The organism is Psychrobacter immobilis (assembly GCF_003148585.1).
GTDB classification, from domain to species: Bacteria; Pseudomonadota; Gammaproteobacteria; order Pseudomonadales; family Moraxellaceae; genus Psychrobacter; species Psychrobacter immobilis.
In genome coordinates this window covers 57,672-113,773 of record NZ_QGGM01000011.1, presented here as the reverse complement: position 1 = coordinate 113,773, position 56,102 = coordinate 57,672, and the positions used below count along the sequence as shown (strand labels likewise).

The 56,102-nt window shown below is 42.1% G+C and carries 51 protein-coding genes, 1 tRNA gene and 2 pseudogenes (1 of these 54 only partly in view); 32 read left to right on the top strand and 22 right to left on the bottom strand.

What is annotated here, in order from left to right:
* From C8D84_RS09870 to C8D84_RS09825, 10 genes and pseudogenes are all read left to right on the top strand, one after another.
* Positions 1-83, top strand: a pseudogene (locus tag C8D84_RS09870) (IS5/IS1182 family transposase); the annotation flags it as partial.
* A gap of 567 nt (positions 84-650) precedes the next feature.
* Complete coding sequence (gene pilG, locus C8D84_RS09865) at positions 651-1,028, top strand: twitching motility response regulator PilG (RefSeq protein WP_045453505.1); 378 nt, start codon at positions 651-653, stop codon at positions 1,026-1,028.
* 282 nt (positions 1,029-1,310) lie between these two features.
* Positions 1,311-1,673, top strand: coding sequence for a response regulator (locus C8D84_RS09860; RefSeq protein ID WP_045444033.1), 363 nt, complete (start codon positions 1,311-1,313; stop codon positions 1,671-1,673).
* Positions 1,674-1,676: 3 nt separating this feature from the next.
* On the top strand, positions 1,677-2,207 hold the full coding sequence (locus C8D84_RS09855) for a chemotaxis protein CheW (RefSeq protein ID WP_055124771.1): 531 nt from the start codon (positions 1,677-1,679) through the stop codon (positions 2,205-2,207).
* A gap of 309 nt (positions 2,208-2,516) precedes the next feature.
* Positions 2,517-3,797: pseudogene (locus C8D84_RS09850) on the top strand (methyl-accepting chemotaxis protein); the annotation flags it as partial.
* Between the two features lie 112 nt (positions 3,798-3,909).
* On the top strand, positions 3,910-4,884 hold the full coding sequence (locus tag C8D84_RS09845; RefSeq protein ID WP_228244531.1) for a CheR family methyltransferase: 975 nt from the start codon (positions 3,910-3,912) through the stop codon (positions 4,882-4,884).
* A 30-nt stretch (positions 4,885-4,914) separates the two neighbouring features.
* Positions 4,915-11,823 (top strand): Hpt domain-containing protein, encoded by a 6,909-nt coding sequence (locus C8D84_RS09840; RefSeq protein ID WP_109591821.1) that lies wholly within the window; start codon positions 4,915-4,917, stop codon positions 11,821-11,823.
* On the top strand, positions 11,813-12,817 hold the full coding sequence (locus C8D84_RS09835) for a chemotaxis protein CheB (RefSeq protein ID WP_109591819.1): 1,005 nt from the start codon (positions 11,813-11,815) through the stop codon (positions 12,815-12,817). The genes C8D84_RS09840 and C8D84_RS09835 overlap by 11 nt, the downstream gene beginning before the upstream one ends.
* Before the next feature lie 17 nt (positions 12,818-12,834).
* The gene (locus C8D84_RS09830; RefSeq protein WP_109591817.1) at positions 12,835-13,350 is read left to right on the top strand and encodes a hypothetical protein; all 516 of its coding nucleotides are present in this window, start codon (positions 12,835-12,837) and stop codon (positions 13,348-13,350) included.
* Positions 13,351-13,496: 146 nt separating this feature from the next.
* Positions 13,497-14,024 (top strand): cytochrome b, encoded by a 528-nt coding sequence (locus C8D84_RS09825; protein ID WP_109591815.1) that lies wholly within the window; start codon positions 13,497-13,499, stop codon positions 14,022-14,024.
* Positions 14,025-14,133: 109 nt separating this feature from the next.
* Here C8D84_RS09825 and minE read toward each other — a convergent pair whose 3' ends face one another.
* The 5 genes from minE to C8D84_RS09800 all read right to left on the bottom strand — a co-directional run bounded on the left by minE (position 14,134) and on the right by C8D84_RS09800 (position 19,062).
* Positions 14,134-14,424: a cell division topological specificity factor MinE gene (gene minE, locus C8D84_RS09820; protein ID WP_055124765.1), complete on the bottom strand. Its 291-nt coding sequence runs from the start codon at positions 14,422-14,424 to the stop codon at positions 14,134-14,136.
* Positions 14,424-15,239, bottom strand: coding sequence for a septum site-determining protein MinD (minD, locus tag C8D84_RS09815; RefSeq protein ID WP_045444058.1), 816 nt, complete (start codon positions 15,237-15,239; stop codon positions 14,424-14,426). The genes minE and minD overlap by 1 nt, the downstream gene beginning before the upstream one ends.
* Positions 15,240-15,689: 450 nt before the next feature.
* A complete protein-coding gene (gene minC, locus C8D84_RS09810) occupies positions 15,690-16,571 on the bottom strand; it encodes a septum site-determining protein MinC (protein ID WP_109591813.1) in 882 nt (293 codons plus the stop codon).
* Between the two features lie 126 nt (positions 16,572-16,697).
* Positions 16,698-17,759, bottom strand: a complete 1,062-nt coding sequence (locus C8D84_RS09805; protein WP_372885647.1) for a hypothetical protein — start codon at positions 17,757-17,759, stop codon at positions 16,698-16,700.
* 340 nt (positions 17,760-18,099) lie between these two features.
* Positions 18,100-19,062: an acyltransferase gene (locus C8D84_RS09800; RefSeq protein ID WP_109591811.1), complete on the bottom strand. Its 963-nt coding sequence runs from the start codon at positions 19,060-19,062 to the stop codon at positions 18,100-18,102.
* A gap of 351 nt (positions 19,063-19,413) precedes the next feature.
* On the opposite strand from C8D84_RS09800, the gene C8D84_RS13995 reads away from it, so the two are divergent.
* From C8D84_RS13995 to C8D84_RS09765, 7 genes are all read left to right on the top strand, one after another.
* Positions 19,414-20,067: an OmpA family protein gene (locus C8D84_RS13995; protein ID WP_055124860.1), complete on the top strand. Its 654-nt coding sequence runs from the start codon at positions 19,414-19,416 to the stop codon at positions 20,065-20,067.
* Positions 20,068-20,551: 484 nt separating this feature from the next.
* Positions 20,552-22,012 (top strand): imelysin family protein, encoded by a 1,461-nt coding sequence (locus tag C8D84_RS09790; protein WP_109591809.1) that lies wholly within the window; start codon positions 20,552-20,554, stop codon positions 22,010-22,012.
* Between the two features lie 293 nt (positions 22,013-22,305).
* Positions 22,306-23,985: a di-heme oxidoreductase family protein gene (locus tag C8D84_RS09785; protein WP_228244530.1), complete on the top strand. Its 1,680-nt coding sequence runs from the start codon at positions 22,306-22,308 to the stop codon at positions 23,983-23,985.
* A 147-nt stretch (positions 23,986-24,132) separates the two neighbouring features.
* Positions 24,133-25,281, top strand: a complete 1,149-nt coding sequence (locus tag C8D84_RS09780) for an imelysin family protein (protein ID WP_109591807.1) — start codon at positions 24,133-24,135, stop codon at positions 25,279-25,281.
* A 3-nt stretch (positions 25,282-25,284) separates the two neighbouring features.
* On the top strand, positions 25,285-26,826 hold the full coding sequence (locus tag C8D84_RS09775; protein WP_109591805.1) for a DUF1513 domain-containing protein: 1,542 nt from the start codon (positions 25,285-25,287) through the stop codon (positions 26,824-26,826).
* 2 nt (positions 26,827-26,828) lie between these two features.
* Positions 26,829-27,497: a M48 family metallopeptidase gene (locus tag C8D84_RS09770; protein WP_109591803.1), complete on the top strand. Its 669-nt coding sequence runs from the start codon at positions 26,829-26,831 to the stop codon at positions 27,495-27,497.
* A 154-nt stretch (positions 27,498-27,651) separates the two neighbouring features.
* On the top strand, positions 27,652-28,257 hold the full coding sequence (locus C8D84_RS09765) for a methyltransferase domain-containing protein (protein WP_109591801.1): 606 nt from the start codon (positions 27,652-27,654) through the stop codon (positions 28,255-28,257).
* On the opposite strand, the gene C8D84_RS09760 is transcribed toward C8D84_RS09765, so the two are convergent.
* A complete protein-coding gene (locus tag C8D84_RS09760; RefSeq protein WP_109591799.1) occupies positions 28,235-28,918 on the bottom strand; it encodes an HD domain-containing protein in 684 nt (227 codons plus the stop codon). The two genes, C8D84_RS09765 and C8D84_RS09760, sit on opposite strands and share 23 nt — an antisense overlap.
* A gap of 45 nt (positions 28,919-28,963) precedes the next feature.
* Complete coding sequence (locus tag C8D84_RS09755) at positions 28,964-29,872, bottom strand: hydrogen peroxide-inducible genes activator (protein ID WP_109591797.1); 909 nt, start codon at positions 29,870-29,872, stop codon at positions 28,964-28,966.
* A gap of 348 nt (positions 29,873-30,220) precedes the next feature.
* Between C8D84_RS09755 and ahpC the strand changes: the two genes are divergently transcribed.
* On the top strand, positions 30,221-30,787 hold the full coding sequence (gene ahpC / locus C8D84_RS09750) for an alkyl hydroperoxide reductase subunit C (RefSeq protein ID WP_045453533.1): 567 nt from the start codon (positions 30,221-30,223) through the stop codon (positions 30,785-30,787).
* A gap of 173 nt (positions 30,788-30,960) precedes the next feature.
* Here ahpC and C8D84_RS09745 read toward each other — a convergent pair whose 3' ends face one another.
* Complete coding sequence (locus tag C8D84_RS09745) at positions 30,961-31,209, bottom strand: YdcH family protein (protein ID WP_045444089.1); 249 nt, start codon at positions 31,207-31,209, stop codon at positions 30,961-30,963.
* Between the two features lie 502 nt (positions 31,210-31,711).
* Between C8D84_RS09745 and ahpF the strand changes: the two genes are divergently transcribed.
* The 3 genes from ahpF to C8D84_RS09730 all read left to right on the top strand — a co-directional run bounded on the left by ahpF (position 31,712) and on the right by C8D84_RS09730 (position 35,198).
* Complete coding sequence (gene ahpF, locus C8D84_RS09740) at positions 31,712-33,289, top strand: alkyl hydroperoxide reductase subunit F (protein WP_109591795.1); 1,578 nt, start codon at positions 31,712-31,714, stop codon at positions 33,287-33,289.
* A gap of 294 nt (positions 33,290-33,583) precedes the next feature.
* Entirely contained in the window at positions 33,584-34,264 is a 681-nt protein-coding gene (locus C8D84_RS09735; protein WP_146192892.1) for a hypothetical protein, read from the top strand.
* 88 nt (positions 34,265-34,352) lie between these two features.
* Positions 34,353-35,198, top strand: a complete 846-nt coding sequence (locus tag C8D84_RS09730; protein WP_109591791.1) for a hypothetical protein — start codon at positions 34,353-34,355, stop codon at positions 35,196-35,198.
* Between the two features lie 94 nt (positions 35,199-35,292).
* Here C8D84_RS09730 and C8D84_RS09725 read toward each other — a convergent pair whose 3' ends face one another.
* From C8D84_RS09725 to C8D84_RS09705, 5 genes are all read right to left on the bottom strand, one after another.
* Complete coding sequence (locus C8D84_RS09725) at positions 35,293-36,036, bottom strand: glutathione S-transferase family protein (protein WP_228244529.1); 744 nt, start codon at positions 36,034-36,036, stop codon at positions 35,293-35,295.
* A 150-nt stretch (positions 36,037-36,186) separates the two neighbouring features.
* Positions 36,187-36,519 carry a TIGR01244 family sulfur transferase gene (locus C8D84_RS09720; protein WP_055124751.1) on the bottom strand — a complete coding sequence of 111 codons (333 nt, stop codon included), beginning with the start codon at positions 36,517-36,519 and terminating at the stop codon, positions 36,187-36,189.
* 128 nt (positions 36,520-36,647) lie between these two features.
* On the bottom strand, positions 36,648-36,974 hold the full coding sequence (locus C8D84_RS09715) for a beta-lactamase hydrolase domain-containing protein (protein ID WP_060491797.1): 327 nt from the start codon (positions 36,972-36,974) through the stop codon (positions 36,648-36,650).
* 217 nt (positions 36,975-37,191) lie between these two features.
* Complete coding sequence (locus C8D84_RS09710) at positions 37,192-38,901, bottom strand: SulP family inorganic anion transporter (RefSeq protein WP_109591787.1); 1,710 nt, start codon at positions 38,899-38,901, stop codon at positions 37,192-37,194.
* A gap of 238 nt (positions 38,902-39,139) precedes the next feature.
* The gene (locus tag C8D84_RS09705; RefSeq protein WP_319020723.1) at positions 39,140-39,508 is read right to left on the bottom strand and encodes an ArsR/SmtB family transcription factor; all 369 of its coding nucleotides are present in this window, start codon (positions 39,506-39,508) and stop codon (positions 39,140-39,142) included.
* A 279-nt stretch (positions 39,509-39,787) separates the two neighbouring features.
* Here C8D84_RS09705 and C8D84_RS09700 point away from each other — a divergent pair, with 279 nt between their 5' ends.
* The 3 genes from C8D84_RS09700 (at position 39,788) to trxC (ending at position 41,544) form a co-directional block, all read left to right on the top strand.
* Positions 39,788-40,660, top strand: coding sequence for an MBL fold metallo-hydrolase (locus C8D84_RS09700; protein ID WP_060491795.1), 873 nt, complete (start codon positions 39,788-39,790; stop codon positions 40,658-40,660).
* Positions 40,661-40,826: 166 nt separating this feature from the next.
* Positions 40,827-41,009, top strand: coding sequence for a YgaP family membrane protein (locus C8D84_RS09695; RefSeq protein ID WP_045444095.1), 183 nt, complete (start codon positions 40,827-40,829; stop codon positions 41,007-41,009).
* A gap of 97 nt (positions 41,010-41,106) precedes the next feature.
* Positions 41,107-41,544 carry a thioredoxin TrxC gene (trxC, locus tag C8D84_RS09690; RefSeq protein ID WP_109591785.1) on the top strand — a complete coding sequence of 146 codons (438 nt, stop codon included), beginning with the start codon at positions 41,107-41,109 and terminating at the stop codon, positions 41,542-41,544.
* Positions 41,545-41,704: 160 nt separating this feature from the next.
* On the opposite strand, the gene C8D84_RS09685 is transcribed toward trxC, so the two are convergent.
* From C8D84_RS09685 to C8D84_RS09670, 4 genes are all read right to left on the bottom strand, one after another.
* Positions 41,705-42,106 carry a hypothetical protein gene (locus C8D84_RS09685; RefSeq protein ID WP_109591783.1) on the bottom strand — a complete coding sequence of 134 codons (402 nt, stop codon included), beginning with the start codon at positions 42,104-42,106 and terminating at the stop codon, positions 41,705-41,707.
* Positions 42,107-42,253: 147 nt separating this feature from the next.
* Entirely contained in the window at positions 42,254-42,613 is a 360-nt protein-coding gene (locus C8D84_RS09680) for a SirB2 family protein (RefSeq protein ID WP_109591781.1), read from the bottom strand.
* 92 nt (positions 42,614-42,705) lie between these two features.
* The gene (locus tag C8D84_RS09675; RefSeq protein ID WP_109591779.1) at positions 42,706-43,029 is read right to left on the bottom strand and encodes a BolA family protein; all 324 of its coding nucleotides are present in this window, start codon (positions 43,027-43,029) and stop codon (positions 42,706-42,708) included.
* 351 nt (positions 43,030-43,380) lie between these two features.
* The gene (locus tag C8D84_RS09670) at positions 43,381-44,193 is read right to left on the bottom strand and encodes a M48 family metallopeptidase (protein ID WP_109591777.1); all 813 of its coding nucleotides are present in this window, start codon (positions 44,191-44,193) and stop codon (positions 43,381-43,383) included.
* A gap of 671 nt (positions 44,194-44,864) precedes the next feature.
* On the opposite strand from C8D84_RS09670, the gene C8D84_RS09665 reads away from it, so the two are divergent.
* Positions 44,865-44,939: transfer RNA gene (locus C8D84_RS09665), tRNA-Gly, on the top strand.
* Positions 44,940-45,228: 289 nt separating this feature from the next.
* Positions 45,229-46,020: a glucose 1-dehydrogenase gene (locus tag C8D84_RS09660; RefSeq protein ID WP_109591775.1), complete on the top strand. Its 792-nt coding sequence runs from the start codon at positions 45,229-45,231 to the stop codon at positions 46,018-46,020.
* A 236-nt stretch (positions 46,021-46,256) separates the two neighbouring features.
* Here C8D84_RS09660 and C8D84_RS09655 read toward each other — a convergent pair whose 3' ends face one another.
* Positions 46,257-47,492 (bottom strand): amidohydrolase family protein, encoded by a 1,236-nt coding sequence (locus C8D84_RS09655; protein WP_109591773.1) that lies wholly within the window; start codon positions 47,490-47,492, stop codon positions 46,257-46,259.
* Positions 47,493-47,923: 431 nt separating this feature from the next.
* Here C8D84_RS09655 and C8D84_RS09650 point away from each other — a divergent pair, with 431 nt between their 5' ends.
* The 4 genes from C8D84_RS09650 (at position 47,924) to C8D84_RS09635 (ending at position 50,163) form a co-directional block, all read left to right on the top strand.
* Positions 47,924-48,283, top strand: a complete 360-nt coding sequence (locus tag C8D84_RS09650) for a hypothetical protein (protein WP_109591771.1) — start codon at positions 47,924-47,926, stop codon at positions 48,281-48,283.
* A gap of 188 nt (positions 48,284-48,471) precedes the next feature.
* Positions 48,472-49,200: a BLUF domain-containing protein gene (locus C8D84_RS09645; protein WP_109591769.1), complete on the top strand. Its 729-nt coding sequence runs from the start codon at positions 48,472-48,474 to the stop codon at positions 49,198-49,200.
* A 4-nt stretch (positions 49,201-49,204) separates the two neighbouring features.
* Complete coding sequence (locus tag C8D84_RS09640) at positions 49,205-49,738, top strand: GTP-binding protein (RefSeq protein WP_060491787.1); 534 nt, start codon at positions 49,205-49,207, stop codon at positions 49,736-49,738.
* Between the two features lie 8 nt (positions 49,739-49,746).
* Positions 49,747-50,163 carry a roadblock/LC7 domain-containing protein gene (locus C8D84_RS09635; RefSeq protein WP_146192891.1) on the top strand — a complete coding sequence of 139 codons (417 nt, stop codon included), beginning with the start codon at positions 49,747-49,749 and terminating at the stop codon, positions 50,161-50,163.
* A gap of 874 nt (positions 50,164-51,037) precedes the next feature.
* Here the strand turns inward: C8D84_RS09635 and C8D84_RS09630 are convergent.
* The 3 genes from C8D84_RS09630 to nadR form a co-directional block, all read right to left on the bottom strand.
* Positions 51,038-51,490: an Mpo1 family 2-hydroxy fatty acid dioxygenase gene (locus tag C8D84_RS09630; protein WP_109591765.1), complete on the bottom strand. Its 453-nt coding sequence runs from the start codon at positions 51,488-51,490 to the stop codon at positions 51,038-51,040.
* Between the two features lie 195 nt (positions 51,491-51,685).
* Positions 51,686-52,417, bottom strand: a complete 732-nt coding sequence (gene pnuC, locus C8D84_RS09625; protein ID WP_060491784.1) for a nicotinamide riboside transporter PnuC — start codon at positions 52,415-52,417, stop codon at positions 51,686-51,688.
* A gap of 104 nt (positions 52,418-52,521) precedes the next feature.
* Entirely contained in the window at positions 52,522-53,562 is a 1,041-nt protein-coding gene (gene nadR / locus C8D84_RS09620; RefSeq protein ID WP_109591763.1) for a multifunctional transcriptional regulator/nicotinamide-nucleotide adenylyltransferase/ribosylnicotinamide kinase NadR, read from the bottom strand.
* A gap of 557 nt (positions 53,563-54,119) precedes the next feature.
* On the opposite strand from nadR, the gene C8D84_RS09615 reads away from it, so the two are divergent.
* Both C8D84_RS09615 and glyQ read left to right on the top strand, forming a co-directional pair.
* Positions 54,120-54,332 carry a PspC domain-containing protein gene (locus C8D84_RS09615; protein WP_045444125.1) on the top strand — a complete coding sequence of 71 codons (213 nt, stop codon included), beginning with the start codon at positions 54,120-54,122 and terminating at the stop codon, positions 54,330-54,332.
* 438 nt (positions 54,333-54,770) lie between these two features.
* Complete coding sequence (glyQ, locus tag C8D84_RS09610; protein WP_407691880.1) at positions 54,771-55,760, top strand: glycine--tRNA ligase subunit alpha; 990 nt, start codon at positions 54,771-54,773, stop codon at positions 55,758-55,760.
* An 8-nt stretch (positions 55,761-55,768) separates the two neighbouring features.
* On the opposite strand, the gene C8D84_RS09605 is transcribed toward glyQ, so the two are convergent.
* On the bottom strand, positions 55,769-56,102 hold the 3' portion of the coding sequence (locus C8D84_RS09605; protein WP_109591761.1) for a DUF6998 domain-containing protein. Its footprint extends 125 nt past the window's final position; the window shows 334 of its 459 coding nt (coding positions 126-459); its start codon lies off the right edge, out of view; the stop codon is at positions 55,769-55,771.

Here is a 56,102-nt window from a genome sequence, read left to right as displayed (position 1 = left end):
CGATTGCTACTCGCTATGACAAGTTAGCCTGTCATTTCCTCAGTGCGATTCATTTAGTTTCTTGTGTCATTTGGCTTAATTGATGACACGCCCTAGTCTGAACGGATTTTTATATTACTGACCAGTTCGAATATTGGCTCATTCATAACTGGAAATTAGTCGATAACTGTGCTAAAACAAACATAACAAAATACAATGATACATTTTTATCACAAAAGAAAATTATTCAGCAATGTGCCAAGCGTTTCTATATAATGCAGAAATATCATAAGGTTGATGGTTCTTCTACTCCGAGCTTATCTCTTTTATCGTCAAGGTCATCAGTAATAAAAGGTACTTTACCTTGTTTTAGACCAAATACGGTTGCAGTGGACGATAATAAAAGCAAAATAAGTCGTCTAAAAAGCCATAGATTTGGCGCAATTTAGTAAGCTTATTAATTAGAAAGTGCGTATAGTAGCCCATGTTGACGCTCTGTTTGACAGGCAGATACTGGCAGCTGATATGTCGACTGTCATAACATATGGTAATGCAAATTTAGCGTCTCATATCAGTCCAATAATGAATGATATGACAGTTTGAAATAATCGTTAAATTTTTGCATTGATGGATGGTATTAAGAATAAATAGTCGTTTATAGGACACTGATAATGGAAAATAATTTTGATGGTTTAAAAGTAATGGTGATTGATGATTCAAAAACCATTCGCCGTACCGCAGAGACTTTATTACAAAAAGCGGGTTGCGAAGTTGTGACCGCCATTGATGGTTTTGATGCTTTAGCAAAAATTGTCGATAACAATCCAGATATTATTTTTGTCGACATCATGATGCCGCGTTTGGATGGCTATCAGACTTGTGCGCTAATAAAAAATAACCCTGATTATGCCAGCAAACCTGTGATTATGTTGTCGTCTAAAGATGGCTTGTTTGATAAAGCGCGTGGTCGTATCGTGGGTTCAGATGAGTATCTGACCAAGCCATTTAGTAAAGATGAGCTGTTCGAGGCAATTAATCAGTACCGCTAATATAAATAAGTCCACTTATAGACATATCGTTAAATATCGTCTTACAGGTTGGTATGATTTATGCATAGCTATGCTTTATACAGAGTCAGATAAATTAGGCTGGGCATTACGGTTAAGAGATTTAGTATTGATAAAATATTACTAATAACGGCTCAATATTTAATCGAAACTGTTAAGAGAGTTGCCCTGCCATTCATGGTTGGCGTGCTACTTTCAGTCGGATTGTCTCAATAATATAACAACATATCCTTATGGATACTTTCGAAAATAAAGGAAATTCCTATGACTACAGTTTTAGTCATTGACGACTCACCATCTGAGATGGCGAAATTTCGCGACATGCTTGCCAGACATAATTTTAAAGTATTAGAGGCGATAAATGGTGAGCAAGGTTGCCAGATGGCTATTGATCACTTACCAGATGTCATTTTAATGGACGTGGTTATGCCTGAGATGAACGGTTTTCAGGCCACTCGCAAAATTACTCGAGGTAAAACCACCGCGCATATTCCAGTGATTATGATCAGTACCAAAAATCAGGAAACCGATCGAGTTTGGGGAAAACGCCAAGGCGCTAAAGAATATATGGCTAAGCCCGTTGACGAAAATGGATTGGTTAATATCATTCGTAAAGTAATGGAGTAGATTGTGGCTTCCAGAGGGTTTATTGAGCTTCTGCGTTTAGCAGACTTGGCACGCGCGCGCAAAAGTGGTCGCCGCGGTGGACAAGAGTATGACTGGCAAGGTGTGGTATTCGAGATTGGCGGACAGCGGTTAGTTGCACCGATGGGTCAAGTATCAGAAGTATTGGCCATGCCAGAGTATACCAGCTTGCCTCTAGTGAAGCCTTGGATGCTAGGCATCGCCAATATCCGCGGACGCCTATTGCCAATCACCGATTTGTCTCAGTTTCTACAGGTCCCTAGTCGTTTAACACAAATGAGCCAACGAAAAGTCATTGTCATTGAACATGACAATCTCTTTTCAGGACTGTTAGTGGATCAAGTTATTGGGATTGAACAATTTACGCATGATCAATACCGTGCAGAAGCTATAGAGCCTAATTCGCCCTTTGCTCCTTATAATCACGGTAAGTTCTTTAAAAATGAGCAAGATTGGTATGTTTTTATGCCAAGCCTGCTCGCACAAGACTTGCAGTATACCGATGCTGCAATATAGCAGTCGATAACAGCTATCTGGCTGCTATAACGATGACGAAATAATAGCGAATGACATGATACGGTTGGGTGTCAGTATTCATACAGGCTTTGCTAATCACTGTTGTTTTTATAACAATAAGATTGTCAAAGTCAGTCACGATGAGACTTTGATGATTGTTTGAAAGGAATACGTACGATGAGTGATGTTATAAAGAAACCTGTAGCTGGTACGACCAATACAACAGATGGCAAGGACGCTAATAGCAAGTGGAAGTTATTGTTAGGGTTTTTTGTGCTAATAAGTGTGGCCTGCCTGATTTGGCTGGTCAATTCGTTATCGTCAGTAAGTCAGTACTTGGCTGATTTTAATCAATCCGTTACTTTACCAGCGATTATATTTGTCGTAGGGGTATTAGGCATCCTCTTTGCTCTGTATCAGTTACTGAAGCAGCGTGGGGGATCAGAGCGTCTACTCATTGAAAAAGAAACCTTGCGTCGTCGTCAGGAAGCAGAAGCGGAATCTGAGCGAGCGCGTCAAATTCAAGAAGAAAACGAACGTAACCAGATTGCTATTCTACGTTTACTTGATGAATTGGGTGATTTAGCAGAAGGTGATTTGACGGTTAATGCCACCGTATCAGAAGATTTTACTGGGGCAATTGCTGACTCAGTTAACTTTGCGATTGACCAATTACGTCAATTGGTTTTGGTTATTAACAACACGGCTGACCGCGTTTCGCAGTCTTCAGACCAAACACAGATGAATGCAGTCGAACTTGCTGAAGCATCTGAGCACCAAGCACAAGAAATTGCTGGTGTATCAGCGGCTATTAATGAGATGACAGTATCGATTGACCAAGTTTCGAACAACGCTTCAGAATCAGCGACCGTTGCTCAGCGCTCAGTAGCTATCTCTCATAATGGAGCGGAAGTTGTACAGCGCTCTATTGAAGGTATGAACGTGATTCGTGATCAGATTCAAGAGACCTCAAAACGTATTAAGCGTCTGGGTGAGTCTTCGCAAGAAATTGGTGATATCGTTGGTTTGATTAATGATATTGCTGACCAGACCAACGTTTTGGCATTGAATGCTGCTATTCAGGCATCGATGGCAGGTGAGGCTGGTCGAGGCTTTGCAGTCGTTGCTGATGAAGTCCAACGTCTTGCTGAGCGTTCAGCTAACGCTACCAAACAGATTGAAACCTTGGTAAAAACCATTCAGGCAGATACCAACGAAGCAGTTATGTCAATGGAATCGACGACCTCTGAAGTTGTGCGCGGTGCACGTTTGGCAAAAGATGCTGGTGAAGCCCTAGAAGAAGTGCAGAGCGTTTCTAGTACCTTGGCTGACTTGATTCAAAACATCTCAAACGCCGCTTTGCAGCAGGCAGAATCTGCTGGTCACATCTCTCATACGATGAATATTATTCAAGATATTACCTCACAAACCTCTTCTGGCACAATGGCAACCGCGCGCTCTATTGGTGAGCTGAGCGAAATGGCTGCAGCATTGCAAGAGTCAGTCACTGGTTTTAAAGTATCAAACGATGATGAGCTACTAGAAAATGAGATGTTGGATACCGAAGAAGCGTTATCAGCAAATGTGTAATGACAAGTGTTAACGTCAAGTAGGTGTTAGACCACTGACCGTTTTTAAATTAATGTGTTAATAATATACTGTGCAGATACGATGATTTGCAGCAGTGACTATAGCAGGTGACGTGAATAATTTTACTCAACCAGACAGCAATTCTATCAAAGCAGTCAAACCCTCGTTGATTAAGGGTTTGCTGCAGGCAGACAGTTTTGATGTGCAGCAGTGGCAGCGATATATAGAACAAGAGATTGGTTTCGTTCTACCCAATGTCCAGCTGCAATGGTTGATAAATGCGATTGAACACACGGCATTATCATATGGATTGACAGTTGAAAAGCTGTGGTGTCAACTATCAAAAAACGATGAAGTACGCCAACAGTTATTGGATAAAGTACTGATTCACGAAAGTCGTTTTTTTCGTCATATGCCTTCTATCGAGTTTGTCACAAAGTGTGCATTACAGCATCAGCGCCAGCAGCTTACTGCCACTAGTACTGATCGTGGTCACGACAATGATGCTAATGATTTATTTCGCATTTGGAGTGTTGGTTGTGCCAGTGGACAAGAAACATGGTCATTGGCGATGAGCTTGGCTTCTGAACAATTGATTAATTATACGATATTGGGTACAGATGTCAGCCAACAAGCCATTACAAAAGCACGACTAGGGCAGTATGATAAGCGGCAGCAGTCGTTAATTCCAGACCTGTACCAGCAGTTCGTTCAGCCATTGCGGACTAAGTGTGATATCAGTCAATCGCATTTTTATAAGGTGTCTACCGCAAAAAAGGCGATGACTGGCACTCAGGCAGACTGGCAGATTGCGCCAACGTTACGACGCTATGTTAGCTTCGCTTTACACAATATTATTGAGCAAAAACCACCCACTTCGCACCTTCAGCATGTCATTATCTGTCAAAATATGCTGCTATATTTTCGCAAGTTTGATCAGCGTGATATTTTGGCAAGGCTATCAGAGCAGTGTGCGTTAGGTGGATATATTATATTGGCTCCAGGTGAGGCGTTGTTTTGGCGTCCTTCAAATATGCGCCGTATTGCGCACCCACAGGTTAATGTGTGGCAAAAAATTAATGCCTAGATTAGTGCCTAGACAAGTTAGGATAACCCTATGAAAAACCAGCCCAATGACATAGTGACGCTTGAGTGGTTATTACCACTGTTTAATCAGCAATTATCACAGATATCTGATGGCTGGCAGTTAGACGCTGATAGCACTGATTACGATCAGATGGTGCAACATTATCATCAGGTTGGCGGCGCGCTAACGATGATTCGCCTTAATTTATTAGCAGATCTTGCCAATAAACTGAGCTTGCTGGCAGACGTTAGCAGTCGCGATAGTATTTCTGCTAACGACCGCCACATTGGTCAGTTTTCTCATCGCTTACTACAGCGTGAGTTGAATCAATACGCACGTATGGGTAATCACAACACCGTTTTAATTGATAATGCTGCTGACGAGCTTACTCAAGCACTATCGAAACTGGGGGTAGCGTCAGATATCTCGGTCAGCTTGGCGAATACTCAGCATAAGAATCTAAATAGTCATGCTATCGATGATCATATTATCGATGGTATCAATAGCATCGAAGTGATGATGCCGGCGAATAGAACGGCGACGCATTTAGCTGATTATCACTATCAACAATTATTACTGGTTTGGCGACAGCAAGTACAAGCGTTATTGAGTGCCAATACCAATCAACCGTCCTCATTGACTACACTAGAAAGAGTCAGCCAATACTTATGGCAGACCACTCAACATGATGACTTACAACGCCTTTGGTACTTAACGGAACTGTGGCTAAATGACCTTGCTCATAATGATACCCCATTACCTGAGTATTATGCGTCATTGCTAAGTCAGCTGGATCAAGTAATAGAGTCTCGCACTCAGCAAGCTGAGTTGTCATCAAGCGTTATTCGAAGCTTAATCGTAAGGGTGTATATCGAACTAAATAGCCTTGCTCAAAGTAGCAAGCGCACTCAGTCACTTCTAAATGATTTGTCACAAACGTCGTCAACGGGATCACGCTTTTTACCACGTATACTCAGTGAGCTTGAGACACTTATCTTTACTCTGGATAAGCCAGACACGCTTCTCGTTCCTTTACAGAAAATACAAAGTCAACTCGAAGGTCGAGGTTGGACTTATTACGTGTCGCAAATACATGCAATTGTTACAGACATAGAGCAGGCTCTATCATCAGAAACAGGATTTGCACAAGAGCAATGGCAGATTGAGCGTCAGCTTCAAGAGCTATATAACGCTATCTATCATACTGAACAGACGATATCTCTCAAGATAGGGGACGCCGCTTCTTTTACGACATTGTCTGCAACGTTTGAAGCTATTGAGACGCAGTCGGAAACAAGTCCTGAGACGGCTTCCGTTGGTGGAAGTTTACGTGAGCTGCGCATCGCGGTAGAAGATGTCAAACAAAGCTTCCATGAATATGTACAGCGTCAAGATATTGACTTACTGCCCATTGCTGCTGATTTTACCTATATTGGTGATGCTTTTGTCGACATGGGATTGCCATCAATTCGCCAAACCATGAGTGATATGGCAAGCATATTTACACAATTGACCATCCATGAGATTGACGTACTCAGTTGGGATGTGACTCAGGCATTGGCTGAAGGACTAACGTCTATTGAATTGTTGCTTGATTACCTTGCACAGCAGGTTTTTGACCAGCAGCTGTTAATGCGGGCAAATGAGTATACTGCGACTGCCGCCCAACTTCTTACTCATTATATTGCATCGCCAGAGACGATCAACGACACTTTCCTTACCCGAAAATCTGTAGCGACCAACGTATTGCGTTACGATGATAGTGGCGAGATTGCTCCTGCTAATAGTCAAAATGATGTTGCTAACCAAGCTTTGACTGATGTAGATAATGAGCGTGTGGTAGGGCAAGATACGGCTGATGACGATAGTACGGAGAGTGACGCATTAACGCGTGCTCGTGAGCAAGTTAAGCTTGATAATTTTGAGATGGACGCAGAGATTCGTGACATCTTTATCGAAGAGGTGACGGAAGTCATTGCTGATTTAGAAGACTTTTTACCTATTTGGCAGCAAGATTCAAAGGATTTAACCCCACTCACTGAAGTGCGTAGAGGGTTCCATACCTTAAAAGGCTCAGGACGTATGGTTGGGGCTTTTAGCATCAGCGAGATGGCATGGTCAATCGAAAATCTGCTCAATCGTCTTTTAGATAAGACGCTGCCTGTCACAGATGACGTCGTAAATCTGGTAATGGATACGGCAAAACGGCTACCAGCATTAGTGGTAGATTTTGAAGCGCAACAATCTCCAAGCTTTGATCCTGCTGTCACTATTCTACAAAGCAATAATCTCATGACACAGCAACCTATCAATGCTGGGCTGACTATATTAGATGCTGTCACTGCTGATTCAGACTCAGCATTAGAACTATCGCCTCCATTCGATGATGATGCTGAATTGCTAACTGCTCTCGACATGAGCAATGAGTCAAACGAGACAACTGCTGATAGTACAAAGAGCACTGCTGTTGCTTCCTTATCTGCCATTGATATTCCAGCGATACTCAAACCCTTTATGCAAGAAACCGAGCAGCTATCGGCAGATGCTCATGATGCCGATCCTGATATTAAAGAGATATTTTTAGAAGAAGCTGATGAAGTATTGGCTGAGATTGTACCTTTATATGAAGATTGGCGATTACTGCCAGCTGACTTAAGCGGATTGGTGGATATTCGTCGTGGGTTCCATACCTTAAAAGGTTCCGGTCGTATGGTCGGTGCAAATTATACGGCTGAGCTGGCTTGGGCTATAGAAAATATGCTTAATCGCATTTTGGATCATAGTGTGACTGTCTCAGCAGATATGCGTCAGCTTATTGCTGATGTGCTAGCTGCCTATCCTGCGATGCTAACAGTATTTGAAAATGACAGCCAAAACTATCCAGTGATGGTGCCTTTATGGATCGCATGCGCCAATGCCTACAGCAAACAGCAAGGGGACGAATTTAGCTATTCTGCCTTGTATGAGCAAGCATCAAATAGTTCTGAGGATGAGACCATCCAAGCGTCAGTACTGTCGCCTGCTATTGATGAGCATAGCCCTACCCAAGATAATCTTAATACAGCGATAGATACCACGCTGCAGACGATTAATTCTGTCAATGAAATGATAGCAGAAGCGCCTATTTATTTAGCACCGCAAAGCGAAGAAGAAAAAATGTTTTGTGAGATTTTTATCGACGAAGCAGAAGGGCTATTGCAAGATATTGACCAATTCGTTGATGAGCATCAAGATCAGTCTTATATTGAAGTAACGGATGAGATTGTACGCGCATTCCATACCTTGCGAGGGGCTTCAGGTTCTAGTGCTTTAGCAGCGATCAGCGAGGTTAGCGCAACGATAGAGCATAGCTTAGAGCTACTGCAGCAGCAAGATACTGCCATGAATGCTCAACATCTAGAAGCATTGGCGAAGTCTGCTACGCTAATGGACGGTTATTTAAACAACTACAAGCAAAACGTTCAGCCGCAAAATATATCGATCGAAGATGCGCAAAGTCAGCAAGATATAGCCTCATTGCAAGCCATGCTTGGTGAGCAATACGTCATTAGCGATGATAAGGTCACGGCTGATAACAAACCAACGATAGAGCAGTTGTTAGACAATAATATTGATGAACTATTGGATGCTGAGTGGGAATTAGATGACGCACTTAATCACTCTGAGACAGCACATGTTCAGGGCTATATATCGCAGCAAATATCGCAAATAGCTTACTTAGCCAATAAAGCAGAAGCGTTTCCAAAATTCACCTCTATTCTCAATGAGTTGGGTCACGCTTATGCCTATTTGAAAGATAATATTGATACAGCAAGAAAGATCGATACCCAAGCGGTTTTACACGCTGGTCATGCTCAATTGGTTGGTTTGTTCGACGCATTGGCTGGTAGCACGTCATTGAAGATTGACCAACAAGTTATTGAAGATCTACAACGTATTTACCAAAACGATGATAGCAATGGTAATGAGGGTATCTTTGTTGTGAGAGCCGTTGCAGCACCTGAGCTACAGCTTGAATCTATTGATACTGATGCTGAGCTATTAGAGATATTTTTAGAAGAAGCTCAAGAGCTCGATGCCGCGCTGGATGAGAGTTTTAATAAGTGGCGTGCTGATATCAGCAATATTAATGCGTTAAAAGTTTTACAGCGCCATCTGCACACTATCAAAGGTGGTGCGCGAATGGCAGGTATTCGTAGTATTGGTGATCTGACCCATGAAGCTGAAAGTGTCTATGAAGCATTCGTAGAAAATAGAAGAATACCGACAGCACAATGGCTTGAAATAATGCAAATAGTGCAAGACACAATGTCGTTGCAAGTACTGCATATCATAAATCATAAAAAATCATTTTTTGCCTCAGCGCTGATTGAGCAACTACAACAGTTTGTAAAAGCCCAAGCCTTGCCAGAAACGGTAGAGCTAATCATACCTATTCCGAAAACCCACTTCGAACCTGAAGCACAAAGTAGGGTGGCTAACAACGCTCACCTCAGCGCTAACGTATCGGATACCTTGAGCCTAGACATGATGATTAAACAGTCATGGGCGAATGGTTTGCCAGATCCTGATATATTGTCGGTGTTTTTAGAAGAAGCTGAAGAGCTAACCAATCGTAATAAGTATCTGCAACTGTTCTTAAAAGATACCAATAATACGACAGCATTACAGGCATTGCAGCGTGATTTGCATACCATCAAAGGTGGCGCACGAATGGTCACCGCAGCTGGTATCGCTGATCTGGCACATGAAATGGAATCGGTTTATACAGATTTTGTAGATAATCGTCGTCCTGCTACCAAAAAAGTATTGGAGTTGCTGGTTGCTAGTCATGACTGGCTTGCTGATGCGATCTCTATCCTTAGACAACATGTCAATCCACCGACGCCTGCGCTATTGATTGAGGCATTGCAGCAATTTAGTAAAAATCCTGACAGCCTAAAGCAAATTCCTAAAGAATCCCTACAATCGCAGCATGAAGCGCTCTTTATTGCTAGAGAACAGCAAGACTCACAGTATCTGGCAAAAGATATTAGTGAGATGCCTTCTATGCTCAGCAGTACGGGTGAGGAAGATCAGAGTGCCAATAATAATGAGATGATTCGTATCTCAGGTGGTTTGATCGAGCATATGATTAACCTGTCTGGTGAGTCAGCCATCAACCGTGCTCGTATCGATATGGGCATGAGTAGCTTGACCAATAGTATCGAAGATATGGGTATTACGGTACAGCGCTTGGCTGATCAGTTACGCCGAATGGAAATCGAGCTTGAGGCGCAGATCTTGTCGCAGATAGACGATGAGCTGATTAATCACGAAGGGTTTGATCCTCTAGAGATGGATCAATATTCTTCTTTAAATCAGTTGTCCAAATCTTTGACAGAGTCAGCCTCAGATTTGATTGATATTAATCATACTTTATTAGAAAAAACACGAGACAGTGAAAGCCTTTTATTACAGCTGTCTCGTACACAGACCGAGTTACAAGATGGGCTTATGAATTCGCGCATGGTGCCGTTTACGCGCTTAACGCCACGTCTTGAGCGTATCGTACGACAAACTGCCAATGAGCTGAATAAATCTGTTGAATTAACGATCATCAATGCCGATGATGAGATGGATAGAACCATTCTAGAGCGCATCACTTCACCGCTTGAACATATGCTCCGTAACGCCGTCGATCATGGTATCGAAAATACCTCAACGCGTTTAAAAGCAGGTAAAGAGCGTAGTGGTCGCATTACTCTTGAGGTAAATCGAGAAGGTAGTGAGATTGTCATTCAGTTAATAGATGACGGTCGCGGCATCGATGTAGAAGCCGTTCGTAATAAAGCCATTTCTCAAGGCTTGATTGATGCAAATGATAACAGCCTAACAGATCTTGATATCATGCAGTATATTTTCCATGCTGGATTGAGTACCAGTAAGCAAGTAACGCAGATTTCTGGACGTGGCGTGGGCATGGACGTGGTCATCAGCGAGATTCGCCAATTAGGTGGCGCTGTATCAGTTGTCTCAGAGCTGGGTAAAGGCTCACGCTTTACGATGCGCTTACCGCTGACGGTTGCGGTATCTGATGCATTGGTTGTGCGTGCCGCGGATCGCTATTATGCGATACCTTTGGTACAGATTGAGCGTGTGGTACGGATTAATCCAGAAAAGCTTTATGACTATTATCAGTCAGGCGATGCAACGTTGAACTTTGAAGATGTTGATTATCGAGTGCGTTATTTAAATGAGATTTTGTCAGGCAACGAACTGAATGAGCTGGTCGTTAATACCAATACCAGTTTGCCACTTATTATCATTAAGAATCGTAGCGGACAAAATATTGCATTGCAGGTTGATCAGATTGCAGGGTCACGTATTGAAGTCGTGGTCAAACCTCTAGGACAACAGTTATCGAATCTACCAGGTATTTCAGCAGCGACTATCATGGGCGATGGTTCAGTAATGCTTATCTTAGACCTGATTGCTTTGATGCGTAATGCGCAGTTGGTCAAAAATATCTCGCAATCTGCTGATTCTAAACGGAGTCGTTTAGAGTTCAAGTCTACTATTTTAGTGGTTGATGACTCTGTTACCGTACGTAAAGTGACGTCACGTTTCTTAGAGCGCCAAGGATTTACTGTGGCGGTGGCAAAAGATGGTATCGATGCGATTGAGATATTACAAGACATGATACCAGACATGATATTGCTCGACATTGAGATGCCACGCATGGATGGTTTCGAGGTGGCTACTCAAGTGAGACACAGCAAGCGCTTACAGCATATCCCAATCATCATGATCACATCACGTACAGGTGAAAAGCATCGTGAGCGTGCACTAGAGATTGGTGTGAATGATTACATGGGTAAGCCATTCCAAGAACAAGAGCTACTTAATAAAATCCAGCACATACTGGGTCAAAAAGTCAGCGTAACTTATGACGGATAATGCAGGTGTTTTGGCGCTAAGAGGAAAAAACAAGGACGATATTAAGGTGATGGTAGTGGCAGAAGACCATCATCAGCGTATGGCCTTTTCAGATACTGTACGCAGTTGTGGTTTTAGCCTTGTTGGCTGTATGTCACGGGCGCAACTGCAAGAAAAACAGGGGCGCTCTGATACCTCGATTGACATCTGGCTAATAGATAGTGATTACGACGACAGTGTGGTAGCCGCGACCACGGCATCTAAACCTGCTGCGGTGTTGGTGGGTTTTAGTCAAGCACCTTATCTAAATGAAGCGCCGCAATATGCCAAATGGCAGCGCAAATTAAAGCGTAAGCTGGCACATATGCTGGCATTACCCGTTTTAATGGATGCACCCGTGCACAAACCTGATAATGCTGATGCAGACTGGCGCTACGTAGTATTTTTGGGTGCTTCTATGGGCGGGCCGAGTGCTATAAAAGAATTTTTGGATAACTTGTCGGCGACGCTACCAGTATGTATTTTACTAGCGCACCATTTTAATAAAACGATGATTGGCACACTGCCACGCATCCTGAATCGCCATAATGGCTGGCATTGTCAGGTGATTACTTCTTCGCAGCGTTTAAGAGCAGGCCAGTGTCTTATAGCTCCTATTGATAAACAGATTGTTTGTGACTCTACCGGTCGAGTCATATTGCTAGAGCAAGCTTGGGAGGGTGAGTATAAGCCCGCGATTGGTCAGATTCTTAAAAACACCAGCGACGTTTATGGTAGCGAGCTTATCAATATTATATTTTCTGGTATGGGTAATGATGGTTCGCAGTATCTGGATCTCATTCAAGAAAATAACAGTCAATTGTGGGTACAAGATCCCAGCTTAAGCGCTTGCCCAAGTCAACCTCAGGCGATTATTGATTCAGGGTATTGTGGTTTTATTGGCAGTCCAGCGGATTTAGCACAAAAACTAACAGATTATATTGATGAAAGATTAGTAGTAGCCTCTTTGCATTAACTGATTGTGAGCGATGTATGAAACAAATTTTGAAACATTCGTTTGAGGCAGTGAGTTTACTGACCACAAATAACGGTATGCTTGATGTCACTATTGTGCCAGCATTTGACCAACCTGACTGGCTTATTCCAAGCAGCCTGATTTTGAGTGTGGATGATTATAATGAGCGCACGGCAACCTATGAATGGCAGCAGCAAAAGGTAGTGGTATGTCATCTGCTACCACAGGATCAAATGCCAGATACCATGATTGTATTAGAGGGCAATACTGCCGATCATCGCTTAGCTTTACAAACGGCAGGCGAGCTGCACCACCGACAAGTGCGTATTTCTGAGGTCAAAGATATTGACGTTCCTGAGCAATTTAACAGCCCTAAGCATGCCGATAATATAGACAGCGACAAAACAGCCCTACCTTTTGATGAAAACGTTATGCTATCCTATCTTTTCCAAACGGTTATGATTGATGATAAGGCTTATTTGGTGCCCGACTTAGACAAAATTGCGCATCAATTGGTCGATTTAGACAGTTAGCTTCTCGCTTATATCAGGGTTATTTTTCACTATCAGAGAAATAGGGTTACCCAATTACTTTGATGATTGCTAATCGTTGAATGAGTGGTTGTTTTGTCAATAACATTGATGATAGATAATTAGTGATGAGGGTAATAGGACAGCTCATGAATAGTACCAATTCAAATGTGTCAAAGTGGCCAGTCAGCAGCCGGATATTTCACTGGATCAGTGCAGTTTTACTGTTGGTTACGTGGATAATGATTCTGTTGTACGATAATCTGGATAACAATCTTTATATTGGGTTGCATAAAGCGTTTGGTATTAGTTTGTTATGTTGGATGATAGCACGGGTGCTTAATCGTGTATTTATTAAGGCGCCGCCACCTGTACCGATGCCAAAGTGGCAGTTATTAGCCTCTAAACTGTCGCATTTTGGCTTATATGCCTTATTAATTGCAATGCCAATAGCTGGTTTGCTGATGTCCGTTTATGGTGGACGCCCCGTCGATATTTTTGGCTTGTTTCAAATCCCTGTATTTGTCACACCAGATAGAGGACTGGCACGCTTTTATAATGACCTGCATACTGATATTATTTGGCCGACCATTATTGCCTTTACACTTATTCATATCGGTGCTGCTCTATATCATCAGTTTGTCAAAAAAGACAATTTGATAGCGCGTATAAAATAATGGTATCAAAATAGTCGTAGGCTGCTATAGGTAAACCTACTATTTTATGCCATATAAAAAAGCCCTAAGTCATGATACTTAGGGCTTTTTTGTTTTTCTAAGACAGCGCTTATTTTTTGTGTTCAGGTAGACTGATATTCATCTCTAGTACGTCTAGACTGTCCTCAGAACGATGATTGATATTCACATCATCAATCTGTACGCCATTGACATATTTGTTGACCACTTCTAAAATCTCACGTTTCATTTTTTCGATACGATCAGCTGTTAAGCGGTTGTTTAAGCGATTTTCGCTCGCAACGATAACCTTAAGACGCTCAGTAGCCATATTAGCGCTACCTGCGCTACCACTGTCGTCAGTACCAAATAGGCTACTCCAAAATCCTTTTTTCTTCGTCATCATTGACCTCCAAACCAGCGCTGTAATAGACTCTTTTTCTTCACGTCAATATGACGTAGTGGGCGTTCTTCACCTAAGAAGCGGGCGACGATGTCATCATAACATTGACCAGCAACTGAATCGGTATAATGAATAACTGGCTCACCGTGGTTAGATGCTTCAAGCACTGAGTGACTTTCAGGAACAACCCCAAGTAATGGAACTTTTAGGATATCATTTGAAATGGTATCAATGTCCATCATCTCGTTAGCGGCTGCGCGCTCGGCATTATAACGAGTAATAATCAAATGCTCACGTACAGAGCCTTGGTTTTCTTCAACCTTTTTGGTCTGGCTTTGCAAGATACCGATAATACGGTCTGAGTCACGCACTGAAGAAATCTCAGGGTTGGTGACGATGATCGCTTCATCAGCATGATACATGGCGAGTTGTGCACCGCGCTCAATACCAGCTGGTGAATCACAGATAATATAGTCGAACTGTTTAGACAGCTCAGACATAACCTCTGCCACCCCTTCGTCTGTCAGGGCGTCTTTATCACGCGTTTGACTGGCGGGTAGGATATACAAGTTTTCAAGCTGTTTGTCTTTGACCAGTGCTTGCGACAAGCGTGCGCTACCGGTGATGACATCAACAAAATCATAAACAATTCGGTTTTCACAACCCATGATTAAGTCTAGATTACGTAGACCCACATCAAAATCGATAACGACTGTCTTATAGCCACGCAATGCTAAACCTGCGGCAAAAGAGGCACTTGTCGTGGTTTTGCCCACACCGCCTTTACCTGAAGTGATTACAACTATCTTCGCCACAATGGCACACTCCTATGAATCAATGGGATATCTTTTATATAAAAAAATAGCGCAATTGCACATTATTCACATGCTATATATACACTACCTGCGAAGGTAGCCTAGCATAAATAAACAAAAATTTATAGCACGTCCATAGTAAAGCAGAAAAACAGCTTATATATGGATCACAAAGCGGTGCTACCTAGAATTTGCTGGTCAATATTGCCTATTGTGAATAATAAAATAGACGCTGACGAGTAGTGTAGATAGTGGCAGAGCTAGCGATTCATCATAGAACAGTTTTGTTAAATAAACTTACTATAATATTAAATGCGCTGTTTAAACGTCTACTGTTGAGATTTTCTAATAAACGTTTTTTGATAAGCGTCATGTATGATGAAAATCGGCTTAGCCTGTTTACATTTATAAAAATCACGGACGCATCTATTGTTCTTAATGGTAAAAGATTTAAGCGTCATCCATTACCGTAAATACTAAGCCTTCACCTTCTACAAATCTTACTTGTACAGATTTGTCAATCACGTGCTCAGGTAAGTTGTCTCGTAAGCAATAAGTTCCCGCTACTGACACCAAAGAAGGATTGAAAACTTGACAAAAAATACGAGCATCTTTGTCACCAGTAGCGCCAGCAACCAAGCGACCTTGGGCACGACCGTAAACGTGCAAGCTATTATCGGTAATCGCTTCCGCCCCGCTATTGACACTATTGGTCAAAATCAAATCACCGCCCACGTGATTCAGGCTTTGTCCTGAGCGTAGCATTTGATCGTAAATTAGGCTGGTAATATGCTCAGCGCTCACCAATGTCTCTGCTGTGGTGGTTGCTATGGTTGTTTCTGTGTTTGACTCGCTGATGGCTGCAGTATCATTGTTACTGTCTGAATTGGTACTGGTTGAATTGGTACTGGCTGATTCTGTATGTTTATCATCGGGAGCTTTACTCACTTGAGGTGCAGCTTTCTTGCTAGGTAAAATACGCTCAATACGTTTGCCATCAGCAGGGAAGATGGCCAATCGCTGCTCTCGGGCTTGCGCATCTAGTGTACCGGTCACGACGCCAATAGGCTGTAAGCCCCAAGAACATAAAAGCTCTACCAATGCTGAGAGATCTTGTTCAACCTCGCTATCGATAAGGATGGGGATATTGCTAGATTTATTACTAAGCGTTGCGGCAAGCTGGGCGTCTATCTCGCTTAAATCATCTGTGCTAAATTGCAAACGTGAAAAAGTCAGCATCTTGCCATAAAATGCCAATGCTGGTAATGCTGGTAATGCTGGTAATGCTGGTGCGGCGCTCGAGCCTTGGCTGTCATTATCTGAAACTGTCATATATAAATCCTCAAGAGATAATTCTGTCGCTGTATCCACGGTGTTGTTTTTATTATCGAGTCATACCATTCATTTGCTTGCCAAGCCTAATGTTTTGTAGGCAGGGCGTGCTATTAGCAGTATGAATTATAGATGAAGCATCTCTTGATGCTTCCACTGCTGCACTTTTACCTGCGCTTCAAATTCAGTCAAACTGTCATCAATGATACTCGAAATCAAGGTATCTAACGCAGTATTATCCGTATCGATACTGGCAATGCCGTTGGCAATCGCTACCATCAATGAATCGAGGCGTTCAGGGTCTAGAAGGCGTTTATTGAGTGCGTAAACGACGTTTTCGCCTATATTGTGCCCGACGTGTTGCAGCTGTGATTCAATCAAGCTACCGGCAATCGGTATCATGCGTAGGTAGCGACGCAGCTCAGGCGTATTGGCTAAACCCTCTTCAATAGCATTGCCCATCTCGCTGGCTAATATACTGCCGCCACCTGATGATGCCGTCAACTCCTGTAGTTTTGGTGCTAGCTCTGTGCGCAGTATCGACAGCACCGCTGCCTCAATCTCGTTACGATTACGAGTTATCGTTGATTCAATAAAAGATTTATGCGTTTTAGGATCGGTCAGTTGCTGCCGAAAGTTTTGGATAGTCGTCAATATGACGCGGTCGGATAGCTCTTCTAATAATAAGTCGATATAGAACCTAATCCGATTGATCCATGGCTGCGGCAGCACTTGGTAACCAAGCTGGTATAAGCGTCGCCCAATGATGACCGCTCGGAATAAACGTAAGGCACGCAGCTGCGGAAAGCACCCCAATACCTCATACCAATGGACAAAAGGAAAAAAGAACCAGCGATAGTAGACGTTTTGTTTAATCGCAATCGCCCAACGTAGCAGTAGCTCAAAGATCAAAAATAGGGTAAAAAATCCACCAGCGGTACGCAAAGGCTCATGTAAGGTATTTTGATACCAATTGAGAGCATCGCTAATACTGAGCCATCCTGCGGCATTGCTACTAAAGCTACTCATCAAGATAGCATCAATACTAATCAATAATAAATCGATACTGATGGCAATAATCATCACGATATCGTAAGTGAGTTTTAAGCGATTTGGCGTTGGTCGGTTTGGCGGTGGCAGCGTATTATCCGGCGGCTGATTGGATACAGGCGCTGAGTCTAGAGGCAGGCTAGTAGAAGAGGAAGCGGGCACAGTCAAACCTTATAAATGATAAATAGCATGAAAAACAAGCGGCTCAAATAGTACAGGGCTATCAAGTCACTAACGGTCAAAAAGTCATGGGCTCATGACTATTCACATTATCAATGAATAGAGCCAAAAAACAACCCATCTTTCATTATAATTACGCATTATCATTTATGAGTTGGGGTTTACAGTCAGCATTTACGAATCGGCATTTACAAATTGACATTTAGCATTAGCATTTTAAACAACAGCGCTCAATCGTAGTTTTAAAACGACTTAAAGTAATTCACCGTTGTATGCCGTTGCTCTGTTAACGATGTCTCTAAGCATTCGGAGCTTTAGGGTTCGTTTCAAACTCAGCCAACATATCAGTAATACGCTGATCTTTTTGCTGCCAAATTTGCTCTACCCAATCAAACATTTGAGATTTTACCGCGTCATCATTTTCGTAACCACCATTTTTAATACCGTTAAATAATGCATCAGGCATCTCAATATAACGCACATCGACGCCCAAACGCTTGATGTTGCCTTTCCACAAATCACTATAACTCGGCACACCATCAGGGTAAACGATGGTCATATCTAGCATGCCATCGATGTCTTCGCCTAGCGCGTTAATGGCTAAAGATAGGCCGCCTGCCCGTGGCTTCAATAAATGAGTATAAGGAGACTGTTGCTTTGCATGTTTGGCTTTGGTGAAACGCGTGCCCTCTAAGTAATTCAATAAAGTAAAAGGTTTGTCTTTTAACAGGGCACAGGCGCGTTTGGCTTCTTCGATGTCTTTGCCTTGTAGAGCAGGGTTTTTAGCGACGGCTTCTTTAGAATGCCGACGCATCATTGGGAAGTCTAAAAAGTAAAAGGCTTGACCCACAATCGGAATGTAAATCAGTTCAAATTTGGTGAAAAACCGTGTCAATGGCAAGCGTTTTTCACTAATGTACTGCACGATACTGGTATCGACCCAAGACTGATGGTTGCTGACCAGCAAATATTTGCCATTGATGTGAACGTCATCGGGTAAGCTGATGCGCCAATCTTTACGTGGCAACATGTCATCGATCAAAGCACTGTTGCTACTGATCCAATAAGTCGCGATTTTGATGACCGCTTTGTCTGCGATAGGAGCACCAGTGATGACTTTGCCGACACCCATTAACCATAAGGGAATACTACCACCGAAGCTGTTGGCTGCAATAACCCCAGTCGCTGTCGCAAGTGAAACGGCTTTGCCTAATTTAGGGTTGCGTTCGTGTATTTTTCGAATAGTAGATGTCAATCGCATGCTAAATCCTTTTCGGTCAGTCTTATTAGTATATAAATGATTCATTGCCAGTTTTATTGCACAATTTTAGCAGAAACGGTTCAGAGTGTACGAGTGTAAACGTGACTTGTGATAACACCTTGCGCTAATGGGTAGTTAACAGTGAGAACACAAACGTATCCAATCATTGTGAAAGTCTCATTAAATCATTCTGCACTTCTCATACACAGGTGTGACAAAATATTACACATGATTAGATTGTAATTGCCATAATAATGACGAGTGTATATTAAGCATGTAGATGGAATTAACAGAAAATATTTATAAAAAGCACACTTTGTCTATAATTTTTTAAACTTAAGAGGAAATATTATGCGTAATACATTAATGATTGCAGCAGTAGCGTCAGGTCTAGCTCTTAGCGGTTGTGCTACTGATCCAAACACTGGACAACAACGCTTGAACAAAACTGCTATTGGTACATTGGCAGGTGCTCTAGGCGGCGGCGCAATTTCAAAAGCAACAGGTGGTGATAACACAGGTCGTGATGCCGCGATTGGCGCAGCTTTGGGTGCTGGTGTTGGTTACTACATGGAGCGTCAAGCCAAGCAGCTTGAGCAGCAAATGGCTGGTACAGGTGTAACCGTTACGCCAAATGCGAACGGTAATATTGACCTAGTAATGCCAGGCAACATCACGTTCTCATTTGATGATGCGTCTTTAAACCCATCATTTAGACCAACGCTTGATAAGCTTGCATCAACGCTAAATGAATATAACCAAAACACGATAACGGTTGCTGGTCATACTGATAGCAAAGGTTCTGATGCTTATAACATGAAACTGTCACGCGATCGTGCTTATGCAGTAGCCAACTATTTAAGCGCACGCGGTGTGGCTTCTAGCCGTATCAATGTCGTCGCTTATGGTGAATCTCGTCCAGTTGCGGATAACAGCACCGAGTATGGTCGTCAGCAAAACCGCCGTGTTGAATTAACCATCAATGCGCCAAACAACGTACGTTAATTCATACGATGGTTTAGCTGTCATTATAGTGTTGAAAAAGGTCAGTGATAAACTGGCCTTTTTTTATGCCTGATATTTAGATTTCAAATTCAAAATGATTTTAGGTATCAGGATTCCGTTAGCTTCGAATCAATATAGAATATTTCTGATGCTTTCATTTATAAAACAATCGTTAGCTAAATGGTAATATTAATTAAATATTGATAATGATTATCAATAACACTATAATTTACAAAGCTTTGTTATTGTGGCGATACTAGGGTAGGTTGTCAGTTCATTTGATGCTGTTCTAAATGGACTAAAAATAGCTAAACTTTGTCTAATAGTATCAAATTCTGGTCAATATTTTGATATTATGTGTGCTGTTTTTCTCATTTGACTGTCATTCATCTCATTTTTATCAGCATTATTTAAAATGAAGATATGCCCTAATGCTCTTTATTCAAAGCCCATTTTTCTTTTGCGATACTTTTTGAGGATATGTATGACGATTACCACAGTAACGAGCCGTAAGATTTTACCAACTACTTTAGCTGCTGCGCTTGCAGGGTTGTTAATGGTGTCGGGTTGTACCAAGCAAGCCAAGGAAGACACGGACACTACCGCCGATACGCAAACAGCGGTGCAAGACACAACCGCTGCAGATACGACGAAACTATCAGCGGTTGATCAAGCTTATACCGATAGACTGATGATCAGCTATGCAAACATGGCGCATGCGGCTTATAAAGATTCGCTAGATACTGCTAAAGCCTTGCAAACGGCAGTAGAGACATATGTGACAACACCAACCCAAGCAAACCTTGATGCGGCAAAAGCGGCGTATAAAGCCGCGCGCCAGCCGTATTCGCAAACTGAGATTTTCCGTTTTGATGAAGGCTTTGTGACAGCCAACGATAAACGAGCACTCGGTAGTATCGATGGTTGGGAAGGACAGGTAAATGCTTGGCCACTTGATGAGGCGCTGATTGATTACGTTAGTGATGGCTATGAAGGTGAATACAATAGCCAAGACAATATCATCAATAGCGATAGCATTACGGTCGGTAGTATCAAACAAGATACCAGCACGATCACGCCTGAGCTATTAGCAGAAATGAATGAGATTGGTGGCAGTGAAGCCAATGTGACGACCGGCTACCATGCGATTGAGTTTATGCTATGGGGACAAGATAACAACGGTGTTGGCGAAGGTGCAGGCAATCGTCCAGTGACTGATTATGCGACTGAAGCGGGTCAATGTACCAGCGGTGAGACGGTCAATGAAGATGCTGGTATATGTGAGCGTCGTGGCGCGTTCTTAAAAGCAGCGACTCAATTATTGGTTGATGATTTGACTGCAATGGAAGCTGAGTGGCAGCCTGAGAGTGAGAATACCTTACGTAGCGACCTGATGGCTCGCAAATACGATAATGGTCTACGCCAAATCATGTATCAGATGGGCAGCCTAGCATTGGGTGAGCTTGCTTCTGAGCGTATACAGGTTGCGTTTGTAACGGGCTCTACCGAAGATGAGCACGAATGCTTCAGTGATTTGACCCATCTAAGCTATGCCAACAATGCCCGTGGTATCCAAAATGTCTTTAACGGCAACTATAAGACAGTCGCTGGTAAGAGCGTTGGTGGTTATGGTGTTAAAAACTACCTCGTCGATACCAACAACAAAGAAGCGGCTGATAAATTGGCGACTGACTTTGCTAAGGTAGAAGCCGCCTTTAATGTGATTGTTGAAAAAGGTGAAAAAGAAGGTATCAAAGTTGATCAAATGATTGCCACCGCTGGTCAAGTAAGTAAACAAGGTATTTCAGCTGAAGAGCAAAATACTCGTCGTAGCTGGATTGAAAATAGTATCACTAGCCTACAAGAGCTGACTGCTGGTATCGAAAATGCGGCAAAAGCGGTCGGTATTGACAATTTAGATGCTGACGCAGGTTCGCAGTTTTAACCGATCACGAATTTACTGGCTTAACAGCAAGCATAGCAGTGATTGACATAGCATTATCGACATAACATTGATCGATAATGCCTGACAAGTCGTTATAAGCTAATGAGAATTATTTTCATGGAAAAATGATTTAGGTATAATACACACGTTGTCGACTACCGTTGGCAGCGTGTTTTTTTACCATATTAAAATAGCCTGATAGGTCAGTACATCGCTGTACCTCATCGACTAGAAGTGAAACACTTTATAGCATGCGATTTTAATGGTTCTAGATTAGAACTAAGGTACTCTTTATGAACACCACGATGAACACCACAAATATCTTTAAAGCTAAAACCCCTGCCTCTTTTTATGCGTCTTTTGTCAGCAAAACCACCCTGTTAAAGCCAACGCTTGGTATTCTATGTGTGCTATCCCTTAGTGCTTGTCAGCCGACGGACAGTGTGTCTGATGATATTTCTGAAAACGAAAAATCTGCCATTAATAATGGTGACAACCCAACGCTAACACCTGAACGCCTCCAAACCATCGAAACGCTCGCTGGCGTACCAATGCAGCAATTGGCAAGCTTTGATCCGCAAGAGGTCAAGCAAGGTGGCGATACAGGAATCAGTATTAGCAGCGCTGAGAGTTACTCTAAACCTTCATCAAACTTGACGGCATCACGAAAAGGGCATTTTTTTATTGGTAATGCGTTCTTTCGGCAGCCGTGGGTGATTGCCCCTGCGAGCACTGACAGCCGCGATGGTCTGGGCGCATTGTTCAATGTTGCTGCCTGTCAGTCGTGCCATGTCAAGGACGGTCGTGGTCATGCGCCTATGACCAGTGATGACGATGCCGATAGCTTGCTTGTTCGCCTTGCGATGCCAGCGACCACCGATGAGCAGCGTCAGCAACTGCAAAACTCACTTATCGAAAAAGTCGTTCATCCTATGTATGGTGGTCAGCTACAAGATCGAGGTATCCAAGGTGTGCCTGCTGAAGCCAGAATTGCGGTGCAGTGGACAGACAAGCCTGTTACTTTTGCGGATGGTCATGTCGAAACATTGCGTGCGCCCACCTTTAATTTAACCAAACCGGGTTATGGGGCATTTGATGATGATTTGATGGTGTCGCCGCGAGTGGCTTTACCGATGATTGGGCTTGGGTTACTCGAGCAAATACCGGATGAAGCGATTAAAAAACAAGCGGTTGATAATAAAAACAGTACGAATGGCGATATCAGTGGTAAGTTCAACTGGGTGATGGATCCACAGACTGGCAAGCATGCCCTTGGACGCTTTGGTTGGAAAGCAGGGCAAACCAAGCTTATCACCCAAAACCAAAGTGCTTTTAATGAAGACATGGGCTTGACCTCAAATATCCGTCCTCATGAATCCTGTATGCCGACACAGACGGCTTGTATGAATGCGACGACTGGGGCTGATGAGCAAGGCAATGGTAAGTCGCCCGTCGAAGTCAATGATGAAGTGGCTAAGTTTGTGGAGTTTTATACGCGAAATTTGGCAGTACCGCATCGGCGTGATGCTGACGATACGCTAGTGCTAGCGGGCAAAAAACGCTTTTATGATATGGGTTGCCAAAGTTGCCATACACCAAGATATCAGTTGCCAAAAACTGACGATGACCATCTTGAGCAGCATGGACAAGTGATTTATCCTTATACGGATTTGCTATTACATGACATGGGTGATGATCTTGCCGATCGCACGATTGCTGGAAAATTACCCGCAAAAAATATCCAAGTTGAGTTTTTAGCCAATTCTTATGAATGGCGTACGCCTGCTTTATGGGGCATTGGTCTGGCGCAAACGGTCGATCCACAAGCAACATTTTTGCATGATGGTCGCGCCCGTACGTTGATGGAAGCGGTGTTATGGCACGGCGGTGAAGCCCAGAAGCAACAGCAAAAAGTACTCAAACTCGACAAACAAGGTCGTTCTGAATTGAATGCGTTCTTACAGTCATTATAGAGATAAGGTCATTTATCTATGCTAAATGACTGGGTAATAACTGAGAAAGTAAGTGTTGATAAGGTTATCCGCCCAATCAAACACTAGAGACTAGAGCTTGTAAAGAGTAGAATTTAAACCATTATTGATAATAATATTGAGAAATTTATGAAAATAAACCATGCTTTAGCGATGGCCTTATCGGCCTTAAGCGCAGGCTTGCTGATCAGCTGTGTTAAACCGGCTGATGACAATAAAGCGCCAGAAGTAGATAGCCAAAAAGTTGCGCAAGACAGTGCGGCATCTACCAGCGCTGCAGAAAAAGATAGTAGTGGAGATAAAATTACCGCTGTCGATATTAGTGCCGAGACCGAAAAGACCTATTTGACCCATGTGGCAAATGACATTGTCATTCCAGCCTATGCGGATGCCGCAAAACAGAGTGATTTATTGCATGATTTGGCACAAAAGCATTGTCAGCAAGCACCAGTCAGCGGTGATGAGCTGCAAGCACTGCGCGATCAATGGCTAGTGCTTGCACAAGCATGGGCAGGCGCTGAGATGATTAACTTTGGTCCAGCGACCGCCAGCATGAGTAATTTATATATTAATTACTATCCTGATGAGCGCGGTCTGGTACACAGTGGCGTTGCCGATCTAATCGCTGCCAATCCTAAGCTCACCGCCGAGCAATTGGCTAACGAGAGTGCCATCGTGCAAGGGGTGCCAGGATTAGAAGAAGCGTTATATGCCAATGACAGTCTGGATGCTGCTCAATGTGCTTATGTGATGAGTGCAAGCAGTGCTTTGAGCACACGCCTAAAAGATATTGAGAAAAACTGGCAGCGAAATGCCACTAATCTATTAGCCATTGATAAAACGGCTGACAGCGATCAAGGGTTGAATCAATGGTTTAATTCTTTACTCTCGTTGGTTGAGACCATGAAGTCTAATGCCATCGATCAACCGTTAGGCTTAACAGGAAAGGCAAAAGGTCATTTGCCAGCCGCTACCGCAGAGCAAAGCCGTGCCATTATCAATGCTAAATTGGCGGCATTGAATGAAGCACTGACAGATCCCGTTTTGACAGCTATCTTAGGTAGCAATAATGAAAATGAAGTCGCGGATAACTTATCGACCGCGCTTGCTGATGCCACTACACTATTAGCGCAAATGCCAGAAGATTTAGGGACTGCCGATAAAGCCACTCAACAAGAGCTGTATGATCACCTCACGACTATTACACGTATCATTAAGCGTCAATTGATTCCGACGCTGGGTATCCGTGTGGGCTTTAACAGTACTGATGGCGATTAAAAAATGCACTCTATCGATACTAAGACAGCAAGTAAATTACCGCCGCAGCCAGAAGATCAGCAGTCTAATAATGAGCTGCTGGCAACATCAGCATTGACGATGCTTTCTACTATAATGGGTACCGTAGCGTTTGTCGGTATTCATCATCGTTATCGCAAGCAGCGTCAGCCTGATGCCCGCTTACAAGATTATGTCATAGGCATACGTTCGCAGTTGCAGTCGTTAACCTCTACACCAACACCCCAGCTAGCACGGTTTAGTTACGCTTGTCAGCAAGCCGCTACTGCATGGCAACACGCTTATCATTTATCGCTAGATGATAAGAATAATACCAACCATCATAGTGTCGCTGACTTTAGCGCGGCACATACCACCACCGTATTGACGCGACCCATTTGTTGGGTTAGCGGTGTCGCCTCTATGCCAAAAAATAGCGCCTTAGCAAATGATGATCAGCATACTGACAATGATTTTGGTGTGGTCGGTATTGATGCTGATCGACAAATCGTTTGGCAAACGACCATGCCTGAACGTGTCCATGATATTGTCGTTCAGCCTGTGCTTAGTGATCAAGATAGTACGATGAAGAATCATAGCAGTCGTGACGTCGTGGTGATGGGGCGCCGTCCGAGCGAAAAATTCTGGGTGCTTGATACTGCGACAGGACAAGTAAAATTCGCCATTAACGCTGCAAACAACCGTCATTTTTATGGACACGCTTGTTATAGCCTAGACGGTGAATTGCTGTATGTGACCGAGAATGACACCATAAGTTTGGATGGTAAAATCGGTATCTACGATGCTTACGATAATTATAAAAAAATAGCAGAGTATGACTCGCATGGTATCGGTCCGCACGAGCTGATTATGCATCCTGATGGCGAGACGTTAGTGATCGCTAACGGCGGTATCAAAACCGAGCAAGCGTCGCGTGAAGAGCTCAATTTAGACAGCATGTGTCCTTCATTGGTTTACGTTAATCGTCATACTGGTGCTTTAATTGAGCAGATTATGCCTGAGCACAATCAAATGAGCGTGCGTCACCTAGCCATGCATGACGATGGAACGGTGATGATAGGCATTCAATTCCAAGGCGAAAAGCATATCAATGTGCCGTTAGTATTGACCCATAAGCGTGGTGATACGGATTTTAAACCCCTTATTATGCCAAATGATCAATGGCAGCGCTTTCATCAGTATATCGCCAGTGTAGCGGTCGATAGTGCGCGTAACCTACTATGCGTGACCACACCAATTGGCGGTTGTGCAGCGATTTACGATTTAAATACTCGTACATTGATTGATGATGTTAGCCTGCCAGATTGTGCAGGTGCAGCAGTATTGTCTAATAATAATACTGAAAAAGCAGAAGATAATAATGAGCAATCAGGTTTTATCGTTAGTGATGGTCAAGGTCAGTTAGCGGCGTTAACTGTTAATAGCTTGGCAGCTGCTGAACTTGCTACTATAGATCAAGGTGAGCGTATTTTTATCAACAGTAAATATCATATGATGTCGTTTGATAATCACTTGCAAGCGCTCTGAGCATGAATGTACCGCCAGCAAATCATTCGTTTTTATTAGACAGCGCTAAACATTGTTTGGCGCAAGCAGGTATTGAGCTACATATCAGCAAAAAGCGGGTTAAAAATATCAATTTCCGCTTAAAGCCACATCAATTACTGGTATCTGTACCACTATTTATTAGCCCAGCCCAAGCTGCGCAGGCTGTGATGAAACGCGTGTCATGGGCGATAGCAAACCATCCGCAAGTATTAGAGCAGTATAAACGACAACAACTTCCTTTAGCGCAAGCTTTAACTGCTGATAGTACCTTGTCATTGTGGGGTGTAGAGCAATCATTCACCCTAAACCATGATGAAAAACTTGCCTATTATCGGCAACATCTCGCCGAAGCGATACCTGCATTATTTGCAAAGTGGCAACCGATTGTCGGTGCGACAGCCAATGAGATACGCCTTAAAAAAATGCATACGCGTTGGGGCAGTTGTAATACGCGTGCGCGCCGAATTTGGTTGTCTGTGTATCTGCCTGCTTATCCTATTGAATGCACAGAATACGTCATCGTCCATGAGCTGTGTCATTTGCACCATGCCAATCATAGCCGTGCCTTTTGGCAAATGGTGGCAACTGCAATGCCTGATTATCAGCATTGGCACGATATGCTGGCAGGGAAGACAGGAAAATTAGATTAAACGATTCATTTAAATAATATCCATAATCGTAAGGCATGTCCTCATTTTCATCACCATCTTTAAAGTGAGACACGCTCTAATAAGCCTGATATGATAAGACATAACGATATAAACCGTGTCGTTTAAATAATAAGTTTGTCTACAGGGATGTCATATGGAAAACGTCAATCAAGCGGAATTTTGGCAGCAGCGTTATGAGCAAGACAGTATAGGTTGGGATATGGGGCAGGTATCGCCACCGCTCAAAGCTTATATTGACCAACTGCCCGAATCTGCCAAAGAGCAAGCGATTCTGGTGCCGGGTGCGGGTAATGCTTACGAGGTAGGTTATCTACATGAGCAAGGGTTTTCCAATGTCACCTTGGTTGATTTTGCCCCTGCGCCGATTGCAGCATTTGCTGAGCGTTATCCTGACTTTCCAGTGGAGCATTTAATCTGTGCCGACTTTTTTGAGTTATCGCCTGAGCAGTATCAGTTTGATTGGGTGCTTGAGCAGACGTTTTTTTGTGCGATAAACCCATCACGCCGTGACGAGTATATGCAGCAGATGGCAGCGTTACTGAAACCGAATGGTAAGCTGATTGGTTTGCTCTTTGATAAAGACTTTGGACGAGAAGAACCACCGTTTGGTGGCACAAAAGCTGAATATCAGCGGCGTTTTGAGCAGCGTTTTGATATTGAAATCATGGAGCCAAGCTATAATTCACATCCTGCACGGCAGGGCAGTGAGCTGTTTATTAAGATGCGTGTAAAAGCGTAATTTCGTGCTCAATATTTTTTCGCGCCTGTTTTTCTAACCGTTCATAGTAATAATCTGTCAGATAAAGCGTTGGATGCGCCAGTAATTCTTTTAATACTGCCATGCGTCCGACGCGATAATCGTCATCTGAGACATGCGCATACTCTTGGCGTACAGCGTGAGCATAGTGTTCATACTCCGACCAAGATACCCCTAAAATACTTAAGTCCATATCTAGTAAATAAGCGGCATCGCTGTATTTTTCTCTCTCTTTAGCTTTGTTTGACCATTTGTCAATTTGATGACTAGCCGTCATCATAATCAACGCGTAGATATGTTGGCATTGCTCCGCATTTAAATAACCAGTTAATGACTCTACTGCATATTCTGCACTTTTAAGCTCGTTATCTGAGCGCGTCGGTTCATATATCACATCATGATACAACAGTGCTAACGCAATGATATGCGGCTCATGCAAATTATCCTTAACCTGATCAAACTGCCCAAACAACTGCTGAATATGTTGCAAGCTATGATAAGCACGCTGTGGCTCGTTATATCGTATGGCGATATTCTGCCAAAGTATGCTCACTTGCTCTAGCGTGATATGGCTACTTATAGCGGATAAATTCCACGTGAAAATCGTAACAAGCTCAGTATTTAGTTGCGACAAATCGTCCATCGTTAACCTTCATTTGATAACTGCTGGCAATTTACAACCAACAGATTATTCTTTATTAGCAGTATCTTCAAAGGCTTGCTTAAACACTTTACCCAATAAATTGACATCATCGACGCGGGCGTAGTTCAAACGGGTGACAAAGGCAATATGACGATGCGGTCCTTTCTCAGCGAGTGGTATCGCGACGGCATTTTGATTCTGCAGATGCAGCTGATCCAATGCCATTTCTGGCACCAATGTCGTTCCCATATTGGCAAGTGCCATCTGTATAAGGGTATTCAGACTGGCATCTGAAAAGCTTGACTTCATCTGTGCACGGTCAAAATGACAGACAGAAAGGGTTTGATCGGTCAAGCAATGCCCTTCGCCGAGCAGCATAAGATTAGCGGTAGCCAGCTCATCAGCGTTGATGGTTTCAAGTTTGGCATGCACATCATCTTTTGGGAATACGGCAAAGAAATCCTCGCTCCAAAACTCAAAGCTGTGCAAACCATCGACCGCATAAGGCAGCGCAATAATAGCCGTATCAATATGACCGTAACGCACTTGCTCTAGCAAACGCTCCGTTTGTTGCTCAACGATGGTCATACGAAATTCTGGATAATTTGCTCGCAGGGCAGGTAAGACTTTTGGCAGCAGATAAGGCGCAATCGTTGGAATGATACCGACAGTCATCGGATACGCCAGCGGCGATTGATGGCTATGGGCGCGTGTGGTCAAATCATTGACTTCAGAAAAAACTCGCTGCGCCCGTGTTAAAATGTCTTCACCGATAGGGGTAATCAATACTTGCTTATTATTACGCTCAAAAATCTGCGTATCCAGTTGCTTTTCTAACTCGGCGATACCCAAGCTCAGTGCCGATTGCGAGATATTACAGTCTTCTGCTGCACGTTTGAAGTGACGGTGCTTGGCCACTGCTAAAGCAAACTCAAGTTGACGTAAAGTAATCATAAAACCTCTCTATTAATGGGTTTTTAACGTGATATATTATGCTGATACATTTGGTGTACCAATTCGATATCCAAACTCGATGTCATCTTAACGTAACCTAACGGCTGTATAGTGACTGACGCATGCTCTATAGTGGCTGATGCATAATGCACTGATGATAAAAAGTAGAGAGAATAGTTTAACAAGTTTAATAAAACAAAACATCACATTAAAAACTTTTAACTGGATTAACGATAGAATTCGCGTATAGTTTGTCAGGTAGCCCAAAGCAGTAAAGGCTTAATAGAAACAATCATACCAAGAAATTTCAATCAACTTAACTATCAATCAACTATAAAGGAGCCAATCATGGCGTCTATTATTAATCAAGAAATCCCAGAATTTTCAGCTGATGCGTACGTTAATGGTGAATTCAAAACCATCACTTCAGAAGATGTAAAAGGCAACTGGGCAATCTTTTTATTCTACCCAGCTGACTTTACCTTTGTTTGCCCAACTGAACTTGAAGACATGGCGGCTCATTATGACGAGCTTAAAGGTTTGGGCGTAGAAGTATACTCAGTATCTACTGATACTCATTTCACGCATAAAGCATGGCATGATTCTTCAGAAGCGATCGGTAAAGTACAATACCCAATGATCGGTGATCCTACTGGCCGTATCACTCGTGGCTTTAACGTCATGATCGAAGAAGCAGGTTTGGCTGAACGCGGTACGTTCCTAGTTGATCCAGACGGTTTGATTCAAGTTGCTGAGATTCATGCTGGTGGTATTGGCCGTAGTGCAAAAGACATGCTACGTAAAGTAAAAGCAGCTCAATATGTTCGTGAAAACGATGGCGAAGTTTGCCCTGCCGCTTGGGAAGCTGGTCAAGAAACGCTAAAACCAAGTCTTGATCTTGTTGGTAAAATCTAAATCTTGATTTAACGAACTGGCTCAATACTTTAGATATTTGTAGTGCTGTATATCCTACTTTGAGTTAAATCAGCATTATAAATGAAGACCCCATCAGCATAAGTTGATGGGGTCTTTTTATGTTATTTATCAATAAGTGTTCTTATTCATGCATCGTGATAATAAGTGAAGCGCTAAGCATGAGATTGTAGTTTATTTTTATCAATTATCTTATAAATCTCATCTTTTAAATGCAGTTTTCGTCGTTTCATCAGTTCAATTTCTTCATCGCGACTGGTGTGTGTCACCAAGTTTTTATCCAACTGATTAATCTGCTGATCTAGCTGGGTATGCTCATCAAAGATCGTCGCAAAATGACTGTCTTTTAGCTTAAGCTCAGCAATAATGTCTTTGTTATCTTGCCATGTATCAGTCTTTCTCATGTTGTCATCCTTGTTATGAAGCGCAAGTTTGCAGTAAGCATCCGCGCATGGTCGTAAGATTGTTTTGATGAATTGCTATGATTTTGAGACTTGATTTTATTAAGCCAAAACACTATTTAGCTCAATATGGATAAGACCTAATAGTAGCAGAAAGCTTCTTTGATAAACTTGCATAAAAGACAATCTGCAACGAGGGAAATAAGAGTTTTTCCTATTAACCTCATTTGATTGTAGCGAAAAAACAGCCTTGTTACCACGAGAATAATTTAGATTTGTATTGAAATTTAATTTTAAATAATAATTAATGATTGGTTTTATAAAACATAAGGTTTGAGTTTCTCAGCTTGCCGAAACCCTCAGAACCTATGATAATAGAGACATCAAAGGGCATAAACTTATGGCCTATAATATTTTAGATAAAATTATTAATACCAAATAGTCTATATTTGAACGAGCAACATGACAGTTGCCGTTACATATCCAGTAATGATGAGGAACAAACATGATAGATAAAAGTTTATTAGATGCCATCAAAAGTTACAGCGAAAAAATGACTCGTCCAATTACCTTTGTATTGGGTAGTGGCGAACATAGTAAGCGTGCTGAGTTGATTGATTTTTTGACTAAAATCGCTGGCACCACAGATAAAATCAATTTTGATGCAACAGCAGCTGATGATAGCTTACCAAGTCCAATTAGCTTTAAAGTGGTCAGTCATGTCGATGGTGAATTGACTGATACGGGTATCGTCTTTAGTGGTATTCCCGGTGGTCATGAGTTTACCTCGCTGATTTTGGCTATTTTGCAAGCCGGTGGTCATACGCTAAAATTGGATGAAAGTATTCAAAAGCTGATTAAGCGTTTTAATAAGCCACTACAGTTTCAAACTTACGTATCGCTATCTTGCCACAGTTGCCCAGAAGTGGTACAAGCGCTCAACCAGTTTGCACTATTGAACGATGGTATTAGCAACGAGATGATTGATGGTGCCTTGTTCCAAGAGCAGGTTGATGCTAATAACATCCAAGGTGTACCAGCGGTATTCTTAAATGGTAAACCGTTTGCCAATGGTCTCATCGACACGGCAAAATTGATTGGAAAGTTGCAAGAGCAGTTTCCTGACTTGTTAGCAGAAGCTGATGACGATGCTGAGCAGTTAGAGCAGCAAGATGTGACGATTATTGGTGCAGGTCCAGCTGGCGTTGCCGCTGCGATTTATACCGCTCGTAAAGGCTTAAAAGTCACCATGGTTGCTGATCGTATCGGCGGACAGGTGAAAGACACGCAGGATATCGAAAACTTGATTTCTGTGCCTTTAACCACGGGTACTGAGCTATCAGCGAACTTTGAAAAACATTTACGCGAATACGATATTACTTTAAAAGAGCATGTCAGCGTCAAAGAAATCAGTGAGACAGAAGATGAAAACTATCGCATTCATCTAAACACGGGTGAGACGTTTGAGACACGCAGTATTATCTTAGCGACGGGTGCTCAGTGGCGTAAGCTTGGTGTTCCGGGTGAAGAAGAGAACATCGGTAAAGGCGTGGCTTTCTGTGCTCACTGTGATGGCCCATTCTTCAAGGGTAAAGACATTGCTGTCGTTGGTGGTGGTAACTCTGGTATCGAAGCGGCATTAGATCTTGCTGGTATCGTGAAGCATGTGACTGTGCTTGAGTTCGCGGATGATTTAAAAGCGGATCAGGTATTGATTAACAAAGCCAAAGAAAAAGCCAATATCGAATTTATCACTGGCGCAGCGACGCAAGAAATTAAAGCGACTGATGGTAAAGTGACTTCGATCGTGTATCAAGATCGCAGTACAGGTGATACTCATGAGCGTGACTTGGCAGGGGTGTTTGTACAGATTGGTCTAGTACCGAACTCTGCGTTTGTTAAAGGCTTTGTTGATTTGAACCGTTTTGGTGAAATTGAGATTGATGAGCGCTGCCGTACTGATCGTAAAGGTATCTTTGCTTGTGGTGACGTGACTACTGTGCCATTTAAGCAAATTAATATTGCGATGGGTGAAGGTAGCAAAGCGGCATTATCAGCGTTTGAATACTTGGTAATGCAGTAAGTTATTTCACGCTAAAGTCAGTCTAACAAGCCACCTCTTTTGAGGTGGTTTTTTATGGGTGCTGATATACTACTTGTAAAAATTTATAAATTAACTTATGTTCGTTAATATTTTATGAGAACCTTAATAGTGAAAAATAAATATGCAATTCGCAAAAATAATCATTGGGTTAAATGTCTAGTTTTTATATCGTTTATATTTAGTGTAACCAATGCTTATGCAGGGCAAACCGTCAATGAGATTCTGAATGAATACTATCCCATCTATAATGAGACAAAGCAGTGTCGAGGTATTATGGCTAATAACGGTTCATCAGATGGCGAAGGCACACTTTATCAAAACGGTTACTGTATTAAAATTGATAGACAATTAAAGGTACAAGCCAAGCAGGGTACAAGGTTATATATATCGGTCATTGGCGACATCGGTTTTAATGAAGATGGTAGCGAAGCGTATGGAGCACACGTCTTTTCTGGTCTAGTAGGCATGTTTGTTCTAAAGCCACGAGGTTCAGGCTGGGAAGTAGAATCTGCCAATCCAGCGATGAATGCAGGTGCTTTTGGTAAAGGGCTAAAAGGCTGGAAGCTGATACAAGTTGCCCCTGATAAGTGGGGATTTATTAATATGCATAGTGACTCGCATTGGGTTCATTCAGGCTCGGCTTTTGTGTTACTTACGCCAGACAAGAGTAATATTAGAAGAAGCTGGGTAGAAGCCAAGTATGAACATTCTAATGGAGGATCTGGGTCAGCAGGAGGTTGTAGCAATCCTGATGCCAGTACTTGTACACTTTTAAAGGCTAAGCTAGGCGTTGATAAGAAGACGATAATTAATAGTTTTTATCCATTAGAGATTACGCTAAACGGTTTTGAAGATGATAAGGTATATAAAAATCAAGTCTATCTTATTAAATATCAGCCCCGATTAGGGTATCAAGTACCTAATGATTATCCAATGAAAGATGTCAGTTTTTAAGTGTCGACTTTATTGTTTATATCGTAATGTACATCACGCTGCAGCTGTCGCAAAAAATAACTGTTAAGCGTTTAGGGAAAGATAAAGTATGACAAACTTCAAACTATCACAAATAGCTTTAAGCGTTGTTGGTGCGATTACGCTTATGAGCTTATCAAATGTTGCATCGGCAAAAAGCGTTAATGAGATTCTGAATGAATACTATCCTATCTATAATGAGGCTAAGCAGTGTCGAGGTATCATTGCTAATAATGGTTCATCATCTGGCGAAGAAACACCGCATCAAAGCGGATATTGCATTGAGATTGATAGACAACTGGAGGTACGAACCAAGCAAGGTAAACGGTTATACATATCAGTCATTGGTGACGTCGCTTTTCATGAAGATGGTAGCGAAGCGTATGGAGCACACGTCTTTTCTGGTCTAGTAGGCATGTTTGTTCTAAAGCCACAAGGTTCAGGCTGGGAAGTAGAATCTGCCAATCCAGCGATGAATGCAGGCAGCTCTGGTAAAGCTCTAAAAGACTGGAAGCTGATACAAGTTGCCCCTGATAAGTGGGGATTTATTAATATTCATAGTGACTCGCACTACAATCAATCTTTTTCTGAATATATCCTCATGACACCAGACTCTAAATCGAGAAAGATTATAGACAGTCACATAGCAGCGGAAGTTGAGTACTATAATGAATCGACAGCGCCTTCAGGTTGCAGTAAAGATAGAAAGGTAGAATATTGCACATTGCTTAAAGCCAAGCTCAATATCGATAAAACGGCGCTGATAAATGGGTTTTACCCGCTAGAAATTACAGTCAACGATCATGAGTATAACTATGATGCCTCAAAAAAGAATACCTATAACAATCAGGTCTATACAATAAAATACGAGCCAAAAAAAGGGTATCAAGCACCTAAAGATTATCCACTACAATGATGTTATCTACAGCTAGTTAGGTGTTTCATTGAGAACTACCGGCTCATCATGATTCTTATTGATGACGTAGCAACTCACTGTATATGGAATTGTGCTAATGACCTAAAACGCCATTTAAAGATAAAATCTCACCTGCTTCATCTTCTTTGATTACACGTGTCTCTTTTAACGCTGAATTGATCCAAGCTTGTATATGAAGGTTGTTTAACATCGTCTCACAATACTGTTTGGTCGTTGATTTCAACACTATACCAGAGGCATCGGCATACGTTTGCAAACGTAGAATAACTGGTGCGAAAAAAGTATCAGCAGCAGTGAAATGACCAAATAGATAACTGCCTGTTGAGCGCTCTTTCAGGCAATCTTCGAATATTTTTTCTATACGCGCGATATCATTTAAGCAGGCATTGCTGGGTTGTATTTTTGCTTTAGCTCGAATGTTCATCGGCATCTCGCTACGAATGCCTATGAACCCTGAGTGCATTTCCGCAATGATGCTTTGGCAATAAGCGCTATTTATTCTATTTCTAGTATTGGTCTCATCATCGGACTTCTTCAATCCTGTCCAAAGATCTAATTCTGTCAAATAATCATTGGCATGAATGGCAATCGCTAAAGTATCCCAGACTGTGACTTTTTCATCACCTTGACCATAAACCAGAACCGGTACTTTGCCTGTTGGCGCATGCTCATTGAGAATGGGTATCGCGGATGGATGAAACAGTTCAATCAGTTGCTCATCAAAATCAATATTGAAAGCTTTGAGTAATAGCCAAGCTCGTAATGACCATGACGAATAGTTTTTATTGCCGATGATGAGTAGCGGTTTTTGCATCATAAAATCCTAGTGAGCTGTATAAGTAGTATTTTATTATGTGCTCAATATTAAAAATTAACCAGTCTATAGTTCAGTAATTTCAATAAAAAACGCCCATCCAAAATTTGGACGGGCGTTTTTTCAGCAGTAGCGATTATATTTAAATCACTATCAATCGTCTAATAAATCCATACGCTTTGCCGCTTCATAAATACCTGTTGAGCGGTTGCCAGTACGGCAAAAGATCAGCATTGGCTGTTCAGCTTGATTAAAGAAATCAGCAAATTCTTCGACATGATTTTGATTAAGCTCACTACCAGCGAAAGACACTTCTTTATAAGCAAGACCTGCTTTTTTAGCAGCGACCTCAATCTCAGCGCTGGTCGGTTGATTCGGCTCTTCACCGTCTGGACGGTTGTTAATAATGGTTTTAAAACCATTTTCAGCAATCATAGGTACTTGATCAGGGGTGATTTGTCCGGTAATACTAATTTGATGGCTCATAAGAGCTCCTTTTTATTTTTCATATTAAATCAAGTGTGTGGTGTAAGATACAGAATCTTAGCCTAATCTGAATAGGCAACTTTCTAAAGAGACCGTATGTAAGCATTATCGATTTCTTATAGTAACGGTTATAACAAACCTTGCATCAATGCGCTTTGATACAACAATTTAGCACGTGCACCTGTTCCGCAAAACATCAATATTGGTTTAGGCATCGAGCGATAAAACGCCGCAAACTGCTCGACAGTCGCCATGCTCAAACGCTCATCATCAAACGGTAAATGATGATAAGTAAGGTTGGCTTTTGCCGTCGCACTGGTAAAGTCGCCGCTATTGGGCTGCGTTTCTGTCTCGGCATCAGGACGAATATTGAGCACGGAGCGGTAGCCAAGCTCAGCAATCTTGGTGCATTGGCTTGGATAAATTTGCTTATAAATGGTTAAATTATCGGTCATAAGTAGCTTCGGTCGCGTATATTAAAAGACGTTTGGAGGTATCGTATTGTAGCTAAGCGCCATTTTATAAAGGCTGTACTTTAGGTATCTCTTCTAAAGGCTGTATTTTTTAAGGGCTTATACCAATTTAGCATAACACAGCTTTTATCATATCTATATTTTGTCACAGCATAATAATAATTATGCTTGATTGAGCAACATATGTCTCACAGACCGATTAGATATCTTTTAGCGCATTTACCGCATCCATCGTGCTTAAATAAACTTGACCTGAGAGGGTGGTAATGACCGGAGTATGCTCGATGATGTCCATTACTGGCCCTTTAATAAAGCTAAAGTTTAAATGTTTATTTTGGTTCAACAGCTCTTGATTAAGACTGATAAGCATCTCTTGTCCGGTCAAGTCAATGTGATTGACCGCTGACATAATAAGAATAATCTCATGCGCTTCTGGATATTGCTGAGTGGCTTGTATGACCCTGCGATGGACGGATTCACTATTGCCAAAAAATAAGCTCTCATCGATACGCAGCATCAATAAATTGCTAAAGGTCACCACATCGTGACGGTTTATATTGCGAAAATGCCCTGTGCCAGCTAGCTGACCAACAACAGCGACGTGCGGTTTACTCGATTGCCAAATGAGGCTAGCAAACGACACCATCAAACCAATCACCAAGCCAGTATTTAATCCAAATATCAATACGCCGATGAATGCCGCCAAAAAGCTGGCCGCATCTAGGCGGTCGCGTTGCCATGCCGATTTCAAGGTTGCTATATCAATGAGACCGATGATCGATGCCATGATGGTTGCACCCAATAAAGCGTAGGGCAGTGGTGCGAGTACATTGCCAAAAGCGATTAAAGCAGCAATCATGACCAGCACGGTTACTAAACTTGCCACTGGTGTTTTGGCACCTGAGTCGGCATTGATAGCGGTGCGCGAAAAGCCGCCAGCGACGGTAAAGCCTTGAAAAAAGCCACCCGCCATATTGGCAAGTCCCAGTCCAGTCAGCTCACTATTGGCGTTAAAAGCCTCACCGCGCAGGCGTGCATAGTTGCTGGCGACGGAGCTGCTAGAGACAAAGATAATCAATGCCATCAAACCTGCGCTAGGTAATAGATTCAGCGCCTCATCGAAGTCTGGTACATAGGGCAGGGTAAAGGTTGGTAAGCCTTGTGGAATACTCCCAATCGTGGCCACGCCGTTCGTAGTCCAGTGTAAGCTGATGCTCAAAACAATCGCAATACCGAGCAAAATAAGCGGAAATAGTCGCTCAGTCCATTTGGCATAAGACACTGATAACCAAGATTTCCATAGCCATTTGCTACCGTAGCGATTGGCCACCAACAGTGCAAAAGCAATGACGCCAATAACTAAGGTTAGCGGATGTAGCTGGCGTGCATACATTTGCATACTTGATAGATAACCGATTAAGTTATTTCCAGCAATAGGAATCGCGGTCAGATATTTAAGTTGACTGATAAAAATTAATACGGCTGCACCACTGATAAAGCCTGCTGAAACGCCGCGACTGATAAACTGCATAATCCAGCCAAGCTTGAGCCGCCCTGCTAGCCATAACATCGTACCAACCATCAATGACAGCAAACTTGCCATCAATATATACTGCTGAGTACCCTCTGTAGCATAAGGATGCAGGCTGCTGGCTGTCATAATCGCTGTAATAGCGACAGGCCCTACTGCTTGCACATTACTCGATCCTATCCATGCATAGACCAACACGGGGACGATGGCCGCGTAGAGTCCATAGACGGGTGGTAATCCTGCCAATACCGCATAACCTAAGCTTTGCGGAATGACGAGCACCCCAACCACCAACCCAGCAACAACGTCAGTTGGCAGGGCAGACAGCTGGTATTGACGCAACCAAGCAGGAATCAGACGAGCGGCGATAGAAGGCATAGCAATATGTCATCACAATATATAGTCAATCCTATATAAATCAGATACGGTATCAGGCTCGCTTAGTCTACTATTGGTAGTACTTTCGCTTGCTTTCCTTGTATCTAAACTATATTGAACCGACTATAGTAGAAAAAATTGAATAAAAGAAAAGGTTAAATACAGCCAAGCGCTAAATTTATAAAGTTATGCTGAAAAATGACGCTAACAAGGGATGCTAAAAACGCAAGCCAACAAACTAGCTATCAGTTTTGGCACAAAAGCGTTCATACAATAAATGTAACACCGCCAAGGCATCGTCGCTGGCAATACTATAATAAATTTGCTTGCCTTCGCGGCGGGTCGTCACCAGCGCATCTTTGCGTAGAATACCAAGCTGCTGTGACAAGCTTGGCTGACCAACACCGACTAAGCTTTCGAGCTCGCTGACGCAATATTCTCCTTGAGTCAACTGACATAAGAGTAATAAGCGATCAGGATGTGAAAGCGACTTTAATAGTTGGCTGGCTTGCATGGACGCTTGCTGCATTTGCTCAGCAAGGTCTTTAGGTGCAAAGTCTGCTACGCTAGATGACGCATCATCAATGCTAGTAGTCGAGGTGCTCAATGCTGAAGTAGAAGTAGTCAGAGCAAGCTCCTTATATAAGACATAATAAAAAATTTAGGATTAATAGCTAAGATAAGATTAATTATCAATGATATTGCCACGGATAGCAAGTTATCATTATTTACATTATATAAATTGATAAAATGTTAAATCGTTGCTATATTGGTATGCATCGTTGATAAATATGTGGCGGTCAATACGATAAGTAGAAGCCGGTGCATATTATACTGAACAATTTATCAAAAAATAAAATATTCATCTAAAAGCAAAGAGGTAGCCATGCAAGTTCATTCATTCTTACATAGCGACACAGAAACTTATACTCACGTACTCGCGGACGTTCAACAACAAGTCTGTGCCATCATCGATCCTGTGTTGGATTTTGATGCTAAGTCAGGGCGCACGAGTACTACTAGCGTCGATGAGGTGATAGAGTTCGTCCGCGAGCATGGTTGGGAGCTGGTTTACATCATAGAGACTCATGCACATGCTGACCATATATCTGCCGCGATACATGTCAAAGATACACTCGGTGGGCAGTTGGTAATCGGTCAACATATCACCGAAGTGCAAAAAATATTTAAGCAAATATTCAACTTTGATACCAGCTTTCGCACCGATGCCAGCCAGTTCGATATTCTAACGGATGAGGGCGATACTTTGGCGCTTGGCAATATTACTATTACGGTCATGTATGTACCGGGTCATACGCCGGCAGATATGGCCTATATTGCTACTGATGATGAAAAGACCGTGGTCTTTGTTGGTGATACTTTATTTGCTCCTGATGTCGGGACGGCTCGCTGTGACTTTCCAGGTGGGGATGCCAAGACGCTGTACCACTCAATCAAGAAGCTCCTTGCGCTCCCTGAAGATACGATAATATATCTGTGCCATGATTATCCAAGCAAGGGTCGTCAGCACTGTCCAACCACGACTGTCGCTGCACAAAAACTGGGCAATATCCATGTCAAAGATGGCATCAATGAAGCAGAGTTTGTGCAAATGCGTGAGCGCCGCGATGCCACTCTTGACATGCCGCGTCTAATTATTCCATCGGTACAAGTAAACATCGATGCAGGTCATTTCCCAGAGCCAGAAGACAATGGTACCCGTTATCTCAAAGTACCGATTAATGTACTTGGGCAATAAGACAGATATCAGGATAAGTAGACATCAGAAGAAGCAAACATTATAAACATGCCTAACGTTACGTAAGCACAATACGAGTATAAGCCATCATAATGCTAGTCTTTACCGTAAACACATGGCTATATTACTCCTCTACCATTAAGCCTTCACACTTAAGGATTGAACCATGGAAATTAATATCGGCAGTACTGAGCGTTTACTACGTATCATCGCGGGTGTTGTGATTATCGGCTTGGGTTTGTATTTTCAAAGCTGGTGGGGCGTGATTGGCTTAGTGCCTTTACTCACAGGACTCTTCCGCTTTTGTCCTTTGTATAAAATGCTTGGGATGAATACCTGCAAGCGTTAAACGGTCGCTAGATTTATTGTCATAAATACATAATCAAGCATGGGTATTGGATACTTTGATCGACCAACACCCATGCTACTTGCATAGGAGTCTTATAATGAGTGAGCAAAACTCTCATCTGATCTGCCCACATTGTCAGGCAACCAATCGCATACCAGCAGCCAAACTTAGTGCTGCGCCAAATTGTGGCAAATGTGGTCAGCCGTTATTAACGGGGAGTCCTCATGAACTAAATGCCCAAACGGTTCGTAAAGTCATTCAAAAAAATGAGGTCTTGACCATCGTTGATTTTTGGGCGAGTTGGTGTCAGCCGTGTCTAATGATGGCACCGCAGTTCAAAGCCGCAGCGGCGCAACTGCCAAAAGTAGTGTTTGCCAAAATACAGACCGATAAATATGAGCAAGCGGCGGCACCTTATAATATTCGCAGTTTGCCAACCATGGTGGCTTTTAAAAATGGTAGAGAGATAGCACGGCAGTCAGGTGCTTTACCTAGCGATCAAATTGTTCAGTGGGTACAAAGCTTATATTCTTGAGTTTTAACGGATTATGATTATAAAAAAGCCAGTATGCTTATTGCATGCTGGCTTTTATATAACAAATACTATCTAAAGTCATCAAAGAATTGAGCAGTTAAATATTACTTATCAAACTTAACTTATTAAATATAATCTATTAAACATAACCTATCACGCATTACTCGCCATAAATCTTAACACCATTGGCAAAGCTACAACGTTGAATGCGGGCGGATTGAATGATAGCATCACGCTCGCCGTAGAGCCGTGATAACTTTGCATCGCGCGCCTTGGTATTGTTGCTTTTGCCAACGCCAAAACTGATATTAGGGGAGATGCCCCAACGCCCTGCAGAAACCCCAACCCCGACACCTGAGGTGGATAAAGTTGATTGCTCATTGTGTGCCGCGTCGACATAGCGATTGACGCGGGTATATTCTTGACTAAGGGCTTGGCAATCGTAACTTTGATACGTACTTGGTGGCACATATTGTGGCGTGACATTACCCGTCGAGGCACAGCCTGAGAGACCAAAAATGCCAGCTGTCGCCAGTAGTGTCGCTGCAATAAGAGTTTTCATAGTGGCTCCATCAGGCTAGGTTGAGGCGATTGTATTTATGTAAGATAGCAAAAATAATGGGATTAAGATATTGAAAATATGGCACTTATTAAATATTTTCAATGCTAGTAATATAAGTATTTGTGCAATCAAAATGTGATATGTTTATTAAAATAAGTTACCAGGTTTAGCAAAGGCTAGTACCACAATGCCCACATATGCCGCTCCAGCAATAAGAATACCGGTCTTTCTTTGGCTAGATGTGGCGTTATTATTAAACGCTTTAATACTGGCACTGATAGCCGCAACGAGTAAGATTACTTTTGCAAATACCCACTGTATGGGTGCATTGGCACTCATCAGCTGCATTAGCATGACTGCCCCTGACACAATAATGAGGGTATAGAGAATGTGCGAAGAGATTTTGACCACGCGTGGCGCTTGCTTGTTTGAGCTTAATACCAAATAGCTCTGATATAAAAACAGGGCAATGAGCAATACAGCCATGAGCATGTGTAGATGTTTCATGAGATATTATTTCCTTTAAAGGTGCAGTTTCAGCGCTTACTGGTTACATATGATTATGGTATGGAAAACACTACCTTCGCAATAGTTCGTTATTAGCCCTTGTTTTGTCCAGCACATAACGGACTATCAGGGCTTTGACCTTGCCATTCTATTGGGGTATAAGCATGAATCGCTAAAGCATGGATTTGACCGCCTTGCGAGGTTAATAAGGAGTTTGCCAGTCTATATACAAGCTGATGGCGTGCGACCAATCTTTTGCCTTCAAAAGCATCACTAACAATCGTAAGCTTAAAATGGCTTTCTTTGCCATCAAAATAACCAGAATGATTCATTGATTCATTCAACAATTCTATATGTTGCGGCTGCAACGCTTGTAGCTCAGCATTGAGGGCATCAGCAGTCGGTGTTTTACTCATAATAATCTTTCCATATATTTTGCCTAATAGTACTTGGCGGTATCATACTTAGCAATTTGTGAATTGCAAATAATGCCCATTATAGCAGACGCTATTAGCGGTAAAACCTGCTATTAAGTGGCGTGTGCCTGTAAGCAATTAAACTTTTGAGCAATCCTGTTTCTAAAAAATATAGCAATGAAAGATATTCTTTTTAACATACTGTCTTAATGACGATAAATAATAGCCAGTCATGGCAAGTAGAGGTATCTGTTAGCTATCAGCATAAAAAAGCAGAGCACAATTGATAGCCTGTACTCTGCTTTTATAAGTAACAACCATTTATTCAAAGCATGAAATCAAACAATCTCGTTAGCGACGCGCTTTTTGATAAAGTGGCATCACTTTAGGCATTAATGATTGCAATTGAGCAATACGATTGCTGCTGGTCGGGTGAGTGCTTAAGAACTGCGGTGGCTCACCTTGGCTAGCGCTTTGCATTTTTTGCCATAAGGTAACCGCTGCTTGCGGATTATAGCCAGCACGTGCCATTAACTCTAGACCAATTTGATCGGCTTCAGCTTCTTGTGTGCGACTATGCGGACGGCTCAGTCCCAAATCACCAGCGACGTTGGCAAGCTCAGCTTGACCTTGTGACAGTCCAAATATACTAGCAGCCACGCCGATACCAGTCTGTGTGGCATATTGACGTGAGAGACGTTCACGTGAGTGCTCACGCAGCGCATGTGACATCTCATGACCCATAATAGCCGCAATCTCGTCATCCGTGAGATTCAGGCGGTCAATGATACCCGAGTAAAACATGATTTTACCACCCGGTACCACAAAGGCATTCAGCTCATTAGATTTGATCGTATGCACTTCCCATTGCCATTTCGCCGCATCTGGACGGTAGACGCCGACCTGACCGACCAAACGATTAGCGATGTTCTTTAAGCGATTAAGCTGAACATTATTGGTATCTAACACGCCGCGCGATTTTGCTTCTTGCAACGTTTTGGCATAACTCTGTGCAGACAGCTGCAAAACTTGCTCACTAGAAACCAGTAATAGCTGCTGACGGTCAACGCCAACGGCCCCAGTACTGGTGGTGCTGGTACAGCCTGTCAGGGCTAGTGCCGACAATGAAGCGGCCATTACGGTGCTGGTCAGTAATTTTTTCATAATAAACATCCTCGCTGTAAATGATAAAAAGTAAAATAGAACAAAGTGGCGGTTAATAACAAAGCAGCTGTTATCAAAGCGGCTATTAATAGCAAAGCGACTATCGTTGAAACAATTATCGTTCAAATGAATCGTATTAAATTTTTTGTGGCATAAAAAGTTAAAGCAGCAAATAAGGCAATTTTTTATTAATGTTCCACCTATGCTTGCTATGTGACCTGAACAGTGAAATTTTACCCGAACTGTCATTAGGCATAAGTATAATAATGTTACTAAGGCAAAACCAATGCAGGAAAAGTAACAATACAGCGTAGGATTGTAAATGAGAGGGACGTTGACACCAACAAATCTATTTTTCGCTATTAACGTCTATAAACTTGATAGGCGGCATAAATCTCAGTCAAAAAATAGTCTCATAGGCAATGAGATACTACCTACAAGGACAGAGCTTCAGATTTCTAACATTATTCTGAAAAATAACTGATATTATTTTAAATAAATAATTATCGCTAAATCAATTGTTTATGATAATTACATCAATAAATAGCGAGTTAAAGACATAATATTGAAAATAAACGTTAAAAATAAGGTTGACAGTACTAGAATATCTGATAGAATAGCCAGCCTATCGAGACGGAGTTGTTGTTAACAACACCACAATTCGATAATCAGCGGGAATAGCTCAGTGGTAGAGCATAACCTTGCCAAGGTTGGGGTCGAGAGTTCGAATCTCTTTTCCCGCTCCAAATATGGCTTGAAAAAGCATCAAAGCCTCACTTTATTGTGAGGCTTTTTTTTGTCCTGATTTTAAGGGTTGTCATTGTTTCTTAAGAATATTTCGATGATACTCCAAGTTACTATCGACGGAATTCACGACATAGATTACTAAAAGTTGTAGCGCCAAAACTAAGTTACAAAAGGTGGTCAATTTGACACATTAGCCTCAGTTTAATCACGCATAATTATATAGATCGTTTAAACGAATATAACAACAAATAATCCATCTATAGACCATGATGATAATAAGGAATAATTATGCAAGAATTCAAACATAGAGCATTTAATGAATTATTTGATCTGTCAGGAAAAACCGCAATTGTGACGGGTGGTGCAAATGGTATTGGTAAAGCAACGGCGTTACGTCTAGCACAAGCTGGGGCAAATATCGCTGTTGCTGATTTAAAATTAGAAGATGCAAAGGCTGCGGTCAAGGATATCGAAGCTTATGGTGTAAAAGGCTTGGCAGTCGAGTGTAATATCTTAAAAGATGAAGATTTGGTCGCTATGGTAGACAAGGTCGTCGCTGAATTTGGCACTGTCAATATTTTAATCAATAATGCTGGCGGCGGCGGCGGCGGTCGTGAAAACCCAGCCACCGCATCGGTCGATGATATTCGCCGTGACTTTGAGTTAAATGTGTTTAGTGGCTGGCGCTTGTCTCAATTATGCGTGCCACACATGAAAGCGTCGGGTTATGGTTCGATTGTATTTACCACTTCGATGTCGAGTATCAATAAAAGCCCGAACATGAGTGGTTATGCAGGATCAAAAGCGGCTGTCAATCATATGGTGGCGAACTTGGCACATGATTTTGGCCCTGAGGTACGCGTCAATGCGGTTGGCCCTGGTGCCACGCGTACTGATGCGTTAAAAACTGTACTAACACCAGAAATCGAAAAGAAAATGCTAGAACATACGCCGATTCAACGTTTGGGTGAAGCCGATGATATCGCTGGTGCTATGCTGTATTTTGCCGCACCACTATCTGAGTGGGTCAGTGGTCAAACCATATTTGTGAATGGCGGCGGTGTGCAAACCTTAGACTAAGCTTATCTATTTAGACAGTTGGTTTTTTCATTTGTGCTGCTTGAATGATGGTATTAAACCATGATGTTAAAGCTATAGTAAATAGTAAAAAAACCGTTATGAAAAGCGTCATTCAACGTATAGTTGGGTGACGCTTTTATCGTTTTAGGCCTATGTTTCATGATAAAGGTGCTGGCGCATTTATAGGCTGTATCTTTCAATTGACTGAATGTGCTCAATTGATGATATTCAAGTTATTAAAAGCAAATATGAGCGACCTCATTGCAAAAGGTTTGCTTGCCATTTTTGAAGCCTGCGATGGCTTGCGAATTGATTCTAATCGCTTCTACCGCATCTTTCGCTTCTAATATGACCAGGGTAGCCGGTGCTCCTACTTTAATCTCCGTTTGCCGTGACAAAAGCTTCGCTGCATTTTTGCTAATCATGTCGAATACCTCCGCTATCTGCTCATCTTTTGCTAATTGAGTGATATTGGCATACATATTTGCCATTCTAATCAGTGAGGCATCACCGTAAGGCGTGAAAGCATTTAAAATATTATTACTAGAAATAGTCGTATTGATGCCCATTGCTAATAGCTCATTGGCGTTGACCATACCTCTAGGAATGAGCGCATCATAATCACGCCCATTCAAAAATATGTCGGTGGCTGGTAACACCGTCAAGGTAATGTCAGCGAATTTAAGTAACGCAGCCATTTCCATACGTTTGTCTTTGTCCATCGCCGATAGTTTGGTCACATGACCAATAGACACGCGACCTTGATAATGGCGCTTGATGGTTTCTTCAACCAATTTTGGAATGCTTGAGCCTTGTGGATCCAGATCAAAATCCAGATGAAAATCAACATCGACGTCAAACTGCTCAGCCAAGTCAAACACCATTTCAATATGCTTGTGAGGATTCTCATCTTTGTATGGACAGCCGCCAACCAAATCAGCGCCTTGTGACAATGCCAGTTTGAGTAGCTCATGAGTATGCAGGTCATTGGTCAATCCTGATTGCGCAAAGGCGCAAATCTCTATATCGATGGCAAATGTATAGGTATCGCGGGCTTTTTTGATGGCATTAAAGGCACGCATCTCTGTTTTTGAATCTGTTTCAACAAAGGTACGCAGACCAACGGTGCCTTTTTTAATCGCCATCTCAATCACTCGTGCAGCACGATTAAACACATCTACTTCCGTAAAATCCTTTTTAGCCTTACCTGTTTCTTCAACAGCCTCGTTTAAATCACCTTGCTCTATAGTACAGCGATCAAGGATGCAGGCTTTATCAAGGTGAATGTGGCTCTCATAGAATCCTGCACAGACAAAGTAACCTTTAGCATCGTAAATTGCTTTTGGCGCATCATCATGTTCAGTTTTTTCCGCCACGTCGTCAATGCTCTCAATATAAGCGCCGTTTATACTGATATTAACCAAGTTTTTATGATTGGGTAATTGGGCATTCTTTATAAGTAAATCGGGCATCGTTTTTCCTTAACTATTTGCTTGGAATGACTCAACGGTTAATGGCGTTTTAGTGTCAAGAGTGGGGGTTTTAAACTTTAAATTCGCATAATTATTCGACGTTTTTATTTTTTCCTACCCAACGGTCGTTTTTTGTTCATGAGTGGTTAGGGGCAAGCGTCATCGAGTCTAATATATGGAATATAATGACCACCGCTACGGTATGTAGACTTTGTTTATAAATAGACTATATCGTTTTTACCAAAAAACATACTTAGTTATTGATATTTTATTGTTATAATTATCTTATAATTTTTAAGCGTATGTTAAGATATACTAATAACAAAAAGAGTAAATAATAAGCTAAATTTAGCTTCATACCTTGAAACTACGAAGGCATTTCTGTGATGGAATGACTTCATTTGAATACAATCAGATAAATAGGAAAAAGTATGTCAAATATCGATGAGTCGTTACAAGAATTAATGAATCTTGATGGTGCAATGGGTGGCTGTATCGTCGACTATATGTCAGGCATGGTACTTGGTATGGCTGGCGGCGGCGTTGACTTAGAACTTGCAGCAGCAGGTAACTCGCAAGTGGTAAAGGCGAAGGTAGCAACGATGAAATCATTAGATATCAAAGGTGAAATCGAAGATATGTTGATCACCTTGGAGTCTCAATTGCACATCATTCGTCCTACAGCCAAGCATGAAGACTTGTTTATTTATTTGGTGCTTGATAAATCAAAAGCCAATCTTGCATTAGCCCGCCGTAAGGTACAAGCCGTAGAAAATAAACTAGAAATATAATTCGATTGGTCGTGTTCAAAAAATGAGTGATTTATCAAACTCTCCTTGTTGCTTATCGCGCCTTAAATAAGACAAGACTGGCAACAAGGTCAAATTCGCTATGTACGTACTGTACATAGCGAATTATTATTTTATAGGCAGTGGTAACAACTTAACGAGCGTGAGCCGTTTTATCAAGTGGTGGCAAAATGAAGTGTATTGCGTACGTCAGTAGAGTGCCCATCAGTAATCGTACTATTCGAATGCCTACTGGGTTATCAGACATCGTTAGCGTCTCTCGTAAGCATAATCCAAAATCGCAAATTACGGGTATCATCTCTTACCGTGACGGTCAGTATCTGCAAGTGCTAGAAGGCCCTTATCTGGAAGTAGACAAGTTAATGAGTAAGATAGCTTCTGATCCTAGACATGAAGATCTTTGGGTGTTTCTGGATGTGCGCGTGATCAAACGCAGCTTTAATAATTGGGCTGTGAGCGTGTTTGATTTTGTGGATCAAGGCAACTTTTTTAATGCGTTCATTGAGAATAATAGCGCTGTGTTAAACAGCTTTAATGAGTCTCAACAAAGACGTATTCAACCGTTTATTGATATAAAAAAATCTGATACGGTGCCTGAAAAGTATTATGAAGGTAAGGATTTAAGATTGCTGGCATGGCCTGATCTCAACAATGAAAGCCAGCCGCAGATGATTATGAACCTGTGTATCAAATTGACTAAAAAGCCTTATTCGTTTAATGCACTAGCGGACAGTGGTGAGTTTGGCAGCCATCATCAAGTCACACAGATTATCAGAGAGTTTGATCGTTTAGGTTTATTGAGTGTCACAGAGCCAGCACCGATACATGAGCAAACCGTAAATGAGAAAAAGCCTAACAAATTTTATGGTGCGATCAAAAAATTCTTAGGAATGAGGTAAAAAATTGAATTATCAGAAACTAGCAATCATTGGTGAAGTAGGTGCTGGAAAGACTCGGTTGGTCAAAACCCTAAGCGAGATAAGCCCCATCGAAACAGAAGCAAAATCTAGTATCGATATCGGTAAAGAGTACACGACGGTCGGCATCGATTATGGGCGCATTACTCTGTCTGACGATATGGCGCTAGGTATTTACGGTGTGCCAGGTCAAGAGCGATTTTCTTTTTTATGGGAGTTTGTCAATCAGTCGCTATGGGGATTGCTCATTTTGATTAGATATGGCGAGACACCTGATTATGCCAATTTAGATAAGCTATTACACTTTTTTGCACCAGAAAAAAATCAGACCACGTGTATCATTGGTATCACTCATTGCGAGGATGCTGACAAAGATAGCCTTTCAGCACTGGGACAAGAAATAAGAGTGATGTTGATGCAGCATAATGTGGTGGCACCTGTGCTCCATACAGATCCTAGAAATAGAGAGTCCGCCGTGTCTCTGTTGTCATTATTTAATACCCTTAATAATCAAGACTAATGCCAGATATGACTATGTTAAAAGAAAAATTAGACGAAAAATCACCAGCAAAAATAGCGTTATTAAGCCACATGAAAGCATTGTGTGATGCCAATAGAGAAGTCATATTGGTTAGCTTATGCACCACAGATGGCTTTCCCATTAGTTGCTTTTCGATCAGTGAATTGAGCAATCAAACGGACAAGTTTGCGGCGATGAGTAGCACGCTATCAGCGCTGAGCGATTCATCCGTGAGTCAAATGAAGCAGGGCAAGTGCGACATCACTATTGTCGAAGCCACTGCTGGGAATATGCTATTTGTCAAAACTGACTATATCGGTAAGCCGTGTGTATTGACCGTGGTAGCGCAGAATAAGATGGCACTAGCAGAAGCAAGATATAAGACCAAAAAACTGATTGGTGTCATTTCTGCTATCACTGAGTAAGGCGCATAAGTAACTAAGATTGCTGGATCCGGTAGGGCTATAAGCGATAATTCGACTGTGATAGACATGTGATATTATTTGCGTGAGCAAATATCGACACTGTATTCAGATATTGACCTTGTATAAAGGTAATGCCCTGACCTTTGACGGCCATATCTACCAAAAACTCAGCATTAGCGGCATTAATTTTGGCATGAATCCTGTGCTTATGCTTTCTCCCCTCTTCATCGGTCAGCTATAGGTTGCTTCTTTTGCCAAAACCATCTTGTAAAAACTCATGATTTCCCAAATCTGCTAGCGTCTCAAGTAATCCCATTCTGCTCAGATAATCGGGACTGGCACAGAGCGAATAACGAATCAGCGCCAGCCGTTTTGTTTGGTCGCTGGAATCTTGCAGCTCTTAATACTCGACCAACTCATACCCTTCTTCGATCAAATCAATGTGTCGATCAGAAAAATCCAACTCAACGTTTAGGACGGGACAGCCAGTGCTGCATCTGCCTGTGATGACGCGTAATGAAGAATTTCTACAGTACATTGCGTAAAGGCTTATCGCGTATTAACTATCGGGCGAATAGGCTGAATTTGTGCTGTTGGCTCTATTCTAAAATGAATGGTTCTATTTTGAAGTAAACGGTTCTGCTGTGGCTATTTGACGCTATATTTACAGTGTTATTGTTCTGAAAGTTAGAGTAATTAATTACAGTAAATAATTTTTTTTGATAGCTTATTTTTCATAACTTGTTCTTTGATAGCTTAATATACAAAGCACCACTTAACGGATTGTTGAGCGGTGCTTCTTTGGGTAAAAATATCAATTTTAGATAGTGGTTTTTTAGGTACTAAGCTTAAATATACTATCAAAAATAAATAGTTAGGCTTGGATTTTTTTACGACCCATCAAGCTATTAGCTACCCATGCTGGACCAATTAACAAGAATTGTAAGTCTTCAAAAAATGAGGGTTTTTTGCCTTCAATTTTATGACCAATGAACTGTCCAATCCAAGCAACCACAAAAACAGCTGCCCAAACCTTAAAGCCCCATGGTAATAATGCCATTGCTGACAAACAAATAAGAATAAACATTCCCATCGCCAAGAATAACGGCGTGGATAGACGCATATAAAATAACAATACCAACGCGCTAAGTACTAAGGTAAACCAGACTGATAGCGACATGCCCATGCCTAACAGGCTGACAAATATCGTGGGAACGCATAGCCAATGGATTTTTTTATTGACTAGGTTTTGATGACTGACAGAATATTCACTAAGCCATTGCTCAAGTGTACGTTTAGACAGGCGTTTTTGCTGAGTACGAGACATACTAACCTCCATGTTAGTAGATAAATTGAAAAATCTCTCCTATCAGTTGTAGCACTAATTGAGCCAGTCCACCACACTATCTGATAGACGGCACAGTCAAAACCTATAGCGCTATCAACATATTTGCCAATATCTGCGAGCTCTTCGATTTTATTCTTTTGAGATATCAGCGCTTATGACCATACAAGATAACCGTTAACCTTGTTCACTGCGCTGCCATTCATACAAACCAATGAAGGCGTTTATTTGATATATCATGGTTTGAATGGCAAAAATGTAATTGCCTGACATTAGATTGACGATGAGCCAGACAAAGTTAACGATAATCCATAACCACCAGTTAAATGAATAGCGCAAAATCATCGCGGCTTGTGCAGTAATGGAGAGGACAAAAGCAATGACGTTGATCCAAAAGAAGGAGATAAATCCTAGGAATTTACTATTATCATCTTCAACCACTGCATAGCCATAGCTGGCTAGTAAATTATTTACCGTGGGAAAAAGTGCGAGACCAATAATAATAAAGGCGGCGGTAATCAACCAAACCGCTTTGCTCGCCGCCTTTGGTATCATGTCGCCATCAGGATCGGTATGTTTTGACCAATAAAAAATACCGTAGACATGGGTGAAAAAGTTAAAGAGCGGCGCGAGCATCAAACCGACTGCACCAGACGTCGCCTGCACGACGACTTCTCCCGCAGTCGCTGCCATTCCCAACCCGTTGCCCATGACGTTTTTGCGAAATGATAGCGAAACCACACAGACCAAACCAACGAAAGACACGCCCAAATAAAACATATCAAGTGTGGTGTGTTCTGTCGTGAGCCAAAAACCTGCGGATAATGCTATCACCCCGCAAATGAACCAAGTGACAATCCATTGCATCGCCCACTTTCCAGTAATATTATCTAATAGCTGAATACGCATAAAGCCTTTTTCCTTAAAGTATTAAAACTACAATGGGTGCTTATCTTATTTTTTAATATCCTATTATTTTTGTATTCTTGCCATCGCTATTTTTACCATCTCCTCTATCTGCCATAAACATACTGATCGATAAGCAGCAGCGCTTGCTGATAGCGCGCATCGTAATCTGGCTGATCAACCATGTGCGGTTTGATATCATGACGAGCAAAAATATCGACGAGACGTCGCTCAAAGCGTCCACGCGCCTCAGGCGTGCCCAATGAGCGCATGCCATCATCAATCCACGGCGTATTGTTATCCAGCATAATGGTATGATCTAAGCGAAACTCATCGATGCAAGCCGCCACAAAAGGATGGCTGCAACCTTCATATTCTTCACAAAATGCTTGCGTGGTCACAAAATCGGTATCAACGATGGTGACAGGAGCGGTCGCATTAGCCGCCGCATCTCTTATAGCTTGAGCATGCTGAAGGGCAATCGGACCATAGTCATTGTATTGTAGACCGACTTCACTACCGCCCAAATCAGTGCCGACATATAAGCGTCCCATCTCTAAAGCAAAGCTAGCGCCATAATAATTGGCCAGTTTATGCACCAATGTGGTCTTACCTGAGCTTTCACCGCCAACAATCGCCACCGTTTTGGTATAGTCGCCGCGCGCTTGCGGGTGAATAGCTGACCAATGTGCGACTGGATTACGAGCGATGGCATAAGAATCAAACTCAGGCTGTAGCGGGGTCGTGATGACTGGCATCGATAATCGCTCATAGACATCACTCTGCGCCAATGGATGGTTTTCTGCGACAAACAAGACTGTATCTGCTGGTAAGTCGAGCGCTGTCGTCAAACGTTGTAGTTTGGCATTGCTGGCGGGAATGTCGATTGTCACATCGACGAAGCTATCATGTAGCGGTAGTTCAATCTCATGAGTGGTATGAATCTGGATAAATGGCAAATCAGCACACGCCATCTGTAGCCAACGTGCTTTGTCTTGCAAAGTAATGTCAAAGTCTGGATGCGGTGCTGGGTGCGCCATAATGATAATATGCAAGGTTTTCGCTTGTCCTGCCGCAGCCAATATACTGCGCATTTGACCTAAATGTAGTGGCTCAAAATGTCCAATCATCAATCCTGACTCGTACATAGCTTTCCTTAATTTTTATTCATGCTTCATCGCACTAATTTTATCGATAGACTGCTGGAATATCTGTTATTTACCAGCATGTTATAAAGGTTTAAGGCGATTTACAGGTAGGTTATTGTAAAGGGATGTTTTTTTATATGACTTTTTTCTGATAAAAATATGACCAAGTTATTAATTTAACTGTGATTGTTTGACTATCTCACCATTTCTGAAGCTCCATCCACACAATATCTATGTGCTGAAAATGGCTAAATATTGGATTTGTAACAAAATGTGTAATATGGCAGCAATAAAGCTAATCGTGAAATATTTTGAAATAACTATTTAAAATCAGCAGTTTATGAGGTTTTATGACAGATTAGGGCAAGCTTGGTTAGCATAAACTCACAAAGTACGTCTATACGTTCAACAGATAAATGTTAAATAGTTGCTATACTTATTCATAAGTTAAGAGGGCTAAGCAGCTTCCTGACTAAAATCGGAAACATAAAAATAGAAGAAAAAAAGCAAAAAGCAGAAGTTCAAATAACAATAGAAATGATAGAGAGGTATTTGATTTGGCTAAACTAGCAAAACTACATCGCTCACAGAACAATCGCATGATAGCAGGTGTGATGGGCGGCATTGCCGAATACGTTGGCTGGTCACCAACTTGGGTGAGAGTATTATTCGTGATTATCTCATCCTTGAGTGCAGCAGTACCTGGCATTTTAATTTATATAATTTTATGGATAATTATGCCAAAAGCGACTAATGCCTCTTACCAGTAAGGTTATTTCATATTTACTCTTATCTTTTTAATCGCTTAATAGAAGTACCGTTTTAATAGCATTACTATCGAGATTAGTTCAGATAGATTTTTACCAAAACAAGAGAATAGCAGTTCGACTAAAAAACAAAAAGCCTGACTCATCAGGATACCAAAGACATACCTTTCCTCCTGCCCAGATGCTCGCGCATTTGGGTATTTTTTTTATCTGCTACTTTTGTGCCTCCTATATTGCAGCAGTTTGATTATGAATGAGCCCTATAACGACTCGTTTAGGTCTGCAGCATAAATTTAATTGATGTAAATATAGATAAAATGGTCAATTTTTAGTAAGGTGAGCAGGCAAATAGAGTCGTTGCCGAATAGGCTATACGAGTGCTATCAAAACTTTATTTATAAATATCCATTCCACAGTGGCTTTACTATGAAAACCCAAACTATGACATCCCAAGCGACAACTCCGATGATAGAAAATACAGACCCTCAACCGATGACGTTTCAGGATTTAATTCTAACCCTACAGAATTATTGGGCCGATAAGGGCTGTGTTATCTTGCAGCCTTATGATATGGAAGTCGGCGCGGGTACTTTTCACACCGCGACATTTTTACGCTCGTTAGGTCCTGAGCGTTGGAATGCTGCCTATGTGCAGCCATCACGTCGTCCAACCGATGGTCGCTACGGTGACAACCCCAACCGCTTGCAGCATTACTATCAGTTTCAAGTGGTGCTTAAGCCAAATCCACCCAATATCCAAGAGCTGTATTTGGACTCGCTAAGAGCCATTGGTATTGATCCATTGGTGCACGATGTGCGTTTCGTTGAAGATAACTGGGAGTCGCCAACGCTGGGTGCGTGGGGACTAGGCTGGGAGATTTGGCTCAACGGCATGGAAGTGACGCAGTTTACGTACTTCCAGCAAGTAGGCGGTCTTGAGTGCTTTCCGGTGACTGGTGAAATCACTTATGGACTTGAGCGCTTGGCAATGTATGTGCAAGGCGTCGATAGCGTTTATGATTTGGTGTGGGCAGATGGCGAATTTGGCCGCGTCACTTATGGCGATGTCTTCCATCAAAACGAAGTTGAGCAGTCGACTTATAACTTTGAGCACGCTGATGTGCCAATGATGGGTCAGATGTTTGATTTTTATGAGCAGCAAGCAGATAGATTGGTTGTCGAAGGTTTGCCATTACCTGCTTATGAGATGGTACTAAAAGCCTCACATGCTTTTAATTTACTCGACGCTCGTGGTGCGATTTCAGTGACCGAACGTCAGCGTTTTATCCTACGTGTGCGTACGCTTGCCCGTAAGGTTGCCATTGGTTACGTTGAAGCACGCGCAAAATTGGGTTTTCCATTGGCAGACGAAGCACATCGTCAAGCGGCGCTCGATAAGTATTTGCCAAAAGAACAAGGTGAAGATAAGTAGTTTTCGTTCTAAATATTAATTTTAGGCACTCGATCATGTTCAGATACCATTGCATTGAGTGCTTTAAGTTTAGTAATAGAGATTTGGAACTGACCGTTACTAGGCCGTTTTTTATTTTTAAATTGCTCCCATACAAGCGAACCTGAGCCATTATATATTTCTTCAAATGTACCATTTGGCATTATTTTAATAATAATTGCATGTTCAGGTTCACTTCGAAAGGCAACAGATTTAGATTGAGTGGCTTTTATCTCAACTTTCAAACCGTCTTTCGTTATAGCGTCGTAGCCTTTGTTACTTGCAGCTAATAGTTCTAGCTCGTAAGCATCTGCTACCAAGCAT

What these genes read in the sequence shown, in the direction of transcription:
- pilG (WP_045453505.1), top strand. Translation starts at nt 651, where the DNA reads ATGGAAAATAATTTTGATGGTTTAAAAGTAATGGTGATTGATGATTCA.
- C8D84_RS09860 (WP_045444033.1), top strand. Translation starts at nt 1,311, where the DNA reads ATGACTACAGTTTTAGTCATTGACGACTCACCATCTGAGATGGCGAAA.
- C8D84_RS09840 (WP_109591821.1), top strand. Translation starts at nt 4,915, where the DNA reads ATGAAAAACCAGCCCAATGACATAGTGACGCTTGAGTGGTTATTACCA.
- C8D84_RS09835 (WP_109591819.1), top strand. Translation starts at nt 11,813, where the DNA reads ATGACGGATAATGCAGGTGTTTTGGCGCTAAGAGGAAAAAACAAGGAC.
- C8D84_RS09830 (WP_109591817.1), top strand. Translation starts at nt 12,835, where the DNA reads ATGAAACAAATTTTGAAACATTCGTTTGAGGCAGTGAGTTTACTGACC.
- C8D84_RS09825 (WP_109591815.1), top strand. Translation starts at nt 13,497, where the DNA reads ATGAATAGTACCAATTCAAATGTGTCAAAGTGGCCAGTCAGCAGCCGG.
- minE (WP_055124765.1), bottom strand. Translation starts at nt 14,424, where the DNA reads ATGACGAAGAAAAAAGGATTTTGGAGTAGCCTATTTGGTACTGACGAC.
- minC (WP_109591813.1), bottom strand. Translation starts at nt 16,571, where the DNA reads ATGACAGTTTCAGATAATGACAGCCAAGGCTCGAGCGCCGCACCAGCA.
- C8D84_RS09800 (WP_109591811.1), bottom strand. Translation starts at nt 19,062, where the DNA reads ATGCGATTGACATCTACTATTCGAAAAATACACGAACGCAACCCTAAA.
- C8D84_RS13995 (WP_055124860.1), top strand. Translation starts at nt 19,414, where the DNA reads ATGCGTAATACATTAATGATTGCAGCAGTAGCGTCAGGTCTAGCTCTT.
- C8D84_RS09790 (WP_109591809.1), top strand. Translation starts at nt 20,552, where the DNA reads ATGACGATTACCACAGTAACGAGCCGTAAGATTTTACCAACTACTTTA.
- C8D84_RS09785 (WP_228244530.1), top strand. Translation starts at nt 22,306, where the DNA reads ATGAACACCACGATGAACACCACAAATATCTTTAAAGCTAAAACCCCT.
- C8D84_RS09780 (WP_109591807.1), top strand. Translation starts at nt 24,133, where the DNA reads ATGAAAATAAACCATGCTTTAGCGATGGCCTTATCGGCCTTAAGCGCA.
- C8D84_RS09775 (WP_109591805.1), top strand. Translation starts at nt 25,285, where the DNA reads ATGCACTCTATCGATACTAAGACAGCAAGTAAATTACCGCCGCAGCCA.
- C8D84_RS09770 (WP_109591803.1), top strand. Translation starts at nt 26,829, where the DNA reads ATGAATGTACCGCCAGCAAATCATTCGTTTTTATTAGACAGCGCTAAA.
- C8D84_RS09765 (WP_109591801.1), top strand. Translation starts at nt 27,652, where the DNA reads ATGGAAAACGTCAATCAAGCGGAATTTTGGCAGCAGCGTTATGAGCAA.
- C8D84_RS09760 (WP_109591799.1), bottom strand. Translation starts at nt 28,918, where the DNA reads ATGGACGATTTGTCGCAACTAAATACTGAGCTTGTTACGATTTTCACG.
- C8D84_RS09755 (WP_109591797.1), bottom strand. Translation starts at nt 29,872, where the DNA reads ATGATTACTTTACGTCAACTTGAGTTTGCTTTAGCAGTGGCCAAGCAC.
- ahpC (WP_045453533.1), top strand. Translation starts at nt 30,221, where the DNA reads ATGGCGTCTATTATTAATCAAGAAATCCCAGAATTTTCAGCTGATGCG.
- C8D84_RS09745 (WP_045444089.1), bottom strand. Translation starts at nt 31,209, where the DNA reads ATGAGAAAGACTGATACATGGCAAGATAACAAAGACATTATTGCTGAG.
- ahpF (WP_109591795.1), top strand. Translation starts at nt 31,712, where the DNA reads ATGATAGATAAAAGTTTATTAGATGCCATCAAAAGTTACAGCGAAAAA.
- C8D84_RS09735 (WP_146192892.1), top strand. Translation starts at nt 33,584, where the DNA reads ATGGCTAATAACGGTTCATCAGATGGCGAAGGCACACTTTATCAAAAC.
- C8D84_RS09730 (WP_109591791.1), top strand. Translation starts at nt 34,353, where the DNA reads ATGACAAACTTCAAACTATCACAAATAGCTTTAAGCGTTGTTGGTGCG.
- C8D84_RS09725 (WP_228244529.1), bottom strand. Translation starts at nt 36,036, where the DNA reads ATGATGCAAAAACCGCTACTCATCATCGGCAATAAAAACTATTCGTCA.
- C8D84_RS09720 (WP_055124751.1), bottom strand. Translation starts at nt 36,519, where the DNA reads ATGAGCCATCAAATTAGTATTACCGGACAAATCACCCCTGATCAAGTA.
- C8D84_RS09715 (WP_060491797.1), bottom strand. Translation starts at nt 36,974, where the DNA reads ATGACCGATAATTTAACCATTTATAAGCAAATTTATCCAAGCCAATGC.
- C8D84_RS09710 (WP_109591787.1), bottom strand. Translation starts at nt 38,901, where the DNA reads ATGCCTTCTATCGCCGCTCGTCTGATTCCTGCTTGGTTGCGTCAATAC.
- C8D84_RS09700 (WP_060491795.1), top strand. Translation starts at nt 39,788, where the DNA reads ATGCAAGTTCATTCATTCTTACATAGCGACACAGAAACTTATACTCAC.
- C8D84_RS09695 (WP_045444095.1), top strand. Translation starts at nt 40,827, where the DNA reads ATGGAAATTAATATCGGCAGTACTGAGCGTTTACTACGTATCATCGCG.
- trxC (WP_109591785.1), top strand. Translation starts at nt 41,107, where the DNA reads ATGAGTGAGCAAAACTCTCATCTGATCTGCCCACATTGTCAGGCAACC.
- C8D84_RS09685 (WP_109591783.1), bottom strand. Translation starts at nt 42,106, where the DNA reads ATGAAAACTCTTATTGCAGCGACACTACTGGCGACAGCTGGCATTTTT.
- C8D84_RS09680 (WP_109591781.1), bottom strand. Translation starts at nt 42,613, where the DNA reads ATGAAACATCTACACATGCTCATGGCTGTATTGCTCATTGCCCTGTTT.
- C8D84_RS09675 (WP_109591779.1), bottom strand. Translation starts at nt 43,029, where the DNA reads ATGAGTAAAACACCGACTGCTGATGCCCTCAATGCTGAGCTACAAGCG.
- C8D84_RS09670 (WP_109591777.1), bottom strand. Translation starts at nt 44,193, where the DNA reads ATGAAAAAATTACTGACCAGCACCGTAATGGCCGCTTCATTGTCGGCA.
- C8D84_RS09660 (WP_109591775.1), top strand. Translation starts at nt 45,229, where the DNA reads ATGCAAGAATTCAAACATAGAGCATTTAATGAATTATTTGATCTGTCA.
- C8D84_RS09655 (WP_109591773.1), bottom strand. Translation starts at nt 47,492, where the DNA reads ATGCCCGATTTACTTATAAAGAATGCCCAATTACCCAATCATAAAAAC.
- C8D84_RS09650 (WP_109591771.1), top strand. Translation starts at nt 47,924, where the DNA reads ATGTCAAATATCGATGAGTCGTTACAAGAATTAATGAATCTTGATGGT.
- C8D84_RS09645 (WP_109591769.1), top strand. Translation starts at nt 48,472, where the DNA reads ATGAAGTGTATTGCGTACGTCAGTAGAGTGCCCATCAGTAATCGTACT.
- C8D84_RS09635 (WP_146192891.1), top strand. Translation starts at nt 49,747, where the DNA reads ATGACTATGTTAAAAGAAAAATTAGACGAAAAATCACCAGCAAAAATA.
- C8D84_RS09630 (WP_109591765.1), bottom strand. Translation starts at nt 51,490, where the DNA reads ATGTCTCGTACTCAGCAAAAACGCCTGTCTAAACGTACACTTGAGCAA.
- pnuC (WP_060491784.1), bottom strand. Translation starts at nt 52,417, where the DNA reads ATGCGTATTCAGCTATTAGATAATATTACTGGAAAGTGGGCGATGCAA.
- nadR (WP_109591763.1), bottom strand. Translation starts at nt 53,562, where the DNA reads ATGTACGAGTCAGGATTGATGATTGGACATTTTGAGCCACTACATTTA.
- glyQ (WP_407691880.1), top strand. Translation starts at nt 54,771, where the DNA reads ATGACATCCCAAGCGACAACTCCGATGATAGAAAATACAGACCCTCAA.